Origin of the sequence: Algoriphagus sp. PAP.12 (genome assembly GCF_026652115.1) — a bacterium.
Lineage (GTDB): Bacteria > Bacteroidota > Bacteroidia > Cytophagales > Cyclobacteriaceae > Algoriphagus.
Genome location: NZ_JAPPSQ010000002.1, coordinates 57,672 through 115,342 on the forward strand (window position 1 = coordinate 57,672; position 57,671 = coordinate 115,342).

The following is a 57,671-nucleotide window of genomic DNA, read 5'->3' on the forward strand; positions in this document are numbered from 1 at the left end:
TCAAAATCGCCAAGATTTTCTCTGCTCCTTCTTCGTATTTTACTCTTCCTGTTGGTAAAAGCTGCAGATCCAACTTCCCATCATCTCTCTTCTTTTTTACGAACAAATTCCTTCTCTCTCCTATTTCAATGGGCTGAAATACCTCATTAGAATAGATCAATCCTTCAAATTCATCTTCCACTAAAACCTTGAAGCCTAAATCAGTTTTTTCATATATCAAACCATCCACTTCGTCTCCAGGTTTGAAATCATCCGTTGCCGGAATGATGAAATCTCTATGCTTGCTACTACCAATCAAACGATTGGAGCGGTAATCAACACAGACACGAACTAGGTATTTTCTTCCGACTTCCATGTCTTTTCCCATTTCTGAGTTAGGTACCAAAAGATCCTTTGGTAAACCCCAATCCATAAATGCTCCAAATGAAGTTACTTCTTTGGCTTCCATGACAGCCCATTCGTCCACGATAGCTTTGGGGGTATCGGTCACTGCAACAGGTCTATCTTCACTATCTGTGTAGACAAATACTTGCACATAATCATCCTCTCGCTCGTCACCACTTAAGTATCCTTTGGGAAGCAAAACTTCCTCTCCTGATTCCAATTCAAGGTAAGCACCAAAATCTGTAAAGCGATTGATGGGAAGGCGACTGATTTGTCCGAGTTCTTTCATGGCTCAAAGGTAGGGATTAATCCAAAAAAGGACCTGAAAAAAATCTGACAATGCTAGTCAGGAAAGATCTGATAAAATTGGAATTCTTTAGTGCCAAAGCTAGTTTTGAAATGGTGGCTATAAAACTGTCACGAAGGATAAACCCAAATACAAATAAAAATTAAATTATGAAGAATATTGCAGTCATCGGATCTGGAACCATGGGAAATGGAATTGCTCACGTTTTTGCCCAAAATGGATACCAGGTTTCCTTAATAGATCTTAAGCAGGAATACTTGGATAAAGCCATCGATAAGATAGCCAAGAATATGGATCGCCAAATCAGCAAAGGAATTTTGACTGAGGATGAAAAAGGAGCTGCATTGGACAGAATTTTCACATTTACAGATTTAGAAAAAGGATTAACCTCAGTTGATCTAGCTGTGGAAGCTGCCACCGAGAATTTGGAGATTAAATTGGATCTATTTCGAAAAATGGACCAATTAGCACCAAAAGAAGCGATTTTAGCTACCAACACTTCTTCCATATCCATCACCAAAATTGGAGCTGTTACTCAAAGACCTGCCCAAGTGATAGGAATGCACTTTATGAACCCTGTACCAGTCATGAAACTCGTTGAAGTGATCCGTGGATATGCTACTTCTGATGAGGTAACCGAAAGTGTGATGAACCTTTCCAGAGATTTGGATAAATCTCCTGTTGAGGTAAATGATTATCCAGGGTTTGTTGCAAACAGAATTTTGATGCCTATGATCAATGAGGCAATTTATTCTCTATTCGAGGGTGTAGCAGGGGTAGAAGAAATCGATACAGTAATGAAATTGGGAATGGCTCACCCGATGGGCCCTTTGCAATTGGCTGATTTTATCGGATTGGATGTTTGCCTTTCAATATTGAAAGTACTTCATGATGGCTTTGGAAACCCTAAATATGCGCCTTGCCCACTTTTGGTAAACATGGTGGAAGCAGGATACAAAGGCGCCAAAACCGGTGAGGGTTTTTACAAATACACTCCAGGAAACAAGGATTTGGTAATAGCTTCAAGATTTAAGAAATAAGAAAAATGCACATAGCTGTTGCAGGCAACATTGGTAGTGGAAAAACCACTTTGACCGAGAAACTGGCCAAACATTTTGGCTGGCAAGCGGAATTTGAATCTGCGGATGACAACCCATATCTTCCTGATTTCTATGAGGATATGAAAAGGTGGGCTTTTCATCTTCAGGTTTATTTTCTCAATTCAAGATTCAATCAAGTCAAGAGGATTCAAGAAAGTCAAATAGATACAGTTCAAGATCGAACCATCTATGAAGACGCCTATATTTTCGCTGCCAATCTTTATAAAAGTCACCTTTTGAGTGAACGGGATTATTATAATTACAAGAGTTTGTTTGACAGTATGACTCCTCATATCAATCCGCCTGATTTATTGATTTATCTGAAGGCAGATATTCCGAAACTGGTAGGACAAATTGAAAAAAGAGGAAGAACTTACGAGACCACCATGAGAATTGATTATTTGAAAAATCTCAATTCCCATTATGAAGAATGGATAGCCAATTATAAAGAAGGAAAGCTTCTGATTGTCGATGTAAACAATTTGGATTTCGTTGAAAATCCTGAGGACTTTTCACTAATCCTTGAAAAAGTTCATCGAGAAATATTTGGATTATTTTCTTAATCAAGCAGCTCAAAGCTGCTTTTTTTTATTTGAGTGGAATGGTAATCACTACAGACTCATCCTCTATTTTACCAGCCAATCCCAGAACAGTTACTTTTCCATTTTCATGAAACACAAAAGGTCTTTCTAAACGATCTGGCTTCAAAATACTACCATTTTTCATTTTAAGTTCTTTGGGAGTGAGTACGTAATCTGAGGCTTTTCCCCAATTTATTCCATCAGGTGAACTCATCATTCCTATAAAACCATGGGCATGAAAGACAGCATAGTAATAATCCAAATCTTCATCATACCATAATGACATATCTTCGGTATCCAGATCATCTATCACCGCTTTGGGAAGAATTTCAAAAGGACCATCTGGTTGATCTCCAATCGCCATAGCCTGATTTCTGATAAATCTGGTTTCATTGGGCTTATCACCTTTGATAATCAAGTAATATTTCCCATCTCTTCCTTTTGTAATAGCAGGATTGACAGTCAAAGTGGTGATTGGGCCTGATGGTTCGATCAGTGGATTATCTTTTCTTTCCCAAGGACCATTTATACTTTCCGAAACAGCAATTCCCGTTCTTTGATTGGGTCTTAAAATTTTCCAATTATCATGAGAATAGCCTGTTTGCGCAATTTCCATCAATTCATCAGTTGTATAACCCTGATTGTCTCCCAAATTGGTAGAAATGTAATAGAGGTAATATTTGTCTTCGAATTTCTTGATTTTGGGATTGTGTGCAGTAATTGCATCCCAATGACCTTTTCCTCTCCCCTCAAGCACAGTTTCTAAATATTCCCATGGACCTGATGGAGAATCCGAAGTAGCATGAGCAATCTCTGAAAACAATAACCAACCAGTAAACTTGCTTTCCTTAGGCCAGCGACTATAAAAAAGGTGATATTTCCCGTCCTCACCTTGGATGATTGATCCTCCCCAATTATAAAATCCTTCAGTTTTAAAAATATTGGTTTCGTCTATTTCAGAAATCCTGTCCGAAATCGTCAATTTATCTTGAGCGACCAATTGGGTGAAAAAAGCTAAAAATAGGATTGTTAGAATGGATTGTTTCATCAAATAAATCTTAAATAAGGAGGAAATATTAAGCTAATTTCCTCATAAACCAATTCAACAACATTTGCTGCTGTTCTTCATTTGGATTGACCAGAAGCTGATCTAATCGCTTCAGGCTTCCTCCAGTCATGATGGTTTCATAGGGAGACAATCGAACTAATTTATATCCATGTATTCTGGTTTGCAGATCAATTTGAACATCATTATAAGCCTGCAGTTTCCATCCAGGAGCTCCATTTCCTGAGAAATCGCCAGGCTCCGAAGCAGCTCCAAACCAAGTCTGTGCAATTGGTGGACCATTCCAAATTCTACTTTGCATTCCAGCTTTCAAACATTCCTTTTCGTAGGTCCGACAAAGTCTTCTTTGAGCATCAACAAATGGAAAATTCATTTCACGATAAAGATCTGATCTAAAAGACGTTAACCTGTACCTATTAAAATGAAGATGGAAGTCAAAAAGAAACAAAAATCGATTGATTTTCCAGTCAAATTTCAGCTTTTCCAAAAGCGGATTTTTACCTTCTCCTCCTAAATCTTCGAAAACTTCTTGAAGCCAATTTTTCCCTTTTTGATCCAGAAATTTTGGGTTTACTTCCAACTCAAAGTTTTCCTTTAAATCCACATCGCTGTTTCGGAGGATCTCCAGAAAATTCTCTACAAAAATATGTTGCATTGATTAATTGTTCTCTCTCAGGATTTCCCAAGTATGATCTGCCAATAGTCTCACCTCTGCTACGAATGAAGCAAAGTTCTTTTTCCTTCCCCATTCTTCGGGAGCTATCATGCTCAAAAAGTCAGAACCATCTTCTTTTTGGTAAAGAAAATAAACATGATTGATCAACGGTTCAAAAGAAATGGAAGCTTGATAAATACGCTCGGAAACCTGAACTCGACTTTGGATTTGTTTAGCCTGCTCCGCCAAAAGCTGCATTTGCTCATAGATTTGAGCCATTTGCATATCCGTTTGACTGTGCATGGCTGCGACAGCCCTTCCGGTGATCTTCCCCTTGTCTTCAGGCTTTACAATAGCACTTCCAGAATGATGAGCATAGGGCAAAGTGTTGGGAGTTTCAGAAACCTTCTCCTTCATTTCCTCTAAATCAATCTGATCAATATTTACCTTCTTTCCCTTCATCTATTGCTCTTGATCTGTTGAAATACGCTCTTTCAAATTCCCTTTGGAACCTGGAAAAGTAGTTCTCTGGGAAATATCATATCCTATCCACATCATGATCAGCATGAAAATGATGAAAATTATCAGAAATATTTTTTTGTTTCTCTGCATAAAATTCGACTCTGCCACAAACTTAAAGACTACTGCTGATTCTGCCAGTTTTAAATGAATCTTTAACTTTAGAAATCACTCTTTTTAAAAAATGTTTTTAATTTTAAAGAAATACCAAACAGAATTTTTAATTCATATCCTTTTTTAGCCCATATCCCATGTATAAGTTTATCAGTGAGCATTCTATCTACCAATATTTTGGAGATGATGACCCGGAAATGATCCGGGAGATGATCCAAATTATTTTGGATACCAATGTCAAGGATCTTCAGGAACTCGATGATTTTTTCGATAAAGCAGATTTTCCTACCATTAAAAAAAGATGTCACAAGGCAAAGCCCAGTATGAGCTATATTGGAGCATTGAAAACACGAAAAGTGTTGGAGGATATTGAAGCGGATCTAGAACATTCTCAGGAAAAAAACTCTGAATTAAAGGAGCATCTAGAGGAAATAGAAAAAGAGCTCAATCAGTTTCTGAAAGCACTGCCATAACAAAGTAATCGTACATGAATCGTAAGATCTTTACTCTGGCGGCCCTTATTTGGCTGTCTTTTTCTGGTTTTGCTCAAAGCCAACTCAGTGTAGAATACATCATGAGAGATCCCAAATGGATGGGATTTTTCCCCTCCAGACCTCAATGGAGCGATGATAGTAAAAGCATTTATTTCCAATACAACCCAGAAGGAAATCCAGCTGATTCTACCTACGTCATCCATCTTCAAAATCCTAAAACCTATACGGAGGTTTCTTGGAGAGAAGAGAATAAATTGGAACGAAACCAAGCCAGTTTAAATGCAGACAAATCTCTTAGAGTATTTGTCGGTCCAAATGACAAATTGATTTTGGAAACTTTGAAAACCGGTGAACAGAAAGAAGTATTGAACTGGTATACCAGAATCAGCAATCCTACTTTTCTGGTTGATGAAAACAAAATTGCATTTGCAGCTGAGCAAAACATCTTTGTCTTTAACCTAGAAAGTGGTGTTGTAAATCGAGTAACCCATATTTCTAATGGCTCCAAGCCTTCGGAATCCAGAAGTGATAAAATGGATGAAAAGCCAAAAGGCTTTGTAGAAAGAGAAAATCTGGAACTTCTTCAAGTAGTCAGAGAACGAGAAGAGAATGCTGAACTTCGAAAGCAATACAGAGAAGCAACGCGAGATGATGAAGCTAAAGAATTCATCTACTATACTGAAGGTAAAAATCCGGCCAACCTTCAGCTTTCACCAAGTGGGAGGTTTGCCACTTTTACCTATTACAACTCAAGTTCAAACAAAAACACCAAAGTCCCTGATTATGTCGCGGCTTCTGGCTACACAGAGGAACTTAATGCAAGACCAAAAGTAGGGACAGAACCTACCACTTCAGAAATAGGGATATATGATATAGACAGGGATTCTGTTTATTTCATCAACACTTCTACACTTCCAGGATTAAAAGATTTACCTGATTACGTTACTGATTATCCTGACAAGGAATGGAAGGAAGAAGATCGTAAATTGGCACTTTTTGGGCCTATATTTTCTCCGGATGGTAGCAAAGCAATCATTCAAGCTAGATCCTTTGACAACAAGGACAGATGGATCGCCGAAGCGGATTTGGAGACAGGAGAATTGAAAATTCTAGATAGACAAAGAGATGAAGCTTGGATTGGTGGTCCTGGAATAGGCTGGACTTTCTCGGGTGGAACCTTAGGTTGGTTACCAGACAATAAGCATATCTATTTCCAATCAGAAGAAACCGGCTATTCGCATTTGTATATTTTGGATACAGATACTGGAAAAAAGAAAGCTTTGACTTCAGGAAAATACGAGGTGTTCACTCCATTTATATCCAAAGATCATAAGTCATGGTATCTAACAACTTCCGAAGTGGATCCTGGAGAAAGACATTTCTACAGAATGCCTTTGATGGGAGGAAGAATGGAGAAATTAACCTCCATGACTGGAAACAATGATGTCACTCTTTCTCCCGATGAAAAGCAATTGGCAATCATTTACTCCTATTCCAATAAGCCAGCTGAGCTTTATCTTCAAGAAAACAAGGTGGGTGCAAAAGCTCAGCAATTGACTACCGGTCAAAGTCAGGCTTTTCAATCCTATGACTGGAGAGATCCGGAAATCATCCGATTCAAAGCTCAAGATGGAGCGATGGTTCCAGCAAGAATTTATGAACCAGATCCAGCCAAGAAAAATGGAGCGGCTGTAATTTTTGTTCATGGTGCAGGTTACCTTCAAAACGTCCACAAATGGTGGAGTAGCTACTTTAGAGAGTATATGTTCCATAACCTATTGGCAGATTTGGGTTACACGGTATTGGATATAGATTACAGAGCATCTGCTGGATACGGTAGAGATTGGAGAACGGGAATTTATCGTCACATGGGTGGAAAAGACCTTTCTGACCAAGTGGATGGGGCCAAGCACTTGATCTCAAACTATGGAGTTGATGCTGATCGAATCGGAATTTACGGTGGTAGTTACGGAGGCTTCATCACCTTGATGGCGTTATTTACCGAACCTGATGTGTTCAAGTCAGGAGCAGGCCTTAGATCAGTTACAGATTGGGCTCATTACAACCATGGATATACCGCAAACATTCTCAATACACCTGAAGAAGATCCGATTGCATATAGACGTTCCTCTCCTATTTACTTTGCCGAAGGTTTGAAAGGAAACCTTTTGATGGCACATGGAATGGTCGATGTGAATGTCCACTTTCAAGATGTCGTAAGACTATCCCAACGCCTGATAGAGCTAGGAAAAGACAATTGGGAAATGGCTATTTATCCAGTAGAAGATCATGGTTTTGTAGAACCTAGTTCTTGGACAGATGAATACAAACGAATTTTAAAATTATTCAACAGTACTTTGATCAATGATTAAATTCAGATTAACTCAAAAGCTATTGCTGGCATCAGCAATAGCTTTTTTTATTACTTCCTGTAATCCTGAGACTCCTACAGCTACTCCTAAAACAGGATTGATTTCCGATCATGCAATGGTGGTTTCAGCTAGAAAAGAAGCCTCAGATATTGGTGTAGCAATTCTAGAAAAGGGAGGAAATGCATTTGATGCGATGATGGCAACTGAAATGGCTTTGGCAGTCACCTACCCTTTTGCTGGAAATTTGGGAGGCGGAGGTTTTGCTGTATTCAGAATGGCTGATGGAAGCATTGGCTCAATAGATTACAGAGAAAAAGCTCCTTTGGCTGCTGATAGGGACATGTATCTGGATGAAAATGGAGACATCATTCCAGGTCTAAGCACCAAAGGCGCTATGGCTTCAGGAGTACCGGGAACCATTGCAGGAATCTTTGCTGCTCAGGAAAAATTTGGAAAATTAAGCCCCGCTGAAGTTTTGGCTCCTGTAATTGAATTGGCAGAAAAAGGTTTTGTAGTAACCGAAAATCAAGCCAATCGATTTGCTCGATTGAAAGACACTTTCATCGAGGCAAATGGCCCAGAAACTTTCTATGCAAAGGATATCCAAGCCGGTCAAACTCTCGCAAATCCAGCCCTAGCTGAAACATTGAAAAGGATTGCTGCCAATGGTAAAGAAGAGTTTTATTTCGGAGAAACTGCTCAAATTTTGGTAGACCACATGGAAAAAATCGGTGGAATAATCACCAAAGAGGATTTGGCAAGCTATGAAGCCGCCTGGAGAGAACCTATCGTATTCGATTACCAAGATTTGAAAATCATATCCATGTCTCCACCAAGTTCTGGTGGAATTACAATCGGGCAGATTTTCGAGATGATTGAGCCTTTTGATTTGAAAGAGTATGGTCATCATTCACCTGAGTACATTCAGGTTTTGGTAGAAGCTGAAAGAAGAGCTTATGCGGATAGAAACTTCTACTTAGGGGATCCAGATTTTGTTGATATTCCAGTGGATGAGTTATTGGATGAAAACTATTTAAAAGAGAGAATGTCAAGTTTCTCGATGGAAAAAGCCACCAAATCTGAAGATATAGCCGAAGGGAAAATAGCTTTTGCTGAAAGCATGGAAACTACCCATTACTCCATCGTTGATCAAGAAGGAAATGCAATCTCGGTTACAACGACCTTGAATGGAGCCTATGGCTCCAAGGTTTACATAGACGAGCTGGGCTTTTTTATGAACAATGAAATGGATGACTTTAGCTCCAAAGCTGGTGAACCGAATATGTTTGGATTGATCGGTGCTGAGGCTAACAGCATCGCCCCGGGAAAAAGAATGTTGAGTTCTATGACCCCAACAATCGTCGAGAGAGGCGGAAAACTTTGGATGGTGGTAGGAACACCGGGAGGATCCACTATTATCACATCTGTCGTTCAAACCATCTTGAATGTTTCTCAATTCGATATGAGCATGCAGGAGGCCGTGGAATCTCCACGATTCCATCATCAATGGCTACCTGATTTAGTTAGCTTTGAACCGGAATCATTCGATAGTACACTGATTGCAAATTTGAAAGCAAAAGGCTACAATATCCTTGAAAACAACAATCCAATCATCGGTAAGGTGGATGCAATTTTAGTTCTTCCCAATGGCAAACTTGAGGGAGGTGCTGATCCACGAGGCGATGATGCTGCTTCGGGTTTCTAAAATTGAAAAAGGCCCTCTGAAATAATCAGAAGGCCTTTTTTTATCAGAATTCATTCTCTAGAATCTCTCTGAAAGTTCATTTAAAGCCTGAATAGCTTTTTCTGCATCCTTTTTGGCCACAAAAATATGATCGTGTAAATAGGCAGCGACGACATTACAGCTTATTCCATTCTTTGCCAAGGCTTCTGAAAATGTTGCAGTCAGTCCAACTGCATTCAAAGAAGAATGAACTGTCAATGTAATCCAAGAAGAAACATAGTCGTATTTCAAGTTCAACTTATCAGCCTTCATTTTCTCAAGAACTACCGTTACACCCTCTTTTTCTTTGAATTCAAATAGAGTGTTCTCCCGACTGATTGTATTTATATCAGGAACAATGCAGAATACATATTCTCCCTCATTCAACATTGGGTTCATCCCCTTTATTAATTCAGTTAGATTTCTTTCTCCTGTCATTTGAATTTATTCTATCGTCTTTGGACTAAAATCTATTGACTTTTATACAATCTTCTTGGTGTACACATTCCCAAATCTATCTTTGGCTTCCACCACCAAATTGTCTGTAGAATTTGGCTGGAAGAAAAACATGTGATCTGTCAATTGTGGCTCTACCCAAGATCTTCTTGTAGGCAAACTTGGACCTGTATGCAATTCCATACTCCAAGGGTCTTTGGCCACAATCTTCATCGGAGCAGCTACTTTGACCCCATTTTCATACCAAGCTAATTCCCATTCCGGATCATAGTTCCAGCAATTCAAAGAATAAAAATCAGGGAAATCTGGATGATATCCATTTTTATAAACCCTAAACTGTTCCTCGATATTCAATCCCGTGCCTTTGTATTTCCATTGGAGTTCTGAACCTCTCGCCTCATATACCGCATAGCCATTTGGAGTTCCATCATAGCAAATCGGTCCTGACCACCAAGCTCCACAGACTGTTCCATGACAATGTTCATAAACATGGCCTGAAATCATATTATCATTGAAGTGAGTATGGCCAGACATGATATGGGCCTGATAGCCTTCCAGCATTCTATACAAATGTTGTCTATTACTCACGGTTCCACCGATGGTATCTCTTTCTGGATACCTAGTCACCGCACCTGTGTATGTTGGGATATGAAGTGAAACCACCACTGTTTTTCCCTTTTCAACCTGAGCTAGATCCTGCTCCAGCCAAGCCAACTGTTCCTCAGGAATGTATCCAATGTACTTTTGACCCGAATCTCTTCCCAAATAGAAGACATCATCCAACACCACATAATGTACCTCTCCTCTATTCCATGAATAATAAGTTGGTCCAAAGTGGCCCTTGAAAGTCGAAGTGGTCTGTTCATCTGAACGAACTTTGAAGTTTAAATCATGGTTTCCAACAACTTGAAAAAATGGAATTCCAGTAGCCTCAATCCCTTGATTGTATTCTTTGAAAAGATCCAAATGATCATAAACCAAGTCTCCACAGCCTATCCCGAAAATATTGGGATCATTGATAGATTGGATGGTTTTCTGCACATCTGGAATTGATACGGTCAACAATTGATTCGCGTCATAATCATCCTGAATCTGGGTATCAGATAGCAATAAAAAGTGATGATTTTCATCAGAATTGGTTGATTTTTTCAAATCAAAAGAAACAGTCATTGAAGACCTACTTTTGTCTAGTGGCTTAAAAAAGCTTGCTGATCCATTTGCCTGTTTGGCGATTTCATACCCTGAAGGCATGGTGACAAATACAAAATCACGGTCATTTCCCGATACAAATTCGAAATCTCCTCTCGCATCAGTTTTGGTGACCACACGACCATCTGAAACAGCCACATTTGCGATTCCTTTTCCAGAGGAAGTTACTCTTCCTTTCACCTTGATAGGTGCAAAAAGGGTCGGAATTCTAAAATCTGCTTGTTGTTGAGTTTCTTTTGAGAAAGCAAAATCTCCAAGGCTTAGCCATCCTACAGAAGTCAGGCCAAGACCTTTAATAAAATCTCGTCTATTAAACATTGATAAAAAGGGTTGATGTGAATTGATTACTCAAGGTGCATATTTTAATCTTCACCGATAGAGCAGGAAATATAATTTATCAATTTCTTAACACCTCTGAAACAAAATTCATGGAAATGCCTTCCTCTACAGGTTGGACTTCCACAGAATATTTAGCAATTTAAACACCTGATTTTGTATCCATTATAGGATTCACCTTTACCTGACTATTCAGGCTTTTTAATGATTTTTCAATTTAAACTTTCAAATATATGGTAACCCATTATATCGTAACCAACCGAGAAGTAACCTCCCGACGATCTAGTAGCTACATTTCAGTCAATGAAAATGAATATATGCGCAAAGATGGAGATGAGGAAGCAAGACATAATTTGCGATACGGAACAGTCTCATTTGACCCAGCAAAAGCTAAAAAACTGAAGGATTTCAATATCCAGATTCTACCAGAAGTACCCGAAGATACTTTGGAGAAATATGCAGATGATAAAGATGTCAATAAGGCAAAATTCCCTTCTACGCAGGTTTTCGACGAACTTTACCAGTCAGGCATCAAAGCTGCAAAAGGAAAAGGAGGAGAATTTGTTCAAGAAGATATTTTGGTTTTTGTCCATGGTTTCAAATCCGATTTGGAAACAGCTATGCAAACGCTCTCTGAGCTTCATAAACGCTATGTAGAACCTGAAACTTCTACAATCAAGCATTTGGTGCTATTCACCTGGCCAGCTAAGAAAAAGATGCTGAAATACCGTTCTGACGCTTACGATGCGATGCAATCTGGCTTTGCATTGGCTCGTTCCATGGCTTCCTTGCGAGAGTTTTTCAAAAAGAAATTTGTGGAAGAGAAAAAGCCTATGTGTAATCAGAAAATTCATTTGCTCTGCCATAGCATGGGAAATCGTGTTCTTGAAAATATGATCAAGGGAATTTGCGATATCGGAATGGAGATCAATTCTACCTTTAGCGAAATCGTGTTGGTAGGTGCTGATATCGATTATTATGCTTTGGAAAGACCCAATCCACTTTACAGGTTAATTGATTTTGGAGAAAGAGTCCATGTATATTATCACAATAAAGATCAGGCGTTAGGGGTTTCAGAGCTGACCAAAAATGCCTTTAACCGCCTAGGTCGCTGGGGAGCCAAAAACTCTGTAAACCTCCCGGATGACATCTACCAATGCGATGTCACCGCTATTGAGGATGATAAAGGCTTGCTTCATGAAGTCGTCCATCATTGGTATTATACCAATTCTACAACGGTAGTAGAAGATATCACAGCCGTTTTCAAGGGTGAAGGTTCCATTTTTAGCAGATAATTATGAAAAGGAAATTTTCAGATCTGCACTGTCACAACCATATGCGTGCGCATTTTCAGATGCAGGAAAAGCAAAAGAAATTCATGCGTAAAGGTGAGTTCAGTCCTTGGACTGTAATTGCATCCAACGAAAGAAATAAATCTAAAGGAAAGATGGGAGCCTCCTACTCCCAGATGGATTTGGTCAAATGCTGGAATGCAAACCTAAGATTGACTTTTAACAGTCTCTACCCTTTGGAAAGACAGTTTGTGAAGGGAATGAAGGTCGAGGTTGGTGAAGACAAATGGTTTAAGTTTTTGGTGGCTTTTGCTACTTCCCATCATCTTCCCATCAGAGATTTCATTCAGGTTGCTTATATGAGAATTCCGGATAAAGTCGTGGATTACTTCCAATCTCCGGATTATGACTATTGGGAGTCACTCAATCGTGAGATGGAATTTGTCACAATGGATTCTGGGAAATTAATCCGTAAAAATGAAATCCATGTCCCTGGAAAAATCATTGGGGAATTCAAAGCCGCTACCAAAAGAGCCAGACTTTTCCCTCAAGAATATGTTGCTACTAATGCCACATATCGAATCCCTACCTCTAAGATAGAACTCAAGGCATCATTAGCCAATGACCAGGAAATCACCATGGTTTTAACAGTTGAAGGAGCCCATGCTTTAGGAACTGATAGAATTAATTCCATCGAAGATGTATCGGATAGAATTCAGTTTATCAAGAACGTTTGGAAACATCCTGTCTTCTTTATCACCTTTGCCCATCACTTTGACAATAAGCTTTGTGGACATGCCCATTCCATTCCTGATACAGGTAAACTTTTGCTCAATCAGCGGGATAAAATGAACGGTGGCTTCAACAACAACGGTAGGAAAATCATCAAAGAGCTTTTGGGGATCAATTCTGATTTTGAAAAAGTTGATGATTTTGGATATCGAATTCTGATAGATGTAAAGCACATGAGTGCTCGCTCAAGAAAAGAATATTATTCGCTTGTAGAGAAATGTCTGAAAAACGATGATAGAATCCCTGTGATCGCCTCACATTGTGGTTATTCAGGGATTTCTACACTTGACAGACATATTGAGCTTGAAAAAGAGGAAGTGGATGATTATTGTGATGAAACTGGCCTATTCAATGCCTGGAACATCAATATGTGTGATGAGGATATCGAGATGATTGTGAAAACGAGAGGTTTATTCGGACTTTCCTTCGATCAGAGAATTCTGGGAATCACCAAAAAGGACAAAGATACTAGGCGAAATGGCGTCCAATTGATTTGGGAGAATATTGAAGGCATCATTCTAAGTGCTTATAACAATCCTAACTTGAACGAATTTGAAAAACCTCAAATCTGGAATTCCATTACCATCGGAACTGATTTTGAAGGACTGATTGATCCGGTAAACCCTTATCCAAGTGCATTGGAATTTGAGTTGTTTGGCAATAACCTGGTATTTGAAATCGAGCAGGCTAGAAAAGATCCAGCAAAACCCCATTTGCATCATCTCAAATCCAGAGAAGATGTAGAAAAGGCTGTAGATGGATTCTGTTATAATAATTCAGAGGCATTTGTTTTGGAGAATTATCCGGTATAATTTGGAATGGTCCATTTATTTAAACCTTTCTAGACTATTCTGAAACCTAGAATTCAGATTAGAAAAGATCATCCAAATTTCTCTTCATGAAATATCGCTTACTTTTTGGGGTAGTGTCCATTTTAATTTTCTTCTCCTGCAACTCGTCAAAAAATTGGTATAAAGGGAATCTTCATACTCATTCTTACTGGAGTGATGGGGATAATTATCCAGAAATGATCATGGACTGGTATAAATCTCATGGGTATGACTTTGCTGTTCTTTCCGATCACAACACCCTTCAAAAAGGTGAAAAATGGAAATTGCTTCCGAAAGCTCCGATGCACGAGTTAGCCTTTGAAAATTATTTAGAAAAATATGGTGATGATTGGGTAGAGCAAAGAACAGATTCTGCAGGCAGAGTGCATGTGAAGCTTAAAACCCTTGAGGAATATCGGCCTCTTTTTGAAGAAAAAGAAAAGTTTTTAATTATTCAATCTGAAGAAGTCACGGCAAGTTTTGAAAAGAAACCCATCCATATGAATGTGACAAACATTCAGGAATTTATTGAACCAGCTGATGGTAATTCTGTAACTCAAATCTTGCAGAATAATTTAGATCAGGTTAAGGAGCAACGGGAAAAATCCGGTCATCCTATGTTCTTGCATATCAATCACCCCAATTTCGTATGGGCTATTACACCTGATGACATCATAAATCTTACAGGCGAAAGATTCTTTGAGGTTTATAATGGACATCCCCAGGTTCATAATTACGGAGATAGCCTTAGGCCAAGTATGGAAGCTTTATGGGACCGAGTTCAAGTAGCTTATCTTTTAGCCGGAAAAGAGCTCTTGTATGGATTAGCTGTTGATGACGCGCATAACTATCACGTCTTTGATGAAAATTCTAGCAACCCAGGTCGTGGTTGGGTGCAGGTTCGAGCCAAGTCCCTTCAGGCAAAGGATCTTATCGAGTCAATGGAGTCTGGAGATTTTTATAGTAGTACGGGGGTCATTCTGAATGACCTTAAATTTGATGGAAAGAAATTAAAGTTCTCAATCAAGCCAGAAGATGGAGTTGATTATACTATCCGATTTTTTGGTGCAAAAAAATCAGACCCAACTCATTCAGGAGTATTGCTTCAAGAAATTAAGGGAACAAAAGGAAGTTATACATTAGGAGAAGATGACCTTTATGTACGGGCAAGAATCACCTCCTCCAAATCAAAAGAAAACCCCTACCGTCCTGGAGATATGGAAGAAGCCTGGATACAACCTGTTACCAATAAGATGAGAGTAAACCTAAATCAAAATAAACTCTTTTAATTCGCTTGAATACCTTTAGTCTTCCTCTCCAAATATTTCTTTGACTACCCATCCTTTTCCCCAATTGTCTTTTTCCTCATCTGACCAAAGCTCAGGGAAGAAAATTACCTTTTGGAAGCGTGGCGGTAAATATTTTTGCCAGTTGGTTCCGCCGGTTGCAGCAATATCCACAGGGTCTCTTTGCAAATATCTGACGGCGGATTTATAATGTGCCAATGGCCAAAACACGTTTGCCTTCAGGTCAAACTTTCTCATTAATTCCGTAAGTTCCTCAGAAGGATTTTCCAACTCCATGTATTTCTGCCAGATATTTTTCCTTCTATAACTTTCGATCAAATCCTTAAGCTGTTTGGCATATTTGAGTTCAAAAGTCTTTAATGTTAAAGTCTTTTCCCCTGTAGCCAATTCAATCGCGCCTTGTTGCCAATACAGATGTTCAAAAATATCATCAGCTGGAGAATGGTAATCAAACTCATCTCTTTTCAACAAAGTCACCAAATGATGCGCATCAGTAGACATCAATTCAATTTCTCGATATTGAGCACTTTGGAAACCAGATGAAGGAAGTAGAGACATTCTAAACTTCAAAAATTGATCCTTGTCCATCCCCTTCCACATCACTGCATAGGAACCAATCAATTGATCAAAATACATAATGATACGATCCAAATGCTTCGAAAAATCTGTTTCATTCAGGCTTTTCTCTTCAGCTATCTGCTCTATTTCATTGATTATCAATTTGAAGTATAATTCCGTAATCTGATGATACATGATAAAAATCTTCTCATCTTTTTGATTGGTTTTGGGCTGCTGTAAAGAAAGCAACACATCCAAATTGATATAATCCCAATAAGTTAGATAATCAGCATAAAGAAGCCCTTCCAGATAGGAAAGCATATCTTGACCGGATGCTTTGTATTTCTCTTCCAGTTGCTTGATTTTCTCTAAAATTTCAGGATTAAACTGGTACTCAGCCATGGGTATTTTTTAGGAAAAATGATAGTTTTTTAGCCCCCTTTCTATTTACTTCGAAAGGTGGCCATTTTTAATTAGCCCGACAAAAATCACTGATTCATTTTAATAAACCAAAATACCATGGCGGGAGTTGAAATCCATAAATCCCAAAAACAGGACACATTCGAAGGAGTTGATTTCTTGGATCTGGATGATTTGCTTACTGAAGAGCATCAGTTGATCAGGAGTTCTATCCGAGATTTCGTCAAAAAAGAAATTTCACCCTACATCGAAGACTGGGCACAAAAGTCTCATTTTCCTGAAGAAATCGTTAAAAAATTTGGAGAAGTAGGTGCATTTGGCCCTCAAATTCCAGAAGAATACGGCGGAGGAGGTTTAGATTATATTTCCTACGGATTGATCATGCAGGAGATTGAGAGAGGTGATTCGGGAATGAGATCCACAGCATCCGTACAAGGTTCACTGGTTATGTATCCGATTTATAAATTTGGATCTGAGGAGCAAAAGAAAAAATATCTTCCCAAACTCGCTTCAGGAGAAATGCTGGGTTGCTTTGGATTGACAGAACCGGATCACGGTTCGAATCCAAGTGGAATGGTCACCAACTTCAAGGATATGGGAGACCATTACTTGCTAAATGGAGCAAAAATGTGGATTTCCAATTCCCCAAAAGCGGATATCGCAGTTGTCTGGGCCAAAAACGAAGAAGGAAGAATTCATGGATTAATTGTTGAAAGAGGAATGGAAGGCTTTTCCACCCCAGAGACTCACAACAAATGGTCACTTAGAGCCTCCTGTACAGGTGAATTGGTATTTGATAATGTCAAAGTACCCAAGGAGAACTTACTACCCGGAAAATCTGGCTTAGGAGCTCCTTTGATGTGTTTGGACTCTGCAAGGTTTGGGATAGCCTGGGGAGTGGTCGGCGCGGCGATGGATTGCTATGAATCAGCCAGAAAATATGCTGCAGAACGGATTCAGTTTGGAAAGCCTATTGCTGGATTTCAATTGACTCAGAAAAAGCTATCTGAAATGCTCACTGAAATCACCAAGGCACAGCTATTGGCTTGGAAAGTCGGCAAAATGATGAATGAAGGAAAAGCTAAAACAATTCACATCTCCATGGCCAAAAGGAACAATGTAGAAATGGCTTTAAACATCGCCAGAGAAGCCAGACAGATTCACGGAGGTATGGGAATCACGGGAGAGTATCCGATTATGCGTCATATGATGAATTTGGAATCCGTAATTACATACGAAGGAACCCATGATATTCATTTATTGATCTTGGGGAATGAAATCACCGGAATTCCAGCTTTTAAATAGGTGTTTCCCACTGATTTCCACAGATATGAACACAAATTTTCACAGATAATCAAAACATATAATAAAAAATCCCCTAGAGTTAACCTTCAGGGGATTTTCTTTTAATGCTTAGAATAATTATCAAATAATCTGTATTCACGTCAGTATTAAATGAAAATTTTTAAAATAAAGCCTTGAAAATCAGGTCGAGGAAGCTTCTTTCACCTGTATTCGATCTTATAGCCTTTTTAGCGTAGGCTAATTGGAAGGTCGTGCAAAAGCGGTTAATCAGAAAAATAATTAATCCAACCTCACAAACCTACCCAAGAAGATTCGATGGTCATGACTTTCGACCATCACAGAATAGGTTCCTGAGGCTAAAGTCGAAACATCCAGTCTGATTTGTTTTGAAGATTGATGAATCATGAAAACTGATTGACCTACATCCTTTCCATTGAGGTCGTAGACTTTCCAAGAGTTTTCTGCAAATTCCAAATCACCTTTTGGTTCAAAAACGACTTCCGCTTTACTTGGATTTGGATAAATCACCAATGCCTCAGCTTCAATTTGTTTTCCACCCGGGAATCCTGAAATTGTCATTTCCACAGCCTTTAAATGTGTAGAACAGCCAAATTCATTGGTAATAGAAACACTAAAGCTTCCCATTTGATTGACCTCAAAAGTTTGATTGGCAGCTCCTGATATAGCTTGATCCCCTTTATACCATTGATAGGTATACATGCCTTCTGGAGCTATTAAAATATTTCCATCAACTTTAATCTCACCTTGTGGAATATCAATTAATTGGACTTCAAACACACCAGTTTCTGCCAAACATCCACCAGAATACCTGATCACAGCATGATATGCTCCTCCTTCCTCGATTGTAATGTTTTTTCCTGATTGTTCAGCTATCTCAACCCCATTTCTTCTCCATCTGACCACTTCAAATTCTGCCTCAGAAGATAGAGTCAATTCTGTGCTATTTCCTTCGCACAATTCCGTTACTCCCTCGATAAAGACTGGTTTACTATCAACCCAAGTCAGATTTAAAGTAGCAGTGCTCTCAGTAACATTTCCAGAATTATCCTCTGCTCTTATCTCAATGGGGGTTTCTGAAGCAAAATCTCCACAACCAACCTCTTGTTTACTAATTGTCAGAGATTTGATTCCACAATTATCTGTGACACTTTCCACAAACATTTCAGGAGTCAATTCAATTGCTCCTATTGAAGGATCAAAGTTTAAACTGACATTCTTAGAAACAATTACAGGCTTGGAATTATCCTTTACCAAAACAGTGGTTGTTTCCTCCCAAATTTGCCCAGATTGACTTTCAATCCTTATTTCAAGGGTATGTTCACCAAGACTTTCACAGTCGAAATTCAAGTCAGAAGTAGTGATTTCTAAATCTTGAGAAGGTGGCCAGGAAGTAAATAAGTCAGATATTTCTAAACTTGCCTCACCATTTTCATCCAAATTCAATTCGATCAAATCCTTCACTGGAGCAAAAGGCACATCTGTAACTGAAATCTCTAATTTATTAGACTCAACAATGCATCCTGATGCCAATCGAAGAGTTGCAAAATAGTTTCCAGCTTGATTCACAACGATGGTTTTGCCTTTGATTCCATCCATGATTGAACCATTTCTATACCAAGAGATCACCTCATAATCCAACTCCTCTCCCAGAGACAATTCTACTGTTCCCCCAGAATAAAGTGGTTTATTGGCTTGAAGACTTACTTTCTGAGATTCAATTGTAGAAAACTCGACAGAAATGCTTCTAATGGTTTCGTTACCTGAATTATCCTTTACTGTTATTTTAATTTCTTGAATTAATTCTAAATCACCACATTCAAATCTGGTTTTACTGAGGCTTACAGTTGCAATTCCGCAATTATCATCAAGATTTGTAATAAAGATTTCTGGATTTACCTCTAAAATTCCTTTTGACTTATCGAACTCCAGAACTTTGGATTCAGCAATTAAAACAGGTGAAATTTTATCCTTAACTAATACTTTCACCACTTGAGACCACACATTTCCTGATCCATCCAAGATTTTTACCAAAACTTCATTGATACCTAGGTTATCACAATAATAATCTGGTCCAATAGAAAACTCACTTGTCCAATTAGAAGCAGGAACATTTTCCAAGTAATCTTTTAGTGTAGTTTTTCCTATTCCCTCACCATTCAATTCAACTTCTATTTGATTTTTAAAAACAGGTTTTTCACTATTTGCCTTAAATACTACCTGAAAAACTCCAAATGATTCATCTGTATGAACAGGATCATGAGGCATATTTCCTTTTGGAGCCAAGGATAATTTATGATTCATGGGTAATTCTAAGGGTTGCCCATTATAATTCCCATTAATTTTATATTCTGAAAAGAAAGGATTTTGAAAGTCTATTATTTGAAAAGCTGTTCCATTTTCGATTCCGAACTGAGAAAAATCAACTTTCACCGAGGAAGTCTTGCCTGGGTTTACAATTGTTACATAATACTTGCCTTCTTCATATTTATTCTTTCGAATAAATACTTTCGGATCTTGTGGAATACTTAAAGCCAATGTGCTGGTTTGATCAAAACCTGAAGACAACTTCCATTGAGCAAAATTACTTCCAGTAAATGGCTGTGGATCATTAGAGGACTGGAAATAAGAATTTTCATCCCAATAAGTACCTGTCATTGAAGTAGGTAAAGTCAAGAATTGAAGAAATTTCCCGTGATTATTATATAGAATATTTCCTGAAAATCTAAGATTTTCTAATGGCTGAAATTCAACAACATTCCTCCCTCCCATTAAAAAATTATTATAAAACTCAATTTTATTATTTGGTTGATAGTTTCTACCAATTGTCACGTTACTTACTTTCTCACTCGATAGTCTTCCTCCTTGCAGATCAGAGTAAAATACGTTGTCATAAACCTTCATTTGATGACTCAAATTATTTTGTGATCCTATAGTAAAATTATGAGGAGGCCTAAATAGAAACTCATTGAAATTTGCAATTGCTCCAGTGTTGAAAGAAGTATTTTCAAAGCTTATTATCCCTGCATTTTCCGGATTTGTTGTATATAAATTAAATCCCTGAGAAGCATTCTGAAACACAATATTATTCTGAAGGATTTTTGGATTACTAACCTGATTATGTTGGACATATAAACCATGACCTGTTCCTCTGTAGGGAGATTGATTTCCATTATTAAAAATTACACAACCATAAACTTCCAAATCAAGAGCTGGGCTCCATAATTCAAGTCCACCACCAGACACATCATAGATCCAGCAATTAATTAACTTCACATTGGTGCCAAAAACAGAAATTCCTGTTTCATAAACTACAGAATTCCCTAAATCTTCCCTTTTCTCCTCGGTAGTAGAACTAATATGAATACCTATTAACCAGACATTCGAACCATTTACAGTTATGGCAGATCCATTAGTTCTATTGATTCCAGGGTTGATTTTTGCTTCACCAGAATTTTGTGGAAGTATATATATCGGTTTTTCAATTGTTCCACTTTTCTCAAAGATGAAGTTTCCATCATACCTGCCATCTAATAAAATCAAACTATCCCCAGGGTTCAGTGGGGAGCCTAAGGAAAATGCATAATTTAAGCTTATTGGATTTTCAGGGCTATTACCTGTATTAGTATCATTTCCATTAGGAGCAGCATATTTTATACCGGCAAATGAACTAGAAAAAGAAAGTAAGCTTATTAGAAAAATGAAGGATATAAAAAAACTACGCATTAGAGTCCGATTTTTTTAAATATAAGTATGTACTCTATTTTATCCTACTTTTTAAAACCACCAATTGAACGGGGTTCAATGGATCATTACTAAAAACATAAATGTTCCTTTGATCTATTCCTTGCCTTCCTGAAGGGTCAAACTCTAAATGAAGTTCGACTGACTCCCCTGGAGTAATCTCTTTCTTAGGCATTGTCATGGTTAGGCAATCACAATTGCCCTGTATTTTGCGGATTTCAAGGACTTTTTGACCTCTATTCGTCAATATTACAGTTTCAGTCTTCTTACTTCCGGCAGAGATCTCTTTCAGGTCAATTTCCTTTGGAGAAATATTCAAATTGGGAACCACTCCTAAATCTTCCTTCGAAAAAGCTGGAAAATATTCAAAAACATTGGCCATCACATCCCATTGAACTACCAAAGAATCCGACCAAGAAAACTGAACTGGATCTTCAAAAAAGCCCAAATCATTCTTATCAGCACCTGAATAAATCACTTGAATCAATCCTCTTTCATTTGCCTGAACACTATCCTGCTTCAATCTCAATTGAATATAATCAGGTCCAAAAAATCTTAAACTATCAGGGTAAAGTGTTTCTTTCGTGAAATTGAAAAATTCCACATTCTTGATCTTTGGCTCATTGGTAAATACATCGCCCATATTTACTTTTTGCTGACGAAAGCCAAAGCCCAATTGTTGGTTAGGATAATCAATATCCGGGTCCTGAGGAAAAGGGACTGCAGTTCCTTCCAAATACAAAGTATCCTGAGTCCCCATTAAATTACCTTTGACTACTATCATTCTTGAGAAAAATCCAGCAGAGGCACTTGGATCATAGGATATTTGCAAAATCCCCTCCTCTCCTACATTCAAAGTATCCTCAGTATAAGTCACTGTAGTACAACCACAGTCAGTCCAAACTCTATCAATCCAGAATAATGAATCTTGAGTATGTGTAAATCGAAACTCCGCTACCTGAGGTCCCTGCTCTTCTAGGATTGTTCCCATATCTATTTTATTGATCTCCCAAATGAGTTTTGGAGTCACAGTCTCCTGAGACAGACAGACTTGCACAAAAACCGAAAGAAATAGAGCAGTAGTGAATAGTTTTCGAAATAAGTTCATATCCGCAAATAACGTATAAATCCAAACGAATTATAGCTTGATTTACGTATTTTGCGCCAAAATTAAACTAATGGCACGAGTACTTACAGGCATACAAAGTAGCGGAAGACCCCACCTGGGCAACATTCTCGGTGCGATCGTTCCTGCGATTGAGTTGGCGAAAGCCAATGTTGAAGAATCCTTTATTTTCATCGCTGATTTACATTCTCTCACCAGTTCTAAAGATCCTGAATTGAGAATAGAAAACACGAGAGCTGTAGCTGCTGCCTGGCTTGCCTTTGGTTTGGATATCGAAAAAACCGTCTTCTACAGGCAATCAAGAAGACCTGAAGTCACTGAGTTAACATGGTACCTCAACTGCTTCACACCTTACCCTATGTTGGCCAATGCTCATAGTTTCAAGGATAAAGCAGAAAGACTTGCCGATGTTAATGCAGGACTCTTTACCTATCCAGTATTGATGGCTGCTGATATCCTCATGTATTCAGCGGATTTGGTTCCTGTGGGAAAAGATCAAATGCAGCATCTGGAAATGACACGAGATATTGCTACTACGTTCAATAGAATCGTTGGAGAAGATATAATGACTATTCCTGAGGCAAGGATTTCAGAAGCTGTGAAAACTATCCCAGGTACGGATGGTCAGAAAATGTCCAAATCCTACAACAATTACATTGACATATTTTTGCCTGAAAAGCAATTGAAGAAAAATGTCAATAGCATTGTTACCGACAGTACTCCAATGGAGGAGCCTAAAGACCCGGATACTTGTAATGTATTCAAATTGTATTCGCTATTGGCTTCTGAGGATCAGATTCAGGAAATGAGAGGAAAATACCTTGGAGGCAATTATGGCTATGGGCATGCCAAAAAGGAATTCATGGAATTGATTTTGGAGAAATATGCTGAGGAAAGAAAGGCATTTGACTTCTACATGAACAATCCAGAGGAAATCGAAAAGAAGCTGGCTGCAGGTGAAGAACATGCCAAAGAAATTGGAGAAAAACTACTTCAAAAAGTCCGTGAAAAACTCGGATTTAGATAAAGAAAAAGCCCGAATCTGATCTGATTCGGGCTTTTTTATGATTATTCCATTCGGATTATCTACTTCTCCAAACATCCTTCAATTGGCGACCATTGATCAGCATCACAATTCTGGCAGGATTCGGAATCAATACCAATCTTACATCCTGTCTGTCAAATTGATCTGACTCAATTGGGACACCTTCTTGTCCTCCTACTTCATAACTTACGATTCCGTTTGCATCAGGAAGCAAAGGCTTGTATTTATTTGCTATATAGGCAGTAGGTAAAAGAATATCAGTATCTGATTTCAAAACAGAATAGATTTTCTCTAACTGATTTTCAATCACTTCCTCATACTCTTCATTGAAATCATCTTCCAAATCATGGATTGCCTCCTCTAAGTCGTCATAGCTTTCATCACTATAATCCATCAAAGCAAGTTGATTTCTCTTTTCTACAATTTCGGTTAGCTCTTTATCCAGCTTGTCCCAATTCATTGGTCTATGTTTTTGTTTGATTTGTTATTCAAAACACAAAGATGAGAATATCATTTTTTTAAGCAGAATGATTTTGGAGAAACTTAACCAATTAGGAGAATTTTTCCATTTCTTCCCGGCATTTGATAGGCATTTAGGGCTTCTTGAAAGGATTCTAATGGAAATTTACCAACAACATCAATCTGAGAATCCCCATTCATTAAAAAGCTAAACACCTTTAAAAAGGCCTCATTCATTTCCTTTGGGTCAGTTTCAGCCATCCAGGTACTCAGCCAAAAACCTTCAATTTTCAAATTCTTGAAAATCATCAAACCACTATTGATAGGCATTGTATTCAAGCTTAAAGCACCAAAAACCATCATTTTTCCATTCTTTCTCAAACAACTCAATGCCTGAGCACCCAATTTTCCACTCACTGCATCAAAAACTGCATGGACTCCCCCATTTGTCTTTTCAGGAATCACTTCATGGATTTTTTCCTTTTCAGAATTTACAACCAAGTCCGCACCCAAATTGCTCAAATAGCTAATCTGATCCTCTTGTCTTACGGTGGCGGCAACTTGAATTCCTTTGGCTTTTGCCATTTGAATTGCAAATTTCCCAAAAGCTGATGCTCCCGCAGTTATCAAAAGCCAATCTCCCTCTTTCAAACCAGACTTTTCAATCATTGCATGGGCGGTAAATGGATTGACAAATGCCTGGCAGGCAATTTCATCAGACATTTCCTTTGGGACTGGAATTGCAGAAGAGACTGGAATACAGATATATTCTTTCCAGGTTCCAATTGCCGAAAACATCACTCGAGTCCCTTTTTCAAACTTCCCAGATTCATCGGCTTTTTCGACCACGCCAACAGCCTCAAAACCTGCACTGCTTGGTAAGACAGGTTGGATTCCGTATCTCCCTTGAATAAACATCATATCGGCAGGATTGATATTTCTTGCGGTAATCTTAATCAAAACCTGACCTTCTTTGGGTTGAGGAATCGGAGAATCAACTAGTTTTAATACTTCTGAAGGATTTCCTATTTGTTCAAATATTACTTCTTTCATCACGATTTATTTTTGCTTTACCTCATAAATAAATCTAAGTAATATTCCTTGGGAGGTCTATTTCTAGGCATATTTTTTTATATCTTGAGGAAAGACATCAAAAACGCTATTCATGGATCTTTCCCAGCTTTTTTCACTGGATCACAAAGTGGCTTTGATTACCGGAGCCTCCAAAGGAATTGGTTTAGCCACCGCAGAAATCTTTGCCGCAGCAGGCGCAAAAGTAGTTATCAGCAGTAGAAAGCAAGAGGTGTTGGACAAGGTAGCAAATCAACTCAAATCCAAGGGCTATGAAGCTACTGGTATTGCATGCAATGTTGGTAACATGGAAGAACTCCCTGTGTTAGTTGAAAAGACGGTCGAAAAATATGGTCAGATTGATATTCTCGTCAATAATGCGGCAGCCAACCCAGTGTTTGGCCCTGTACATGAAACTAGCTTAGAAGCCTTCGACAAAATCATGGACGTCAATGTCAAAGCACCTTTCGAATTGACACGACTTTGTTTTCCTCACCTAAGGAAATCCTCACATGCTTCCGTTATAAATGTCAGTTCAATTGGTGCCTTTTCTCCTGAACCTGGATTAGGAATTTACTCAGTAAGTAAAACAGCTTTGACTTCATTGACCAAAGTCTACGCAAAAGAATGGGGTGAAGCCAAAATCAGAGTAAATGCCATTTGTCCAGGCTTGATCAAAACCAAATTTTCAGAACCACTTTGGTCCAATGAGAAAATCATGGATTTCGTTATGAAACAACTGACTATCAAACGATTGGGAACACCGGAGGAAATCGGTGCTTTAGCCTTATTTTTAGCTTCGCCTGCCTCTTCTTACATCACTGGGTCAATTTTCACCTCAGACGGAGGATTCAATATTTAATACGAAGGACAGTCCTTTATACAAACTTGATTTTCATATACTTGATCTTTTCTCCTTTTTCGGAAAACATCTTTTCATATCTAGTTTGGATCCCAAAATGATCATCTTTCCATTCACTTTGATAGAAATCATGGGTAAAACCTATTACTTCAATGTCTTCACGAGATTGAACCAATTCTAATGAATAATCAAATAGTCCGGTATTATCTGTTTTGAAATGGATTATTCCATCTTTCTTGACCAAGGTTTTATACATCTCCAAAAACTTTGGTGAGGTCAAACGGCGTTTCTCATCTCCGTCTCTTGGAAATGGATCAGGAAAGGTGATCCAAAGTTCAGAAATCTCTTCAGGAGCAAAAAACTTTTCCAACAACTGAATTTGAGTTCTTAAGAAAGCAACGTTTTCAATTCCTTCTGCGGTGGCTGTAGAACTACCCTTCCAAATCCTGCTTCCCTTGATATCTACACCAATAAAATTCTGATCTGGAAAAACTCTGGCTAATCCAACGGTAAATTCTCCCCTTCCGCATGCCAATTCAACAACCAAAGGTTTATCATTTTGAAATTGCTTGGAGTTCCAGTTTCCCTTTACTTCTTCAAAGATGGCTTTTCCTTCCTGGACAACGTTTGGATTGTATTCGTTCTCTTTGAAACGAACCAGTTTTTTTCTACTCATTTTACAGTTCTTCGATTTCTGCGACCACAAAAGTACTGCCTCCCACAAATATCAAGTCATTCGAACCGGCTTTTTTTCTGGCAAAGTTTAAAGCTTCATTTACATCTGTCACTGAAACTCCCTCTAGACCAATTGATTTGGCCTTTTCTAATAACTCATCTGCCTTCATTGCCCTTGGAAGATTGGCTTGACAAAAAACATAGGAAGCAGTCTTGGGAAGTAATTGAAGGATTTTTGAAATGTCTTTGTCTTGAACCATCCCTAAGACCATCCATAATTTATCAAATGGATAACTTTCCAATTGGCTTAAAATCTCTTGAATACCAGCTTCATTATGACCTGTATCACAAATAGTTAAAGGGGATCTAGAAAGAACCTGCCACCTTCCTTTAAGGCCGGTGCTCTTTGTAACATTTGACAAGCCAGTCTTGATTGCTTCTGAAGAAATATCCCAGCTTTTGGCTTTCAATTGAACGACGGTTTCCAGGATTCCCGGTAAATTGAACTTCTGGTAATTTCCCAATAGGTCAAATTCCAATTCTTGCTTGACATCAGAAGAGATCACATTATAAAGGGCTTTCCCTTCATTTTCTTTCACTTTTTCAACCTTCCATTTTTGATCGGCAAAAGTGATGGGAGCATCTAATTCTTCAGAGACTTGAACAAAAACTGGAGTAGTCTCCTCTTGAGTTTTACTGATCACCACAGGAATATTTCTTTTGATGATTCCTGCTTTTTCTCCGGCTATTGCAGCTAAAGTGTCGCCAAGGAATTGGACATGATCCATTCCGATATTGGTAATCAAGGAGACTTCAGGCATGAGCACATTAGTACTGTCCAATCTACCACCCATTCCAACTTCTACTACAGCAATGTCAACCTCTTCTTTGGCAAAATACCAAAAAGCCAATCCTACCGTCATTTCAAAGAAACTTGGCTTCAATTCCTCCAGAAATGATTTATTCTCTTCAACGAATTCCACAACCGCATCCTCAGGAATTTCCAACCCATTGATCCGAATCCTTTCAGTGAAAGACTTCAAATGAGGAGATGTATAAAGCCCGGTTTTGAATCCTGCAGCCTGTAATACTGAAGCAATGGAATGAGAAGAACTTCCTTTTCCATTGGTACCTGCGACATGAACAGACTTGAATTTTTTCTCAGGATTACCTAGATGATTACACAGAGAGATGGTATTGCTTAAATCCTTTTTGAATGCACTGGCACCGACCCTCTGAAACATGGGAAGGGCATTGAACAGGTAGTCCAGAGTCTCCTGATAGGTCATGAATTAATCAACCTTAATAATGAATGTGATTTTCCCAGAGGAAAAGTCTGCAACAGCTCCTCCCTGTTTTTTGAAAGAAATCTGATTGACAACCTGGCGATAGTAAGCCAAGACATCATTAGAAACATTGTATTCCAATGGAACTGCCTGTACTACTCTACCGGAGTCATCCACAGTGATTTTAAAAACTATCCGACCATTTCTTGTAGAAACACGGTCATTGATATTAGGTCTTGATGCAAAATCCCATCCAGCCAAATCCAAACTATATCCTGACCCTGAATTGGTACCTTGCCCAGATCCTTTCCCCATTAAAGCTTTGCCTTCAATAGTTCCCTTAGGATCACCAGCATCTCCTTTTTCAGTGGATGTACCTTGAGCACCACCAGAAGATGGATTGGTTCCGGTTCCTTTGGTTCCTCCAGCTCCCATCAAAGCCTTATTATTAATTTTAGGTTGCTCAGGTGCTTTCTGGACAGTTTCTTCTGATTTAGATTCAGCTGGAGTCGTAACTGCTTTTGCAGGTTCCGTTTTGGTAGGTTCTGGCTTTTTGGTATTCTCAGTAGCCTTTTCTTCCCCTTTAATTGGAGATGGCTTAGTAGTTACAGCTTGATTAACAGCATGCTGCGGATTGGCTTTTGGCTTTGCTGTTTCAGTTTTGGGACTTGGTTTTGGAGTGGACTTTTCAACCACTTTAGGAGCAATTTCTCCAGGAGCTGCGGCTTCTTTGACTGGGGTCATAGTTTCAGAAGGAGGAGTTGGAGAACTCACATCACCAGACCCTGTCGGTGTAAATCCCAAATTTAATTCCAAACCGAACGTAGGAAGGGGTGGAATGGGTTGTTTCCAAACCACAATAAAGTAAAAGGCAATCAGCAAAAGCACATTGATCAACAATGTGATCAGGCCTGAACGCTTTCTATTTTGATTTTCTACTTTATCGGCATCCCAAAATTCCATATCAAAACGGTTTTGTTGCGATGGAAACATTTGCTTCCAAACCAGCGGCAATACCACCTATCTCTACAAGGTACTCAACAGGTACCTCCTTATCAATATGAAGAACCACCTGTCCTTTTTTATCCTGCAACAAAGCAGTCAGTTCAGATTTAATCTGATCTCTAGACACTACTCTATCATTAACGGCATAGCGAAGGTCTTTGGTTACAGAAACCGTCACTTCCTGCATGGCTATATCAGAAGTCTCGCTTGAAGGCAAGTTTACCGGTAAGCCCGAAGGAGTAATAAATGAAGAGGTCAACATAAAGAATATCAACAACAGAAAGATAATATCTGTCATCGAAGACATGCTAAATGCTGTTTCTACTTTATTTTTTGACTGAAGTGCCATCTTATTTCTCTTGTAACAATTCGATAAACTCGATGGAAGAATATTCCATACTATGAACCAACTTGGAAACCTGAGTAACCAAGTAATTGTAACACAAGTAAGCCAAGATCCCCACAACCAATCCTGCAGCTGTAGTAATCATCGCTTCATATATACCTTCAGAAAGTAGCTTTGGAGAAACCATTCCTTCTTCCTGAGCAATTGCAATAAATGCTTGAATCATACCAGCGACCGTTCCCAAGAAACCAATCATTGGTGCAGCACCTGATACGGTAGCCAACAAATTGAGGTTCTTTTCCAATTTGTAAATTTCGATTTTACCGACATTTTCGATCGAAACTTCAATATTCTTTAATGGTGAACCTATTCTTTCGATTCCTTTGGCGATCATATTAGCCACTGGAGTTTTTTCCCCAGCACAAAGAATCTTTGCTTTTTCAATCTGACCGCTGGAAACCAAAACTTTTACCTGATCCAATAAATTGGTGGAAGTGGTAGATGCTTTTTTAAGTGTTAAAAGCCTTTCGATGAAAATGTAAATAGCCAAAATGAACAAGGCATACAGAGGAACCATCATGTAACCGCCTTTGATTAGGAGGTCCAAAAGGCCAATGTTTTGGGCAGCGCCGTCCATACCTAGACTGTCTACTGCTGAAAGTGAGTCTGTTGAGAGGGTTTGAAGAAGAATCATATTAATATTTCAAAATCCAAAGTGCTTCTGTGTATTGATCTTTGATTTGTTCCAACTCAGCATTTGCCTTGGTGAAGGAAGTGAACTTCCCTAACGCAAGACGATAATGTGGCGCATCTTCATAAGGAAGAATCAAAAAGAGTTCTTCTGCGCGATCATAATACTGGTTGGATTCTTGAATAGCAAGGCGCTCATTAGGCAAACTCCCAACCACAATGAAATATTGTGGTCTTGCCTCTTTTCCTTCTATTCGTGTCAAAGACCTTTCCCCACTATGATCAATAGTTGTACCAGTTTCGGTACTTTCTTGAATTGGTGTGGAAACAGTATTGGAATTTGAAATAGAATCCTGATTTTCAGTTACTTGAATTTCTTCAGTTGGTGTATTTTTTATTTTCTCTTGGGCAATTTCATTGGTTTCTTTCTCAGCTAAAGTCACATCTGAAACAACTGGTTCTCCCAAAGAATTAGGTTCCTCCTTCATCAATTGCCAAACGATTGTAGCAACTAAAAACAACGCTATTATTGCAGCGTAAGCAATCCAAGAATTGGACTTTTTCTTTTCGATTACTTTCGTCTCAGTTGATGGAGTTTTCTCTGCTATGACAGGAGTCTTTTCTTCGACTACGTCCTCTTTCTTATCATCAATTAAAGGACTTGCAGGAATTTCTGCCGGCTTTACTTCAGGCTCTTCAACCTCCTTCGGCTTTTCAACTTTTTCAGAATGGATTTTCTGCTTTGCCGCCAAGGTCAATTTCTCTTGAACCTCAGATCTTAATTCAGCTGCTGATTTTGGCTTTTCAACTGAATCTGGAGCTTTATCTACTTCAGATTCAACAGAAGTTTTACCTATATCACTTAAGGGCTTGATTTCCACAAACGGAAGCCCGTAGTCATTCGGATTCGTCCAAGATTTTTGTTCAGCGTTTTTTCCTGCCATTTCTGAAAAAAGATAGCTACGAAACTAAGTGATTTGAATAGAAAGGCAAAGGAATTTTAGAATTTCAACCAAGCTCCACCAATCAATTGTACTCCACGGACCGGATAATTATTCCATCTCATATTTTGCCCATTCATTAGGTTGTTTCCAACTGCAAAAACTCCAAACCTATCCGTAATTCCATAATCTACTTTCAATTGTAAATCGGCAATGGTTTTTAGATTCACAACTGTTGGGGAAGTATAAAAACTATCGGTAGGATCCATTACCTCTCCCCTAGCTTTCAAGCCACCCATGACCATCACATTAGCCTGTACAATCAATCCTTCAACAGGAGTTACTTGATTATTAATTGCCAATTTCCAAGTTGGTCTATGCCATGCAGCTTCCTGCTGGCTCAAATCATATTGATACATATCCAGTCTTGACCCTAGGCTATAGATATCAGAAAATTTGAATCCCAATTCTGCATTCAGGTTATAAACGGATACTTTTTCATCATAAACTATATCAAATCTTGCTGAATCAGACTGAGAATTGACAAAGAAATAATATTGATTGTAACGACTTAAGTCAATTCCTGCCTTGTAGTGGAAATTCCCCTGAAATTGACCTTCGATACCCCCTGCGATTTTGTAATTATTGACCGTATTCAACAATTGTTGATCTGGACCCAGATAAGGATTCTCCATCACAAAACTGTAATAGGTATTTCGCTGAACATCTCCGGAAAACTCACCAAAGAATCCAAACTCCTCAGCAAATTGATAGCTTGCTTTTAGATTTGGAAAAATGTGAAAATCACTTGATTTCCCTTCAAATTCATCATCTTCTGAGATAATATTTAATCCTGCACTAAACTGAAAAGCCTCATAGCTATAACCTACTTCAGGTCTGATCGCTAGAAACATTCTGTTTTCTTCAAAATTTTCTCCAACAGGATTGGTGAAATAATAACTTACTCCAACTTTACCCAACCAGTCATCAGCAGGTCTGAATTTTCCCAAGGCATTTACACCAAACTCACTTTCTTTGGCAGCATAACTATCCTTGAAATTCCTGTAATTCAATTTAGCCTCGTAAGAGAAAGGTCCCGTCTTTTCAATATCCCTAACTCCTCCTTCTACTTTAATGGTATTTAAAACATTGTCTGGAATTCCAGCCCAATCTACTAATGGATTGTTGTATCCAGTGGTATCCATGCCATAGAATGCATATGAGTCTTGATTCCAACGAAGTCCGCCAAAGACTTCCACTTGATCAAGAAAATAACTTGCAGATCCTCCAAAAGTAGTGTGAGACTCTTTGGACTGTTCATCCAAAACTGGCCCTTTTCCAAAACTTTGATGTTGCAAATCGATAGAGTAATTCCAATCTACCACTTCGGTTGCCATAATCCTTGCTTCCAAAAGCGGAGAAGCAAAATTACCATAACCAGCCTTCAAATAACCAGGATAAAGATCCATTCGCTCAGGTCTGTAAACCTTTTGCACAGGTTCTGCTTCCAATTGAACTGGAGGCAAATTAATTTCATGAAAATTGATAGAATAGATGAAATCACTCATCCCTTTTGGCTGAGGCAATACGGGAAGTTTTTCATAAAACCTCGGTTGAACAGGCAAAGTCAACACCCTATCTTTTCGGATGACAAATTCCTGATCTTGAACTTCTCCTCTATTCTGAATCTGAGCTTTTACTTCTGCTCCAAACCCCAATCCTAGGGCTATACAAATTGATATGCTTAGCTTTTTCATGGTTTGGTTTAGTTAAAAGATTGAAGTTTAGCTTGAGCTTTAGCTTTGATTTCTGGATCCGTCGCATTTTCCACAACCGATTCCAGAGTAGCTTTAGCTTGGAAATCTTCACCTAATTTCTGGTAATTATCAGCTAGCAATAAGAACATGTTTCCATACCAATAACCGAAATCAGCAAATGGTCCAGACATCTCAAAAATAGTCTCATTCGACTGTTCAAAATTTCCTTGATTACTATAAGATTCAGCCAATAGATAGAGACCTTCAGCACCTTGGACTGTTTTAAATCCATCCACCAAGATTGCCAAACTCACCTCTGCAGCATCTCTTCTATTTAATGCCAGTTGAGCTTTAGCTTTATTCAAAAGAGCTTTAGGCTTGGACTCAGGTAAGATGCCGTCCAAAGTCTCCAATCTTTCTGCTGTGCTGATTACCTGGTTGTATTTCTGAGTTTCGAAATAGGCCAACAATAAGCCTTCTAAAGCTTCTGCTTCTTCAACTTTGCTTCTTGCATTTTGAGTTGATGTCTCTAAATATGGAATTGCTTGTGCATAATTCCCTTTTTCCAATTCAATAGATCCAATCCGATGCATGGCACGAATTCTTTGAGGAGATGCAGGCTCTTTTTCCAATTGCTTGAAAGAAACCAGAGCTTGATCCTTATCTCCCAGTTGGAAATAGGAGTCACCCAAGAAATAAAGTGCATCTGCTTTCTGACCTGTTTGAGGATAGCTTCTCAAGAAATTTTCAAATGCTCTAGTCGATTGAGCAAAATTCTTTTCAAAATAAAGGCTTTTTGCTGCCTCAAATTCCAAAGATTGAACAGAACCTCCTCCTGGATTGGAGTTCTTATAGTTTTCCAAATAGCCTGAGAATTCTCCAGATCTTCCTTCCAAAGCCAAAGTTTCTTGCAAACCCTTTAAGGCCGTCTCGGAGGAAGAAGAATTAGGGTGCTGATCCAGGATAGTTCTGTAATCCCTCACTGTCTGATCATAATTTTGCATGGAGAAATTGGCTACTGCTCTACCTTCCAAAGCATATGGAACAAAGGGACTATTTGGCTTTTTAGCAATTAAATCACTGAAGCTGTTGGATGCTTCTGAATATCGAGTCTCCTCCATGAAGATTTGACCCCGCTGATACATGGCATCTTCTAGGTATAGAGAATTTGGATAATTACCTATCAATCGCTCCAAATTTGCCAATGCGGCATTATTATTAGACTGGAAGTTTTGAACTACCGCTAATCGGAAATAGGCATAATCAACACCAGTATTTCTCTCGGAGATAGCTTCTTGGAAAACTCTTTCCGCTTCACCGAACCTCTTTTGCACATAATAACAATCTCCTAATCGTAACATGGCATCATCGTAATTCTCCTTGTCATTACGAGTTCTCATGCGATCTGAATAATTCTTGAATTGTTGTTCTGCCTGTGGATATTTTTGAGAATTGAAATAGGCATATCCCAAACCATACAAACTCTTATTGATATAGGCACTTGAGGTCGTTCTACCCATATCCAAGGCTGTTTTATAACTTTTCTCCGCAGCATTCAAATCTCCTGAAGCGGAATAGATCTCCCCTTTCCAGAAATGAGATTCCAAGACCATATCTTTATTGACTGGATAAGCCAATGATTTATCCAAATAGGCCAAAGCACCAGGATAACGTTGATCACGGAAATAAACCATGGCCTGATAAAATGCTACCTTTTGATAAGCCTCACGTATCCTTGGAGACTTATTGGAGATTTTATCCATCTGCTCAATTGCTCTCAAGTAATCTGAGGTGTTGATCAGAGCCTCTGAAAGCAAAGTTTCTGCTTCTGATCTATATTTTCCACCAGGGTATTTTTCTATGTATTCATCCAAACCAGAGATCCCTGCCTGGAAACTTCCCTTTTGAAGATTTGATTTGGCGTAATTAAAAATCGCCTCTTCCTGAATTTCTTTATTGAAATCTGAATTCGCCGCTGCCTTGAAAGAAGTACTTGCAAATTGGAAGTTATCCAATTTCAAATAGGCATGTCCCAAATAATAGCTGGAAGCCTGTCCCAATTCATCACTTGAAGAAGCTGAGACTTTCAAATAGTCAGCAGCTCTTTGATAATTCTGAATTTCAAATTGTGCGATACCACCTTTATAAACTTGCTCCCTAGTCAACTCCCCTTTTCTTGCATTGACAAAAGCATCATAATTCTCAGCTGCTTTTGCAAAATTCTTTTTTGCAAAGTAAGCTTCCGCCAAATACAAATGGATCATTTCTTTACGATCCAAGCTTTGGCCACTGGTTAATTTAGGCTCCGCGTAAGAAATCAATTCCTCATAGCTCCCCTGTTGATAGTACATGGCCGCCAATAGATAAGGCACTTTTCCTGAATAGTAATTGGATTGAGCTGCAATTTGAAGATCCGCTATCGCCTTTTGCGTATTCCCATCTTTTAATGCTATATAGCCTGAATAGTAATAGGCATCATAGCTAATCGCCTGTCCTAATCCTTTGGCCTGATCAAAAAATGGAGCCGCTTTTACGTATTCATTGAGCTGGAAATAAGCATAACCTTGCTTGAATAAGACATCTGCTTTGGTCTCCGTATCTAGTTTTTCACTATCAACCAAGGCATATCCTTCCAAAGCCTCTTTGTAATTCCTTTTGTAAAAGAAATGATCCCCCATATACAAACCAGCGGTTGCCACGGTAGGATGATTTCCATTTTCAAGGATATAAGACTTCATCAGGCCAGGTCCGTCAGGGCTTTCCAACTGCAAGGCAGACATTGCTGCATGCAATTTTCCTGACCTACTCTGCTCTGAACTCAGAGGAAGTAATTGAATTTGTTGATTATCTATTAAGGATGCAGAAAAGAGTTGCTTATCAAAAAGCTCCAACTGCTCATCTAAAGATCTCTGAGGACTATTTTGGTAAACGGTGGATTGCGCATTTACCTCCAAACAAATCCCCAGGCTTGCAAGAAGCACCAGGTGGTATTTCATAAATTGGTTTAGGGGTTCAGTGTAAAATTTTATACACAAGCTCGCGGAGGTTTTCTGATTCGCTCAAACTCCCGGAGTCTACTCCTTTGAAACGAAGGTCTGCCTCTTTGATGTATCTGAACACCTCAATTACCTTGCCCAATTTATAATTTCTTGCCGCAGCCACATATTCCTTGGCTACAAATGGTGGAACACCAATCACACTAGCCACCTGACTGTCGGAATAAACCCTAGCCTGATGAATTAATGCTATCCTCGTGAAGTATGTATACAAAAGAGAGAATAGCGGTATAACAGGATTGGTTTTAGGATTTTGAGAAAAATGATGAACAATTTTATTCGCCTTGCCCACATCTCTAAAACCAATTGCCTTTAAAAATTCGAAATTATTATACTCTTTATTAATTCCGATGTATTTGGAAATATGCTCTGTAGTGACCTGAGTAGCTCCTTGAAAATTGATCAACATTTTCCCGACCTCGTTGGTCAAAACTTCCAGATTGTTACCAATGGAATCAGCTAATAACTGACATGCTCTTGGATCAATGGAATGTCCCATTTCTTTGAAATATTCATCAATCCAAGCATTGAGTTTGTAATCAGAAACCTTATCAGAGCGTACATAAACCGCTCTTTTATCTAATTCCTTGTACAGAGCGGACCGACCATCCAGTTTTTTATACTTATGAGCCAAAACCAAAATGGTACTTGGCAAAGGATTCTGCAGATAGGATATCAAAAGCTTTTGAGAATCTTCCTTCCCCAAATCAGGAAGACTCTGCATTTCCTTGACAATGACCACCTGCCTATCAGCCATCATCGGGAATTTCCTGGCATTGTTCAGAATCAATCCCATATTGGAATCTTTCCCATAAAGGACTACCTGATTGAATCCCCGTTCATGCTCTGCGATTGCATTTTTCTCTACAAACTCTGTAATCAAGTCTACATAAAATGGCTCTTCACCATCCAAAAAATAGATAGGTGCAAATTTTCCGGCTTTTAATTCCTTAAGTACTGTAGTGGGATTCTGTGGCATACTTGGTGATTATTCCAGCAATAAAGATAACAGGACTCTTCAATTGCCTGCAAAAACCTAAAGAAGTTTATTTGGTTAAACTTTTCGAGTCTTACCTTTGTATTAATATCAAAGAATTGAAAATGAGTTTCGAAAAAGGGATCGAATTATATAAAGAGGGAAAGTTTCAGGAAGCGCTGGATGTTTTTGATGATTTGATCAAACAAGGGAATTCCAAGCCCCAGTTTCATTTGTTTCGCGGCAGAGTTCGCTCTAGATTAGGTGAAACTGAGTTGGCTTTGAAAGACTTCGACGTCATTGTTGGACTGGAGCCTTACAATACAGATTACATTTCTGACAGGGCAGTGATCCTTCACTTATTGAAAAGGAATGAAGAGGCGCTTTCAGCCTTTGATCAAGCAGCCAATCTAGATCCTAAAAACCCCTATCGCTATTCCAGTAGAGCTTTTTTCAAAGACCGAATTGGAGATTTGGAAGGCGCTATCGAAGATTATGAAAAAGCCATAGAATTGGATCCTGAAGATGCCGTGGCTTATAATAACAAGGGATTGGTTGAAGAAAAACTCGGATACCAAGCCAAATCCAAAAAAAGCTTTTCAAAAGCTGATGAATTGACTGGGTATGAACCTTCCACCGCAAAACCAGAAGGTACAAACAAGTTAGAACCTCAAGTAGAAACTTCTTCAGAAATCAAGAAACCTATTCAACCTGAAGAAAAACAAGAAGAGAGTATGACTTTTGGTTACTTTCTGAAAACTTTGAAGTCCGTATTATTTGATAAAAATGCTAGAAAAGAATTTATCTCTTTTCTAAAGAAGCCCTTTAATTAATTCAATGACTTGATGACCCACAATGGCTTATTGATGAAATAAGCCATTTTTTTTGACAGACTTTTGTGGAATATTTTTTCAAAAAAGTCCTTCTTTTCGCTCAAAGTCACAAGCATATCCCCTTTCGAAGTTTGCAGATAATTTTCCAAACCTAAAGCCAAATCATCCCGAAATGACTTCAAGACAAAATTCACTAAAGGGTATTTGATAAATGGCTTCACTTCCTCAATCATCACTTGATGCAAGGATTTATCAATTGCTCGATTTCCTGGACTTGCATGAACGATATCAATTTCAGATTTGAAAAATCCTGCAAAGTCTACCACCTTCTGTACGGCAATTTTATCTTCTTCAATATAATCGGTAGCGTACACCAATTTTCTGGGCTTTTTGAAAAAGACCTTTCTTGGAATCACCAACACGTCTCGATCTGATCTCTCTACAATTCTACTTGCGCGGGATCCGATTATATTTTTCCGAAGATCATTCATCCCTTCAGTACCCACGATAATTAGATCTATATTCTCTTTTTGTGCAAATTCAAGTGTTTCATTGACTATATCACCATCCAAAATTTCCCATTCGCAGGACTTTAGTCCTTTGTCCAAACTTTCTTTATCTATCGCTTTCTGAAGACTCTTCAACTTATCTTTCAAAAAGTCCATTTGATAATAGCCATTGGTATCCATTGGGGAAAGTTTCAAATAGTCTTCCTTATTGGCTACATGAATCAGGATCAAACGAGACTGATATTTTTCTCCTAATTTTGCTGCATACTCTATGGCATTCAGAGAACATTCAGAAAAATCGGTTGGACAAAGGATGGTGTGATTTGGGTTCATTCTGTTTAAAAAGTTAATAACCTTTTGAACGGTCTACGAGATTTTGCAAATCTTCGTTAGCTTTTGCACGTTTAATGTTATCCAAAACTTGAGGAACGGCAGCACTGGGGTTTGTCACACTGGCTATATGGGGCGTAAGAGTCAATTTCTCAAGATTCCAAAAGGGATGATTTTCTGGCAACGGTTCAGTCCTATAGACATCCAGTAAGGCTCCAGACAAATATCCTTTGTCAAATGCCACTGGCAAATCCTCCTCAACTAGATGTTTACCTCTTGCCACATTGATCAAATAGGTTCCTGGATTACACTTTTCAAAAAAATTCAAATTCAATATATCCTGAGTATCGGGAGTCAGCGGCATCAAACAAACAACCACATTGACCTCTTTGAGAAACTCCTCCATTCTCGACTTTGGATAGTAAGGATATGGAAAATCAGTTTTTTCAGAAAAGCCTAAACCAACTACAGGAAAACCCATAAAGTCTAATTTTTCCAAAACATCAAATCCTAAAGCTCCGACTCCCATCACACCTACTTTCACCTCAATTTCAGGATTACTCATATCCCAGACTTTACGGGTTTTGTCCTTTTGATATCGGGTAATCTGTCTATGGAAATTCAAAACTCCCATCACCACATAATTGGTCATGGACCATGTCAGCTTCTCATCGACTATGCGTACTATCGGAAGGTGCTCTGGAATACTAGTATCTGTTAAAATATGGTCGACACCTGCTCCCATTGAACTAACCAATTTCAAATTAGGAAACTCACTTAATATACCTTTTGGATGTTGCCATACCACAGCAGCTTCTACATCTTCAGGTCTATCTATGTTAGGGTATACCTGAATATCAATAGTTGGGTCTTGTGAATGGATCGCATCGATCCAACTTTCTGGGTCCTTACCAGGACAAATGATCGCTAAACTCATAGAGCAAAATTCTTAAAACTTAAATAGCTTTGAAAATGCCGCAAAAAAACATTTATCCATTGATCAAAAAAGAGCAGATTTTGGCTCCTTTTTTGAAATAAAAATCACCAATTTGCTTTATATAAAACAGTTATTCAACAATATCAAAGATGAGAAAATTACTCTTAACCATCTCTCTATTAAGTATTTTATTCACTTCACATCTAGTAGCGCAACAAATTCAGATGCCTCAAGCATCACCAGCGGCTAAGATTTCCCAAAAAGTAGGGCTAACAGATGTAACTGTGGAGTACTCTCGCCCTAGTATGAAAGGACGAAAAATCTTCGGTGAACTGGTTCCTTTTGGAGCTGTATGGAGAACTGGAGCAAACTCTGCAACCATCTTAGATTTTTCAACAGATGTATCAGTAAATGGAAATCAGATCCCAAAAGGAAAGTATGCTTTGTATACTATCCCTGAGAAATCAAAATGGACAATTGTCCTTTCCAAAAACACGGACCTGTGGGGTTCAATTGGATATTCCCCTGACGAGGATATCGTAAGATTTTCAGTGGAACCAAATAAGCTGAGCAGAAAGTATGAAACTTTCGAAATCACTTTCAATAATATGACTGACAACAGTGCAGATCTTTCAATGAAATGGGAAAACACGAGAGTTGAATTCAAAATTTCTACTGAAGTAGACCCCATTGTCATGGGACAGATCAAAGAATTGGTAATTGATAAACCAACTCACGATCCAAGTCTTTTGTACGCAGCAGCAAACTATTATTACACCAATCAAAAAGACATCAATCAGGCTTATGAATGGATCTCCGAGTCTGTAGAATCGGATCCTAAGTATTGGACTATGCATCTGAAGGCTAAAATTGAAGCGAGTTTAGGTAAAAATACCGATGCAAAAACTTCAGCTGAAGAATCTATGAAATTGGCCGAATCTGCTAACAATCCTGACTATATAAGACTGAATGAAAGATTGATTCAGTCTTTGAAATAAGAGAGTGAGGTTAATACTTAATAATCAACAATTGTCACATTGAGCGGAGTCGAAATGTTTGAAAAAGCTTTTCAAAAGACTCCGTTCAGTCTGACTGCATTTTTCCTTTTCTTATTTTTTCACCAATTGAATCAGAGAAGCAAATAGCATCACAGACAGACAACCTATCGCATTGTACCAGAGGAATCCGATCTCCCAATGGAAGCCTAATACTCCTTCTCCATTTTTAAAATGAACCAACAGAATCAAAGCTTCCGAAAGTAGAGCTGCAATAAATACAGCTCGTCCTTTAATCCATTTCATCCAGAAACCTACTAAGAAAATCCCAAGGATTGTTCCGTAAAACAAGGAACCCAAAAGGTTGACTGCCTGAATTAGGTTTTCAAATAAGGATGCATACAAAGCAAAAAGAATTGCCCCTCCTCCCCAAAATGCAGTAAACAACTTAGAGGAAAGAAGATATTGCTGATCTGTCCCATTTTGATTAATGGATCTTTTGTACAAATCGATGGTGGTCGTAGATCCCAGAGAATTCAACTCTGAAGCACTGGAAGACATGGCAGCGGAAAAAATCACCGCAAACAATAATCCAATGATTCCTGTCGGAAGATTATCCATCACAAACCTCATAAATACATAATCAGTATCCCGGGTTTCTGCTACCGGGTCATTTTTCACTATCAATGCTTTTACCTCATCTCTGATATCATTCTGCTCTGATTTCAAGGTTTGAAGCGAAGACTGAATTTCTGATTGACCTTCTTCGTCATCTGCTTTTACTGCCTCCAGTAAATTCAAATACTCAGCTTTACTTGCCTCGAAATTCTCAGAATATCGATCTTTCAAAATAGCATAATCACCTGCAAAGGCACTATTCTCCAACTTTTCAGTCTGTACCAAATTAAAAACAACTGGTGGCTCATAGAATTGATAAAACACAAAAACCATCACTCCTATAAACAAAATAATGAATTGCATCGGGATCTTCAGGAAGCCATTCATGATCAAACCCATCCTACTTTGAGTCAAAGTTTGACCTGATAAGTAACGTTGTACTTGACTTTGATCTGCCCCAAAATAGGAAAGAAAAAGAAAGACTGCTGCAGTGACACCTGACCAGACATTGTATCGATCTGAAGGATCAAATTCCAAATTCACCAGATTCAATTTCTCCATTTTCCCCGCTATATGGAGAGATTCAGTAAACGAAACAGGGATCAAATTAACCACGATAATTCCGGCAAGAATCATCCCTCCCATCATCACAGCCATTTGTTGTTTCTGAGTGATAGAAACAGCTTCAGTACCTCCAGAAACGGTATACAGGATCACCACGGCTCCTATCAAGACAACCGTCCATGTTAAATTCCAACCCAATAAAGTCGATAAAATAATTGCCGGTGCATAAATGGTAATTCCTGCTCCAAGGCCTCTCTGAACGATAAAGAGCAAAGCCGCTAAAGTCCTCGTCTTTAAATCAAACCGGTTTTCCAGGTACTCATAAGCCGTATAGACTTTTAATTTATAGTATATAGGAATGAAAAAAACAGAGATAATGATCATCGCAATCGGTAATCCAAAGTAAAATTGGATGAAGCCCATTCCGCTTTCATAAGCCTGACCAGGGGTACTCAAAAAAGTGATTGCAGAAGCTTGGGTAGCCATAATTGATAAACCTATAGTCCACCAATTCATCGAGTTCTTCCCCCTTAAATAGGAATCAAGATTCTTTTTCCCGCGCGTTTTGTAAATACCGTAAGCAGCAATCAACCCAAGGGTTCCGAATAAAACAATCCAATCAATACTACTCATGAAAATGCGACCATTAGCCAATAAAACAATGCAACCATTGCTACTAAACTAAGCACAAGACCTGCGTACAATTTTTTCCAATTTACTTGCTGTTCCTCCAATTTACTGTTCGATCAGATTGATAAATAATTTAATGGCTCCTGGAACTCCTACCGGCAATTCTCTGAAAAATGATAGTCCAGAGTACACGTAAGTTCCTTCTCCATAGTTCGCATAGATCAAAGAACCAGTTTTTGGATCTTCTTCGGGATCATTCATGGTAAATGGTGTAGAATATTCAGGAGCTAAATTTCCAGCGAAATACAAGCCTCTTTCCTGAATCCAATCTTTAAAATCATCCTGATTGATCGGATTAGGACCTACTAAAAGTGGATGAGTAAAATCTGCATCGATCGGAGCTGACTCTACAGAAACTCGGTCTCTCGTAATATTAAATGGATAGGGACCTAATTGGTCAACAAGCAAAGGAGCTGAGGTATTGTATTGAACAATTAAATGTCCCCCAGCTTTTACATAGCCCATCATGACTTGTTGATTATCAGAAAGTGTTTTATTGACATTATAAGCGCGTATTCCGACAATAATTGTTTTGAATTGGCTTAAATAATTCAGATTGTAATCATTTTCTCCTATTGGTACGATTTGATATCCCAAGGCTTCCAAAACCGCAGGAACTTCATCTCCTGCACCAGGAATATATCCAATTCTATCACCTGAAACTTTCCAATCGGCCTGAATTACGCCAATATTTGCAGGTTGGAAATAAGTCAAATTAGGGATATGCTTATAGGAAATCTGATTCATTACCTGATCGAATTTCTTTCCATTAACAACTTGATATTGAGCTGTAACAATCTTTTTCCCATCACCATTTTTCAGGAACTCAACGTGATAAACCCTCGTATTTTGTGCTGGAATATCATCTACTTCCAAAATTCGATATTGATCTTTTCCAATTCCACTAAATGACAATTCACCATCTAACATTTCACCATTAAAATGGACCGAAACAGTCACTTTAGGATCTGTCCCCCCTAGGAGGAACAACGTATTTTTAGAAACCTTCAAATCAACTTCAGGAATGATAGTAAAGGGTTGTTTCACCTCTCCATCTACTTGGTCATTGTATTTATAAAACAGCTGAACAGGAAGTGAAAATTTCTGTCCACTAATTTGAAATTCCATTTGCCCTCCAATTTGGATATCATTAAAAGGCTTTCCTATCATTTCCTGATCCTTGATAGGATACATCGGTCCATCTACATATTCCTTCAACCAATATGGCTGAGAATACGGCTCATTTTCAGCGATTTTTAACTGAATGGGAATAGTAACTGGCTGATTACTTTCTACTGGTGTTTCCGTACCATATGAATGTCCCTTTACTTCAAATTTCAAATCTGAAACTTGACTATTTGATGGATTATTAAAAACAAACCTCGTTGCTACCTCAGATCCAGGATATCCTGTTTCTTGATTCACATCGTATTCAAAATCGATTCCTAAAGCATTGATAATCAGTCTATCCAAAGCCACTTTCTTTTCTGTCACCCAAGTTTCTGAAGTATTGAGAGCGTTTAATTTCTTCTTGATCTCTAACAGATTAGCAACATTTGAAGATGGCTCTACAAAGTCAAAATTGTCTAAGGCTTTCTGGACTAATTCTTCTATTTCTTTACCGCCAGCTACTGTCTGCCATCTATCTTTCACCCCTTCGAATGGGTTTTCAATCATTGGCTCTCCTTTGATAAATTGAATATGGTCCAAAGCTCCCCCGATTGAAGCTGTCGAACCAAATCCCTGAGACTTGTGCATAGTTCTACTGTCAGAGGCAATTTGGCTATAGGTTTCACCTAATAAGGAATTGTAGTCTCCTGTCGGAAAAGCGTAGTATTGTTTCCCCTCCTCTGGCTCAAAATCTCCTCTGAAATTATAAGTATTCCAAAATATCCTTTTTGGGCTCCACGTCTCCACAAATTTCAATTGCTCTGGAAAAGAATTAGGATCTCCAGCTAAGGTCAAAGCCTCTTCGGCTAAAATCGCAGAAGTCGTATGATGACCATGATTTCCACCACCAGGAATCGTATTAAATCTGGTGATGATAATATCTGGTCTAAATTTGCGAATCACCCAAACCACATCGGAAAGAATCGTATTCTTATCCCAGTTTTGAAGGGTTTCTGTGGGATTTTTACTATAACCAAAATCCTTGGCTCTTGAGAAAAACTGGCGTCCTCCATCAGTTTCTCTTGCTTTCAATAGCTCTTGGGTACGGATTTGACCTAATCCAATGCCCAATTCAGGCCCAATGAGATTTTGTCCGCCATCGCCTCGAGTCAATGCCATATAAGCAACCTGAACCATTTCCTGATTGGCCAAGTAGGCAATCAATCTTGTATTTTCATCATCTGGATGAGCCGCGATATACAAGACCCTTTTCGTCTCTTGAATTTTGAGCAATTCATGATACAGTTCTGAAGAAGGAATGGATTGAGAAAATGAACAGAAGGTGATAAAGCTTAGCAAGATGCTAAGCAAGCTGCGCGTTAGGTTTGGGTTTAGCATAGTTCTTTCAAAAAACGATACAAACTACCTTTTGATTGAAAGAAAAAAAAATATTTTATGATTAAAGGGAGAAAGCTATGGATTTATCACACTTTTAACTTTTCCGGGAATGGTATAACCGACTGTGAATTCAAAGAAATCTGCTTTAGCTTTATGAGCTTTGATTTGGACACCTGTAAAAAGATTGTGCTTTAATCGATATCTCACTCCAATCCTTTCATAAAACCAACTTTCTTGATTTTCGCTATTGTAATGAATATATGCTCCTAACCCTATGGGCATATATAACCTTTCATTCAACTTAAACTCCCAAGAGCCAACAACTGCAGTACTTACTTGATTGGAGAAAGTTCCTTTTTGATCAGGGAATCTACTTTGATATCCCGGTGCATAAAAGAAATCCAGCCCTAATCCCAATCGGTATTTATAGGATGCCTCCCATAGGTAATTGATTCCAAAACCTCCTCTGAAATAACTTGGGTCCCCTATTTCATAATTTTTGTGTCCAAAATAGAGGGCAATGTTCCAGAAACCTCTTTTCTCCAAAGGAGGATACACCATCTCATGATCCTTAGGCACAAATTCATTGTTCAAGTTATACTGAAGACCAAGAGAAAGTGGAGATAAATTTATTCCCGCATTGGGTCTTTTTGCTGAGCCATTTGAATAATGTTTTAAACCAAATGTTCCAAAAACTTTGATCCGATCTTGAATTTGAAAATTCGCTTTAAATCCAAAATGGATATAAGCATTTAGTGACGAACCAATGTATTTATTCAATGGATTTTCCAGGGAATCATAGGGATTCAAATTAAACCCCAACCCTATTTGGCTGAAATAAGAAAAGCTTAATTTTTTTTGAAGGGAATTTTTGGTGATTGGAAGTTCAGCAAAAGCATAAATACCTTGAGGTCTACCGATCTCAGGATAATAAGCCAACGCTGTAGAAAACCCTACCCCAAAGGTTGGGTAGCGGTATAGCTGATTATAAAAATCATCACCAACTTTTCTCCAACCCATACGGACATCTGCTCCTCTGAAAGAAACCAAATCCGCTATCTCATTTGCCCAATCTTTCCCATTACTGATCAATGGACCCGCTTCATAGGACACCTCCAGAAGCTGTTGATATTTCTTTTGAGCAAAAACTTCAACAGTACTGAAGAAAAGAATTGTAGCAAAAAGGGATTTAATAAAAATTGAATATCTCATGGGGAAGATCTTGATAGCAAAGATATACCCTTTTCAAAAAAAAGAGCCGATTTCTAATTCAAATCGGCTCTTTTTCACTTAAAATATAAATTTTGTACTTAAGAAATTTGATTCTTGATTTGTCACTATCTCATTGAGCAGCAATTTATTTTCATCGGATAGTTTAGCTGCAACCAAAGACCGGATACTAAATGAACGTAAAGCATCAGATACTGACAGAGTTCCTTCCGCACTATCTTTTCTTCCAGTGAAAGGAAATACATCTGGCCCCCTTTGGCACTGGGAATTAATATTGACACGACTTACCTGATTGACCAGAGGGTCAATTAATTTAGAAAGCTCTTCAGAATCAGAACTAAATAAACTCACCTGTTGACCATGAGGAGAATCTATCAAATATTGAATAGGCTCTTCTATTCTTAAAAAAGGTAAAACAGGAATCACCGGTCCAAATTGCTCCTCTCTAAATAGTTTCATTTTCTCATTGACAGGATAGACCACTGCCGGATAAACGAAGCTTTCGTTTACTTCACCACCACCCTCATTCAAAACTTTAGCTCCATGCTTTTCAGCATCTTCAATACATGCTTGAAGATAGGCTGGTTTCTGTGGTTCTGGCAAAGGTGTGATTTGCACCCCATTTTCCCAAGGCATACCTGGTACTAACTGTTGAACTGCTTCAACCAATTTCTGATTAAACTGATCGACAATAGACTTATGAACAAAAATGATTTTGATTGCTGTACATCTTTGGCCGTTAAATGAAAGTGCTCCTGTGATACATTCTTTAACTGCTTTATCTATATCTGCATTTGCAGTAATAATAGCTGCATTCTTTGCATCAAGTCCCAAAATCGCTCTCAATCTATTGACTTTAGGATGTTGTTTTTTCAATTGATCTGCTACTTTACTCGAGCCAATTAAAGTCAAAACATTGATCCTTCCTGACATCATTAATGGAGGAATAATATCTGCCCCTCGTCCATAAACAGAATTTACAACCCCTTTAGGAAAGCATTCTGCAAAAGCCTCCAAAAGCGGATAATGCAACAAAGAACCGTGTTTGGGTGGTTTAAAGAGAACAGTATTACCCATAATCAAGGCAGGAATCAGAGTTGTATAGGTTTCATTCAAGGGATAATTGAAAGGCCCCATACAAAGAACTACACCCAAAGGAGATCTTCGGACTTGAGCAGCTATACCATCTACAATTTGAAATCCAGAAGACTGCCTATCCAAATCTTTCAAAGCATCTACAGTGGCATAGATGTATTCAACAGTTCTATCAAATTCCTTCAATGAATCAGTATAGGATTTACCAATCTCCCACATGATCAGTTTCCCAACCAACTCCCGCTTCTCCAACATTCTCTTGGTAAACTTTTCAATGCATTTGATACGATCTGCTACTGACATAGTAGGCCATTCACCTCTTCCATTGTCATAGGCATTTTCAGCAGCATCTAGAGCTGACATCGCTTCTTTTGCACCACAAACTGGATAGGATCCAACTAATACCCGAACAGGTCCGGATTTCTTTTCAATGCAAACTGGAGAAAAAACATCATGTGTTTTACCTTTCCAGGTTTTCATTTCCCCATTACACAAGTAAGTGTTTTGCAAAATGGGGTCTTGGAGTAGGAAATCCTCCGGGATTTCTTTCTCCTTAGGGAATTTGAAATTCTTCATACAACAGGGTTTTATAAAAATTGTAGGAAATAGAATAAAATAGGTTTGAGAGGTTAAAATTGATGATTTATAGAGGTATATCCTATGAAAATCAAGGCATTCTACGGAATCGATTGAAAACCAAAATAGCCTATATAAAAACCAAAAATCATCTGGTACTCACCTGTTTTAGAAAAATGAACATAAAAAAAAGGGTACTTTTCAGTACCCTTTTCCTACACTATTCTTTTTCAGAATTAATTGTCTTGCCAGTTTGGACCTAGCAATTCAACCAATTTGTTATTGTACTTCTCAGCTTCAGCTTCGTTTTTCAAACGAGTGTGGATTTGATACAAAATACCCATGATATCGGTATCTTCTGGCTTCAGTTCCAAAGATTTTTCAAAATAGGTAACTGCCTCAGCATAATGCTGATTTGCTTCTTCTCCCATTTGCTTAGATCTTTTTTCCCACTCATCGTCAGATAGGCTATTTAGTTCAGCCAAGATTTCTCTTGATTTCTCCAAAAGAAGAGCTCCCGCATAATAATTTCCTTCATAGAAGTTGGGATCCACTTCTACAGACTTTTTGTAATCTGCCAAAGCGCCATCCACATCACCAGACTGCTCTTTCAAATAACCTGATCTCAACAAGATAGAAGTGTTATTCGGATCATTTGCCAAAGCTTCTTTGATTTGAGCCATTGCCTCATCCATTTTGTTCAATTGAAGCAACAATTGGATTTCATATTCAGCCAAAATCTTGTCACTTGGATATTCTTCTCTTGCAGCCATGATCACATCATAAGCAGCTTCAGGGTTTTTATCCTCACCACTCAAAATCTGTACAAGGAAGTAATAAGTATTCAACTTATTGTACTCTGGAATCTCCAACAACAAGTTGAAATGCTTTTTAGCCTCCTCATATTTACCTAATTCATTTGCTAGATATGCAGCATTATAGTGAATAGTGGTATCTGTAGGGTCAATTTCACCTGCTAGGTTGAAAAACTCATAAGCCATCTCATAATCATCCACGTTGTACTGATTGATAGCTTTGTCAAAGGATGTATTTTTCAAAGTCATGATGGAATATGGACGAAGGTTATCTGGAACTCCTGTCATATCTTCAGCATATACATCTTCTCCTACACCGTCAGTTTTATCACCTCCTGCCATTTCAAAAGCCTCATTGAAAGAAGCCAAAGATGCAACTCCTTTTTCAAGAGTCTCCATGGTATTGGAAGAATCAGAGCCAAACATTTTCAATTGGATCTGAGCTTTAATCAAGTAGGTTTCTGGATCAGAACCTGTTTCAGCGTCCTGAGTGGCAGCATTTATTTCTGAAAGTGCTGTTGTTAAATCGCCAGACTTAAAGTTTTTCTCAGCGGATTTAACTACTTTCTTTTGTCCAAAGGCGATGGTCGTAGCACCGACCAAAACCATTGATAAAATTAGCTTTTTCATTGGTTAGCGTTTATTCGGTAATTGTTTGGTTATTCTTTATTTTCTCCTGGTTCATCAGGTTTATTTTCTGAATTGGCATCGGAATTTTCCTCCGCAATTTCTGAAGAATCTACTATTTCATCTTCTTCTTCTCTAGAAATTTTTTCAACAGAAGAAATCTCATCTCCTTCTCCAACTTTGATTAATCGAACTCCTTGTGTTGCTCTTCCCATAATGCGAAGATTATCTACCGAAATCCGAATAGTAATCCCAGATCTATTGATGATCATCAAATCATCTGTGTCAACTACTTGTTTGATCGCAACCAAAGCTCCTGTTTTCTCAGTGGTATTCATGGCTTTCACACCTTTACCACCTCGATTGGTGATTCGATATTCTCCTAAATCAGAACGTTTTCCGTATCCTTTTTCAGAGACTACAAGCAAGGTTGCATTTTCTTCGGATGCACATACCATGCCAACAACAAAATCGTTTACATCATTTAAGGTTATTGCTTTTACACCCGTGGCGGTTCTTCCCATCGGTCTTACTGCAGACTCATGGAAGTGAATAGCTCTACCGGATTTGGCAGCGATTACAATATGATGATCTCCATTGGTCATATCTACATTCACCAATTGATCATCTTCCCTGATATTCAAGGCAATAATACCATTGGATCTTGGTCTGCTATATTGCTCCAAGGTAGTTTTCTTGATGACGCCTTGCTTGGTCACCATCACCAAGAAATGATTATTTACATAATCTTCATCATTCAGATCATTTACCTGAATAATTGAACGGATTTTATCATCCTGCTCAATATTGATCAAGTTCTGAATAGGTCTACCTTTAGAAGTTTTACTTCCTTCAGGAATAGCATAAGTCTTTAACCAAAACAATTTTCCTTTATCAGTAAAGATCAAAAGGTAATTGTGAGTCGAAGCAGTAAACAAATATTCAGTAAAGTCATCTTCCTTTGTACTAACTCCTCTGGAACCTACTCCTCCTCTTCCTTGAGTTCTGTATTCTGTCAAAGCGGTCCTTTTAACATATCCCTGATGAGAAACAGTAATAATTACTTCCTCATTAGGAATCATGTCTTCATAACTGAAATCTTCAGCATTATGCTCGATTTCAGTTCTACGGTCATCACCATATCTTCCCTTCATTTCAAGAAGTTCCTCTTTGATGATTTCCATCCTCTTGTCTTCGTTGGCAAGGATGAATTTCAACTCCTCGATCAACTCCATAATTTCTTTGAATTCCTGAAGAATCTTGTCCCGCTCCATTCCAGTCAATCGCTGCAATCTCATATCGAGAATAGCTCTTGCCTGAATTTCACTCAACTCAAATCTCTCAATCAAGCCATTTCTGGCTGTTTCCGGATCTGCAGAATTTCGGATCAACTCGATCACCTCATCCAAATTGTCCAAGGCAATCAAATAACCTTGTAAAATATGGGCTCTCTTTTCGGCTTCTCTTAACTCATATTCAGTTCTTCTGACTACTACTTCATGTCTGTGATTGACATAGTGAACAATCAGATCTTTCAAATTCAAAGTCTGAGGTCGGCCTTTTACCAAAGCCACATTATTCACTGAGAAAGAGGTCTGTAGCTGAGTATGCTTATACAAATTGTTCAAAACGACACTTGGCATGGCGTCTCTTTTCAATTCATATACGATTCTCATCCCTGATCTATCCGATTCATCGCGGATAGCAGAGATTCCTTCGATTTTCTTTTCATTGATTAAGGCAGCAGTTTTTTCAACCATATTTGCCTTGTTGACCATGTAAGGAATTTCAGTGATGACAATCATCTCCTTGTTTCCTCCGTCTTTGGTCTCTACATTGGCTTTCCCTCGAATGACGATTCTTCCTCGACCAGTTTCAAAGGCAGCCTTCACACCATTGTAACCATAAATGATCCCTCCAGTAGGGAAATCAGGCGCCACAATGTGTTCCATTAATTCAGAAACAGTAATTTCTTTATTATCGATATAGGCTATGATACCATCAATTACCTCAGAAAGGTTATGAGGGGCCATGTTGGTCGCCATACCTACTGCAATCCCAGATGCGCCATTCAATAGTAGCGCTGGGACTTTGGCAGGAAGGACAATCGGTTCCTTTAATGAGTCATCAAAATTGAACTGAAAATCAACAGTCTCCTTATTGATATCTACCAATAATTCTTCAGCAATTCTCCTCAGTCTTGCTTCAGTATAACGCATCGCTGCAGCATTATCACCATCAATGGAACCGAAGTTACCTTGTCCATCTACCAATTGGTATCTCAAGGACCAAGGTTGGGCCATCCTTACCATGGTTTCGTATACAGCAGAGTCACCATGAGGGTGGTACTTACCCAGTACCTCCCCTACAATTCTTGCAGATTTCTTATAAGGTTTGTTGTGTAAAACTCCCAGTTCTTGCATTCCATATAGGATTCTTCGGTGAACTGGTTTTAGTCCGTCACGGACATCTGGAAGTGCTCTTGAAACAATAACCGACATCGAATAATCGATGTAGGCTCCTCGCATTTCCTCCTCAATGTTAATGGGTATAATGTTCTCGTTTTCTCCTTGAGCCATAATGTGCTATTCACAGGGTATATTAAGCCTGCAAGATAGTAAAAAGGTCAAGCTTTTGAAAAGAGAATGTCAACTCAAATGCAGGAAATCAGGACTTAATACCATTGTCCGATTTTTCTGTCCTGAAGTTTGAAAATCGAACTACCACGATATTCGATTCCATTATGCATATGCTTCATCACAACCCCACAACCACGGATTTTACATCTCTTGGTTCCTGGAATTCGAATCGAAAGTCCAACCTGCATCGCATACACCTGTTGCTCAAGATCTTGCACCTCAGAATAATCCGCAGATGCATAAGTAAAGTTTCTAAATTCGGCACTTCCTTTTAAAAATAATTTAGTGTATTCCGAAAAATCACGCTCCAATCTCAAGCCAATTGCATAGTATGGTTTGTCCCCAACAGCTAATCTTGGCGTATAAGAACCATTGGCTGCCAAAGATGGATCATATGCTTTTTTTAGATTCAATTGTCCAAACTCCCCTTCCAAAATGAATCTCCAAGGGTAAATCTGACGAACTCGCTGCTTCAGTTCGGACTGCATATAGATATTTGCTCCAGCATATTTACGATATCTCCACTGCAGATATTTCGCTCTTTTTCGAGCATCCCATAGGACAAGACCGACAGTCCCATAGAATTTACTCATTTGATAAGTCGCTCCTTCAAAATCAAACTGCCAATCTCCTCCTCGCATAGGACTCAAATTCCCCCATTCTTGACCATATCCCCCTCCAATCGTGAGAATATTGAACACATTGATTCTAAGACCAGCGTTGAACAAAGGAAAAGTCCAGTCCTGAGATTTCATTTCCAAAGGATTTTCTTCGGTCATATCCAAAACCAAATCTGATTCACGGAATCGACTGAAATTATCATAAAGCCCAACATTATCGGTATAAAAACTAGTACCAAATTGATGGTAAGCAGCACCAGTAGAAAACTCAACTGCAAACATCTCCATGATATTTCGAGTCACATTTCCGATGGAGGACTCGCTTTTGGGGTTTTTGGCTTTTCTAGAAATTCCAAATATATCTTCCTCTTGGGCAAAGGATGAAAATTGAAATGAACAAAATAAAACAAGTAAAGGGAGTAATCTAGTTTTCATAGATAGGTAACGGTAAAGCTGGCTTTTTTGGTGCAAAACTCGAAAATTAAACACAAAAGTGAATTGGTTCTATAATTCTACAAATTGCTTTCCAATATTTTAGAATACTAAAAAAATCACATTTTTTCGCCAAATCAATTTGGGAAAACTCCTACAAAACGCATTGAATCTTCATGCTCTTTTGAAAAATCCCCATCTATCAAAAAGAGCCCATCATTATTTAATTCAAAACCAAGATGTATTAGAGAATTGGGGATTTCTATTTCTTTAATTAGCTCTAGATTTTCATCAGAAATCAATAATCGAACCTCCCTTTTTTTAGAATCAGGTTCACCTTTTGGGGATGAATAAAATCTATAATAATTTTTCCTAAATCTATCCCAGATAATTGTTCGATAGACTCCATTCTGAAATAAATGTTCTTTTGAATTTTTTCTATCAGTTTTTTCACCAATTAGCTCTCTTACGTCCAAATGATTCTCTGAAATAACATTTTTTCTTTCCCAATTTTTTGACGCTCTAGAAAATCTAAACACCTCTTTAGGCGAATAATTAAAAATAACTTCATCTTCAAAAATCAATACATTGTTATGAAAAAAGTAGTCATTAGAAACTGGTGAAAGATCAAAATCTGGATAAGAAAGGTCTCTTTCTAATTCATTTGTTTTAAGATTCAATGAGTAAACTATAGTTCCTTCCAGAACTTCTTTTTGAAAAGCCAAAAAATCAAAGACTGGGAAATAGAGGATATTATTTTTCAAGAAAGATTGGTTAACTCCGAAAAAACTAGGAGATATTGGTATACCTAAAGAGTCTTTCAAATTTTTGAATTCGGTAATTTTATTACCTTTTAAATCAATCTCTATTATTCTACCTAGGTCAGCAATAAAAATTCTGTCCTTCAAAATTTCAAAACCTAAAAACTTTTTTATAGCAAATGGCCCCTCAGATTCTAATTTGATTCGATTTGTTAATCCAATACCTTTTTCTAAAAAATCGAGACTAAAAGTGTTCGGATTAAAAATTACGTATTTATTCTGATAGGATTTATGAAAAACCGAAGGAGTATTGGACGTACTATCATCAATAGCAATAAAAAATTCAGGAGCCATATTGATTTCAAGCCCTGATAACTCATTTGCCTTTTTCCTATTGCATGAAAACTGAAAAAATACAATTAAGAACAAGGCATATCTTATGAATATCATTTAAAACCCTAGTTAAAGAGATAAAAAAAACACCCTCTTAGTGAGGGTGCTGTTAATTTTATTCAATGCGGAATTTATTCTCCGTCCTCTTCTTCAGCTTCTTTTGCAGCAGCAGCCTCAGCTTTCTTTGCCTCTACAATTGAATCGATTTTTTCTTTCACAGCCGGGTCAGACTTAGCTCCATTTACTTTATTGTAAGTAGACACGCCCAAAACCTCATCGTCCATAATTAATTCAGTTTTGAATTCTTTTGCAGACTCTTGCAATGAACCCATAAAATCAATTACTTCTTGAAATGCAGCTTTTTCTTCATCAGTCACTTCAGCCTCGGCCATTTTTGCTTCATCACCCCAAACAGCTTTGATTTCATTGTATCGTGCACCGCCTTGGAAGATTTCATTACCTGAAATCATATTTTTCAATTCCTCGGTTTTATCATTGACAAATTGGGCAGTTAAAAACTCGACATTAGCGTACTTTTCAATTTCCTCGTCAGTCACTGGCTCTTCTGAAGCTTCTTGTGCAAATCCGGTTAATCCTAGGAAGGCAAAAAACGCCCCAAATAGCAGAACTTTTTTCATAATCTTTTCTGAGTTTAGTTTACGATAAGCTCTCAAAGAAATGGTCATATGCCAAAAAATCAAGTAAAACGGGGCTTTTTTAAGTTTTTTTATGATAAATGGACCTGACGCCCTAAACCATGGTAATAGATTTCAACTCTCCAATTGTCTGAACTGGATCAGGCGCACTAAAGACAAAACTTCCTGCCACCAAAATATCTGCCCCCGCAGACAATAATTTTGGAGCATTTTCCAAGTTCACTCCCCCGTCAATTTCGATCAATGTTTCTGTCCCTTTTTCAAGGATCATACTATCCAGTCTTTTCACTTTGGAATACGTGTTTTCAATGAATTTTTGCCCCCCAAAGCCAGGGTTTACGGACATGATAATTACAACATCAATGTCTTCCAATACATCTACTAAAAGTTCAACCGGAGTATGAGGATTAATTGCTACCCCAGCTTTTGCTCCGAGTTGTTTGATTGCCTGAAGTGTCCTATGCAAATGCGTACAAGCTTCATAATGCACTGAAATAACCGCTGCCCCTGCATTTCTAAACGCTTCCAGGTATTGATCTGGATTTTGGATCATCAAATGTACATCCAAGGGCTTCTGGGCATGCTTTTTAATAGCTTCGGTAACTGGTATTCCAAAAGAAATATTGGGCACAAATATTCCATCCATAATATCTACATGGATATAATCAGCTTCAGAACTGTTCAGCATTTCTACTTCTGATTGGATATTTGCAAAATCTGCTGCTAAAATTGATGGGGCAATAAATGGTTTCATAATTCTATTTGTAACCTGAGTCAATTCTCAAGTTTAATACCTATATAATTTTGTTTGCTTGATCAAGGCACCTTCTCGCAATTGAATCAAATACAAGCCAGGCTTGATTCCTTCCAAGAGAACCCTATAAGGTTCCGTGTTAGTACTTCTTTTCAAAATAGTTCTTTGTAGCTTTTTACCGCTCATATCTACCAATTCGAAAGAACTTTCAAGACCTAATCCAAAGTGAATTTTCAACTCATCTTCCTGCAATGGGTTTGGATAAACCTTCCAAGGAATGAGCTCGGGTTCTACTTCAACATCCAAAATTTCACCATAGTAAGCATCATAAAAATTAGGAATTCCATACCCTAAATCATTGTCAGGGTTTTCATATTGAGTAGCACTTCTAAGCAAATTCAATATTAAATCTTCTCGAGTCCATTCTGGTCTTCCTTGCCACAATCCTGCAGCTAGCGAAGATATCTGTGGAGCTGAAAATGAGGTCCCATTTGCAAAACCAACAGCTCCATTTGAACGGATTAATGCTGTCCCGCTTCCAAATGCTACTAAATCAGGTTTGATTCTGCCATCTCCAGTGGGGCCTCTGGAGCTAAAGCCAGAAACTTCCAAATCTTGCTTGACAGAACCTATTGCCAAAACATTTGGAGAATCCGAGGGAGCAACCAATGTAGAGGTTTGTGAGCCATAATTCCCAACACTATTCACCACCAAAATCCCCCTTTGGGAAGCCAGGTTAGCGGCTTGAGTGATTACGGTAGTTTGACCGTCCAGATCCTCCAGCGTATGATTCATACTAGCATCATCAAAATCCCAATACCCCACAGAACTACTGATGATATCCGCTCCCAAAGAATCTGCGAATTCTGCAGCCCGAAGCCAATTGTATTCTTCTATAGGATATTCGGTAGCCATTTCTTCAGTCATCACCAACACAAAATCCGCATTTGGTGCACCTGCTATCAGGGTCTCGGACTCATTGGAAGCGATCAAAGAAAGGACATTGGTACCATGCTGATTGTCTTCAAATACATTTTCATTCCAAGGTCTCACAAAGTCACGAGTAGCAAGGATTTGTCCATTTGCAAACAAATGAGATAAGGCAGAAACTGTATTAGCTCCAGGAAAACCTGCGTCAAAAACTGCTATGGTGATACCATCTCCGAATAAGCCTTCTTCATGCATATCTGGTATACCCAATAAGTTATTTTGAAAATCAGAAGGGAGCTCCTGACTTTCCAATTTCCTGCTGGCTTTTCCTCCAGGAGGACAGATTTTCATAGTAGTGGAAGCATAAATCCGCTTTCCAACTCTCGCATTTGGGCTTGGAATGTAGCCTTTGGCCACTAATTCTACTCTGTCCACAAAAGGTAAACTTTCCAAAGCTGCAACCCCAGTTTCATCAGTCACAACCAATGAAGCATTCATCCATTTACTTTGATAAAGGATATAATGGGCGATATCAAAAACTTGATCGACATATTTTTGAGAAACAGGCAAATCCAAGCTATCCACTTGAACTCCTTCCCTATTTCGTCTTTGGATTGCTTTGGAGGTCAAAAATCCCTGTGGGTTTTCCAAGCTTAAAGACTCTTGAGGTTTGTATTTATAAAATACAGCATACCTATCCTGTGCCTCGACTTTCAAAATGGTCAGGCTAAAAACAAAGCCAAAAAGAAAAAGCCACTTACTCTGAACCATGACTTACTAATTTCATATGCACTTTACTTCCAGAATCTATCAATTGATCACCCAAGCAATCATTCCTAGAACAATAAGTTAACACTTCTGAATACAATTCGGTCATTCCTACATCCTTTTGGAACATTTCATAGCGAATATCTCGAAATGTGATTTGATCATCTTCATTTTCCTGATCAACTTTCAATTCATTAGATTGAGTAAAATTCACTTTGAACTCATCATCTGCAGCATTCCGATATAAGTTTCCATTCCAAGAAGTACCTTCAGCGATGGCTGCAGGCAAGATTACCAATGGTTGATTTTGAATTGTCCTTATCAAACTACCTTCTCTTTCAAGTAAAGTGTATTCATAGAGCAAAGTCCAATTTTCTTGATCTTCAGACTTTCTGCGTTCTACAATAAAGACCTGCTCTTTTGCATCATTCACATAAACTGATCGAATCTTATCCCGATAATAAAAAAAGCTCTCTTCTGAATCATTTTCACCATAATGGATCAATTCATCCAC

At 38.3% G+C, this 57,671-nt stretch carries 48 protein-coding genes (2 of these 48 cut by a window edge); 13 read left to right on the plus strand and 35 right to left on the minus strand.

All coding sequences use genetic code 11. The features are described from left to right. Positions 1-673: the 5' portion of a CvfB family protein gene (locus tag O0V13_RS03695; RefSeq protein ID WP_268033644.1), read on the minus strand. The gene continues 155 nt to the left of window position 1, outside the view; the window shows 673 of its 828 coding nt (coding positions 1-673); its start codon is at positions 671-673; the stop codon falls past the left edge of the window. Positions 674-840: 167 nt separating this feature from the next. On the opposite strand from O0V13_RS03695, the gene O0V13_RS03700 reads away from it, so the two are divergent. Further along, the gene (locus tag O0V13_RS03700) at positions 841-1,731 is read left to right on the plus strand and encodes a 3-hydroxyacyl-CoA dehydrogenase family protein (protein ID WP_268033645.1); all 891 of its coding nucleotides are present in this window, start codon (positions 841-843) and stop codon (positions 1,729-1,731) included. A gap of 5 nt (positions 1,732-1,736) precedes the next feature. After that, the gene (locus tag O0V13_RS03705) at positions 1,737-2,354 is read left to right on the plus strand and encodes a deoxynucleoside kinase (RefSeq protein ID WP_268033646.1); all 618 of its coding nucleotides are present in this window, start codon (positions 1,737-1,739) and stop codon (positions 2,352-2,354) included. 25 nt (positions 2,355-2,379) lie between these two features. Here O0V13_RS03705 and O0V13_RS03710 read toward each other — a convergent pair whose 3' ends face one another. Genes O0V13_RS03710 through O0V13_RS03725 form a run of 4 tightly spaced genes read right to left on the minus strand, consistent with a single transcriptional unit; the run spans position 2,380 to position 4,705 of the window. Then, complete coding sequence (locus O0V13_RS03710; RefSeq protein WP_268033647.1) at positions 2,380-3,420, minus strand: glycoside hydrolase family protein; 1,041 nt, start codon at positions 3,418-3,420, stop codon at positions 2,380-2,382. Positions 3,421-3,448: 28 nt separating this feature from the next. Continuing rightward, positions 3,449-4,093 carry a DUF7255 family protein gene (locus O0V13_RS03715; protein ID WP_268033648.1) on the minus strand — a complete coding sequence of 215 codons (645 nt, stop codon included), beginning with the start codon at positions 4,091-4,093 and terminating at the stop codon, positions 3,449-3,451. Between the two features lie 3 nt (positions 4,094-4,096). Beyond that, entirely contained in the window at positions 4,097-4,555 is a 459-nt protein-coding gene (locus tag O0V13_RS03720) for a DUF2452 domain-containing protein (protein WP_268033649.1), read from the minus strand. Further along, the gene (locus O0V13_RS03725; RefSeq protein ID WP_166669806.1) at positions 4,556-4,705 is read right to left on the minus strand and encodes a hypothetical protein; all 150 of its coding nucleotides are present in this window, start codon (positions 4,703-4,705) and stop codon (positions 4,556-4,558) included. A 158-nt stretch (positions 4,706-4,863) separates the two neighbouring features. Here O0V13_RS03725 and O0V13_RS03730 point away from each other — a divergent pair, with 158 nt between their 5' ends. Genes O0V13_RS03730 through ggt form a run of 3 tightly spaced genes read left to right on the plus strand, consistent with a single transcriptional unit; the run spans position 4,864 to position 9,297 of the window. Further along, a complete protein-coding gene (locus O0V13_RS03730) occupies positions 4,864-5,199 on the plus strand; it encodes an Hpt domain-containing protein (protein WP_268033650.1) in 336 nt (111 codons plus the stop codon). A gap of 14 nt (positions 5,200-5,213) precedes the next feature. Beyond that, positions 5,214-7,592 carry a S9 family peptidase gene (locus O0V13_RS03735; RefSeq protein WP_268033651.1) on the plus strand — a complete coding sequence of 793 codons (2,379 nt, stop codon included), beginning with the start codon at positions 5,214-5,216 and terminating at the stop codon, positions 7,590-7,592. Continuing rightward, positions 7,585-9,297: a gamma-glutamyltransferase gene (ggt, locus tag O0V13_RS03740; protein ID WP_268033652.1), complete on the plus strand. Its 1,713-nt coding sequence runs from the start codon at positions 7,585-7,587 to the stop codon at positions 9,295-9,297. The genes O0V13_RS03735 and ggt overlap by 8 nt, the downstream gene beginning before the upstream one ends. A gap of 57 nt (positions 9,298-9,354) precedes the next feature. Here ggt and O0V13_RS03745 read toward each other — a convergent pair whose 3' ends face one another. Together O0V13_RS03745 and O0V13_RS03750 are read right to left on the minus strand one after the other, a co-directional pair. Further along, a complete protein-coding gene (locus O0V13_RS03745; RefSeq protein WP_268033653.1) occupies positions 9,355-9,753 on the minus strand; it encodes an ACT domain-containing protein in 399 nt (132 codons plus the stop codon). Between the two features lie 42 nt (positions 9,754-9,795). Continuing rightward, positions 9,796-11,298, minus strand: coding sequence for a calcineurin-like phosphoesterase family protein (locus tag O0V13_RS03750; RefSeq protein WP_268033654.1), 1,503 nt, complete (start codon positions 11,296-11,298; stop codon positions 9,796-9,798). Positions 11,299-11,549: 251 nt separating this feature from the next. Here O0V13_RS03750 and O0V13_RS03755 point away from each other — a divergent pair, with 251 nt between their 5' ends. The 3 genes from O0V13_RS03755 (at position 11,550) to O0V13_RS03765 (ending at position 15,519) form a co-directional block, all read left to right on the plus strand. After that, the gene (locus O0V13_RS03755; protein WP_268033655.1) at positions 11,550-12,611 is read left to right on the plus strand and encodes an alpha/beta hydrolase; all 1,062 of its coding nucleotides are present in this window, start codon (positions 11,550-11,552) and stop codon (positions 12,609-12,611) included. 2 nt (positions 12,612-12,613) lie between these two features. Beyond that, positions 12,614-14,212: a membrane dipeptidase gene (locus O0V13_RS03760; RefSeq protein WP_268033656.1), complete on the plus strand. Its 1,599-nt coding sequence runs from the start codon at positions 12,614-12,616 to the stop codon at positions 14,210-14,212. An 86-nt stretch (positions 14,213-14,298) separates the two neighbouring features. Continuing rightward, a complete protein-coding gene (locus O0V13_RS03765; RefSeq protein ID WP_268033657.1) occupies positions 14,299-15,519 on the plus strand; it encodes a histidinol-phosphatase in 1,221 nt (406 codons plus the stop codon). A 15-nt stretch (positions 15,520-15,534) separates the two neighbouring features. Here the strand turns inward: O0V13_RS03765 and O0V13_RS03770 are convergent, their stop codons facing one another. Beyond that, complete coding sequence (locus O0V13_RS03770) at positions 15,535-16,497, minus strand: tryptophan 2,3-dioxygenase family protein (RefSeq protein WP_268033658.1); 963 nt, start codon at positions 16,495-16,497, stop codon at positions 15,535-15,537. Between the two features lie 117 nt (positions 16,498-16,614). Here O0V13_RS03770 and O0V13_RS03775 point away from each other — a divergent pair, with 117 nt between their 5' ends. Continuing rightward, positions 16,615-17,820, plus strand: coding sequence for an acyl-CoA dehydrogenase family protein (locus O0V13_RS03775; RefSeq protein WP_268033659.1), 1,206 nt, complete (start codon positions 16,615-16,617; stop codon positions 17,818-17,820). A gap of 279 nt (positions 17,821-18,099) precedes the next feature. Here the strand turns inward: O0V13_RS03775 and O0V13_RS03780 are convergent, their stop codons facing one another. Then, the gene (locus O0V13_RS03780; RefSeq protein WP_268033660.1) at positions 18,100-21,564 is read right to left on the minus strand and encodes a T9SS type A sorting domain-containing protein; all 3,465 of its coding nucleotides are present in this window, start codon (positions 21,562-21,564) and stop codon (positions 18,100-18,102) included. A 34-nt stretch (positions 21,565-21,598) separates the two neighbouring features. After that, positions 21,599-22,690: a DUF1573 domain-containing protein gene (locus O0V13_RS03785; RefSeq protein ID WP_268033661.1), complete on the minus strand. Its 1,092-nt coding sequence runs from the start codon at positions 22,688-22,690 to the stop codon at positions 21,599-21,601. Between the two features lie 70 nt (positions 22,691-22,760). Here O0V13_RS03785 and trpS point away from each other — a divergent pair, with 70 nt between their 5' ends. Next, positions 22,761-23,735: a tryptophan--tRNA ligase gene (trpS, locus tag O0V13_RS03790; RefSeq protein WP_268033662.1), complete on the plus strand. Its 975-nt coding sequence runs from the start codon at positions 22,761-22,763 to the stop codon at positions 23,733-23,735. Positions 23,736-23,790: 55 nt separating this feature from the next. On the opposite strand, the gene O0V13_RS03795 is transcribed toward trpS, so the two are convergent. Beyond that, the gene (locus O0V13_RS03795; protein WP_268033663.1) at positions 23,791-24,213 is read right to left on the minus strand and encodes a hypothetical protein; all 423 of its coding nucleotides are present in this window, start codon (positions 24,211-24,213) and stop codon (positions 23,791-23,793) included. 83 nt (positions 24,214-24,296) lie between these two features. Next, a complete protein-coding gene (locus O0V13_RS03800) occupies positions 24,297-25,265 on the minus strand; it encodes a zinc-dependent alcohol dehydrogenase family protein (RefSeq protein ID WP_268033664.1) in 969 nt (322 codons plus the stop codon). 112 nt (positions 25,266-25,377) lie between these two features. Between O0V13_RS03800 and O0V13_RS03805 the strand changes: the two genes are divergently transcribed. Further along, positions 25,378-26,145 carry an SDR family NAD(P)-dependent oxidoreductase gene (locus tag O0V13_RS03805; RefSeq protein WP_268033665.1) on the plus strand — a complete coding sequence of 256 codons (768 nt, stop codon included), beginning with the start codon at positions 25,378-25,380 and terminating at the stop codon, positions 26,143-26,145. Positions 26,146-26,161: 16 nt separating this feature from the next. On the opposite strand, the gene trmB is transcribed toward O0V13_RS03805, so the two are convergent. The 9 genes from trmB to holA are packed head-to-tail and all read right to left on the minus strand — an operon-like array spanning position 26,162 to position 36,880. Further along, entirely contained in the window at positions 26,162-26,821 is a 660-nt protein-coding gene (gene trmB / locus O0V13_RS03810; protein WP_073570383.1) for a tRNA (guanosine(46)-N7)-methyltransferase TrmB, read from the minus strand. Between the two features lies 1 nt (position 26,822). Further along, positions 26,823-28,109, minus strand: coding sequence for a bifunctional folylpolyglutamate synthase/dihydrofolate synthase (locus O0V13_RS03815; RefSeq protein WP_268033666.1), 1,287 nt, complete (start codon positions 28,107-28,109; stop codon positions 26,823-26,825). Positions 28,110-28,112: 3 nt separating this feature from the next. Further along, positions 28,113-29,069, minus strand: a complete 957-nt coding sequence (locus tag O0V13_RS03820) for an energy transducer TonB (protein ID WP_268033667.1) — start codon at positions 29,067-29,069, stop codon at positions 28,113-28,115. 1 nt (position 29,070) lies between these two features. Then, complete coding sequence (locus O0V13_RS03825) at positions 29,071-29,460, minus strand: ExbD/TolR family protein (protein ID WP_073570386.1); 390 nt, start codon at positions 29,458-29,460, stop codon at positions 29,071-29,073. A gap of 1 nt (position 29,461) precedes the next feature. Further along, positions 29,462-30,151: a MotA/TolQ/ExbB proton channel family protein gene (locus O0V13_RS03830; RefSeq protein ID WP_073570387.1), complete on the minus strand. Its 690-nt coding sequence runs from the start codon at positions 30,149-30,151 to the stop codon at positions 29,462-29,464. A 1-nt stretch (position 30,152) separates the two neighbouring features. Further along, a complete protein-coding gene (locus O0V13_RS03835; RefSeq protein ID WP_268033668.1) occupies positions 30,153-31,091 on the minus strand; it encodes a hypothetical protein in 939 nt (312 codons plus the stop codon). A gap of 56 nt (positions 31,092-31,147) precedes the next feature. After that, positions 31,148-32,845, minus strand: a complete 1,698-nt coding sequence (locus O0V13_RS03840) for a TonB-dependent receptor (protein ID WP_268033669.1) — start codon at positions 32,843-32,845, stop codon at positions 31,148-31,150. A gap of 8 nt (positions 32,846-32,853) precedes the next feature. After that, complete coding sequence (locus tag O0V13_RS03845) at positions 32,854-35,841, minus strand: tetratricopeptide repeat protein (RefSeq protein ID WP_268033670.1); 2,988 nt, start codon at positions 35,839-35,841, stop codon at positions 32,854-32,856. A gap of 16 nt (positions 35,842-35,857) precedes the next feature. After that, on the minus strand, positions 35,858-36,880 hold the full coding sequence (gene holA / locus O0V13_RS03850) for a DNA polymerase III subunit delta (protein WP_268033671.1): 1,023 nt from the start codon (positions 36,878-36,880) through the stop codon (positions 35,858-35,860). A gap of 122 nt (positions 36,881-37,002) precedes the next feature. Between holA and O0V13_RS03855 the strand changes: the two genes are divergently transcribed. After that, positions 37,003-37,710, plus strand: coding sequence for a tetratricopeptide repeat protein (locus O0V13_RS03855; protein WP_268033672.1), 708 nt, complete (start codon positions 37,003-37,005; stop codon positions 37,708-37,710). Here O0V13_RS03855 and O0V13_RS03860 read toward each other — a convergent pair. Beyond that, positions 37,707-38,552 carry a universal stress protein gene (locus tag O0V13_RS03860; RefSeq protein ID WP_268033673.1) on the minus strand — a complete coding sequence of 282 codons (846 nt, stop codon included), beginning with the start codon at positions 38,550-38,552 and terminating at the stop codon, positions 37,707-37,709. The genes O0V13_RS03855 and O0V13_RS03860 overlap by 4 nt on opposite strands. 13 nt (positions 38,553-38,565) lie before the next feature. Then, entirely contained in the window at positions 38,566-39,486 is a 921-nt protein-coding gene (locus O0V13_RS03865) for a 2-hydroxyacid dehydrogenase (protein ID WP_268033674.1), read from the minus strand. A 149-nt stretch (positions 39,487-39,635) separates the two neighbouring features. Between O0V13_RS03865 and O0V13_RS03870 the strand changes: the two genes are divergently transcribed. Further along, complete coding sequence (locus tag O0V13_RS03870) at positions 39,636-40,484, plus strand: DUF2911 domain-containing protein (protein ID WP_268033675.1); 849 nt, start codon at positions 39,636-39,638, stop codon at positions 40,482-40,484. 111 nt (positions 40,485-40,595) lie between these two features. On the opposite strand, the gene O0V13_RS03875 is transcribed toward O0V13_RS03870, so the two are convergent. The 12 genes from O0V13_RS03875 to O0V13_RS03930 all read right to left on the minus strand — a co-directional run. Continuing rightward, positions 40,596-42,296 carry a sodium:solute symporter gene (locus O0V13_RS03875; RefSeq protein WP_268033676.1) on the minus strand — a complete coding sequence of 567 codons (1,701 nt, stop codon included), beginning with the start codon at positions 42,294-42,296 and terminating at the stop codon, positions 40,596-40,598. A gap of 102 nt (positions 42,297-42,398) precedes the next feature. Continuing rightward, positions 42,399-44,834 carry a PIG-L family deacetylase gene (locus O0V13_RS03880; RefSeq protein ID WP_326492704.1) on the minus strand — a complete coding sequence of 812 codons (2,436 nt, stop codon included), beginning with the start codon at positions 44,832-44,834 and terminating at the stop codon, positions 42,399-42,401. A 102-nt stretch (positions 44,835-44,936) separates the two neighbouring features. Beyond that, positions 44,937-46,073 carry an acyloxyacyl hydrolase gene (locus O0V13_RS03885; protein ID WP_268033678.1) on the minus strand — a complete coding sequence of 379 codons (1,137 nt, stop codon included), beginning with the start codon at positions 46,071-46,073 and terminating at the stop codon, positions 44,937-44,939. Positions 46,074-46,151: 78 nt separating this feature from the next. Continuing rightward, complete coding sequence (locus O0V13_RS03890; RefSeq protein ID WP_268033679.1) at positions 46,152-47,762, minus strand: NADP-dependent glyceraldehyde-3-phosphate dehydrogenase; 1,611 nt, start codon at positions 47,760-47,762, stop codon at positions 46,152-46,154. 236 nt (positions 47,763-47,998) lie between these two features. Further along, the gene (locus O0V13_RS03895) at positions 47,999-49,207 is read right to left on the minus strand and encodes a tetratricopeptide repeat protein (RefSeq protein WP_268033680.1); all 1,209 of its coding nucleotides are present in this window, start codon (positions 49,205-49,207) and stop codon (positions 47,999-48,001) included. Between the two features lie 29 nt (positions 49,208-49,236). After that, a complete protein-coding gene (gene gyrA, locus O0V13_RS03900; protein ID WP_268033681.1) occupies positions 49,237-51,783 on the minus strand; it encodes a DNA gyrase subunit A in 2,547 nt (848 codons plus the stop codon). Positions 51,784-51,878: 95 nt separating this feature from the next. Then, positions 51,879-52,898 carry a hypothetical protein gene (locus tag O0V13_RS03905; RefSeq protein ID WP_268033682.1) on the minus strand — a complete coding sequence of 340 codons (1,020 nt, stop codon included), beginning with the start codon at positions 52,896-52,898 and terminating at the stop codon, positions 51,879-51,881. Positions 52,899-53,032: 134 nt separating this feature from the next. Continuing rightward, entirely contained in the window at positions 53,033-54,106 is a 1,074-nt protein-coding gene (locus tag O0V13_RS03910; RefSeq protein WP_268033683.1) for a DUF4221 family protein, read from the minus strand. A 74-nt stretch (positions 54,107-54,180) separates the two neighbouring features. Continuing rightward, entirely contained in the window at positions 54,181-54,687 is a 507-nt protein-coding gene (locus O0V13_RS03915; RefSeq protein ID WP_268033684.1) for a hypothetical protein, read from the minus strand. Between the two features lie 112 nt (positions 54,688-54,799). Continuing rightward, complete coding sequence (gene rpe, locus O0V13_RS03920) at positions 54,800-55,459, minus strand: ribulose-phosphate 3-epimerase (RefSeq protein WP_268033685.1); 660 nt, start codon at positions 55,457-55,459, stop codon at positions 54,800-54,802. Positions 55,460-55,492: 33 nt separating this feature from the next. Beyond that, positions 55,493-57,160: a S8 family serine peptidase gene (locus tag O0V13_RS03925; protein WP_268033686.1), complete on the minus strand. Its 1,668-nt coding sequence runs from the start codon at positions 57,158-57,160 to the stop codon at positions 55,493-55,495. Next, positions 57,147-57,671, minus strand: the 3' portion of a protein-coding gene (locus O0V13_RS03930) for a hypothetical protein (RefSeq protein WP_268033687.1). 144 nt of this gene lie beyond the right edge of the window; only the last 525 of its 669 coding nucleotides appear in the window; its start codon lies off the right edge, out of view — the gene reads right to left on this strand; its stop codon occupies positions 57,147-57,149. Before O0V13_RS03930 ends, O0V13_RS03925 begins: the two co-directional genes overlap by 14 nt.

Coding starts and splice junctions, on each gene's coding strand:
- O0V13_RS03700 (WP_268033645.1), top strand. CDS start 841: ATGAAGAATATTGCAGTCATCGGATCTGGAACCATGGGAAATGGAATT.
- O0V13_RS03705 (WP_268033646.1), top strand. CDS start 1,737: ATGCACATAGCTGTTGCAGGCAACATTGGTAGTGGAAAAACCACTTTG.
- O0V13_RS03710 (WP_268033647.1), bottom strand. CDS start 3,420: ATGAAACAATCCATTCTAACAATCCTATTTTTAGCTTTTTTCACCCAA.
- O0V13_RS03715 (WP_268033648.1), bottom strand. CDS start 4,093: ATGCAACATATTTTTGTAGAGAATTTTCTGGAGATCCTCCGAAACAGC.
- O0V13_RS03720 (WP_268033649.1), bottom strand. CDS start 4,555: ATGAAGGGAAAGAAGGTAAATATTGATCAGATTGATTTAGAGGAAATG.
- O0V13_RS03725 (WP_166669806.1), bottom strand. CDS start 4,705: ATGCAGAGAAACAAAAAAATATTTCTGATAATTTTCATCATTTTCATG.
- O0V13_RS03730 (WP_268033650.1), top strand. CDS start 4,864: ATGTATAAGTTTATCAGTGAGCATTCTATCTACCAATATTTTGGAGAT.
- O0V13_RS03735 (WP_268033651.1), top strand. CDS start 5,214: ATGAATCGTAAGATCTTTACTCTGGCGGCCCTTATTTGGCTGTCTTTT.
- ggt (WP_268033652.1), top strand. CDS start 7,585: ATGATTAAATTCAGATTAACTCAAAAGCTATTGCTGGCATCAGCAATA.
- O0V13_RS03745 (WP_268033653.1), bottom strand. CDS start 9,753: ATGACAGGAGAAAGAAATCTAACTGAATTAATAAAGGGGATGAACCCA.
- O0V13_RS03750 (WP_268033654.1), bottom strand. CDS start 11,298: ATGTTTAATAGACGAGATTTTATTAAAGGTCTTGGCCTGACTTCTGTA.
- O0V13_RS03755 (WP_268033655.1), top strand. CDS start 11,550: ATGGTAACCCATTATATCGTAACCAACCGAGAAGTAACCTCCCGACGA.
- O0V13_RS03760 (WP_268033656.1), top strand. CDS start 12,614: ATGAAAAGGAAATTTTCAGATCTGCACTGTCACAACCATATGCGTGCG.
- O0V13_RS03765 (WP_268033657.1), top strand. CDS start 14,299: ATGAAATATCGCTTACTTTTTGGGGTAGTGTCCATTTTAATTTTCTTC.
- O0V13_RS03770 (WP_268033658.1), bottom strand. CDS start 16,497: ATGGCTGAGTACCAGTTTAATCCTGAAATTTTAGAGAAAATCAAGCAA.
- O0V13_RS03775 (WP_268033659.1), top strand. CDS start 16,615: ATGGCGGGAGTTGAAATCCATAAATCCCAAAAACAGGACACATTCGAA.
- O0V13_RS03780 (WP_268033660.1), bottom strand. CDS start 21,564: ATGCGTAGTTTTTTTATATCCTTCATTTTTCTAATAAGCTTACTTTCT.
- O0V13_RS03785 (WP_268033661.1), bottom strand. CDS start 22,690: ATGAACTTATTTCGAAAACTATTCACTACTGCTCTATTTCTTTCGGTT.
- trpS (WP_268033662.1), top strand. CDS start 22,761: ATGGCACGAGTACTTACAGGCATACAAAGTAGCGGAAGACCCCACCTG.
- O0V13_RS03795 (WP_268033663.1), bottom strand. CDS start 24,213: ATGAATTGGGACAAGCTGGATAAAGAGCTAACCGAAATTGTAGAAAAG.
- O0V13_RS03800 (WP_268033664.1), bottom strand. CDS start 25,265: ATGAAAGAAGTAATATTTGAACAAATAGGAAATCCTTCAGAAGTATTA.
- O0V13_RS03805 (WP_268033665.1), top strand. CDS start 25,378: ATGGATCTTTCCCAGCTTTTTTCACTGGATCACAAAGTGGCTTTGATT.
- trmB (WP_073570383.1), bottom strand. CDS start 26,821: ATGAGTAGAAAAAAACTGGTTCGTTTCAAAGAGAACGAATACAATCCA.
- O0V13_RS03815 (WP_268033666.1), bottom strand. CDS start 28,109: ATGACCTATCAGGAGACTCTGGACTACCTGTTCAATGCCCTTCCCATG.
- O0V13_RS03820 (WP_268033667.1), bottom strand. CDS start 29,069: ATGGAATTTTGGGATGCCGATAAAGTAGAAAATCAAAATAGAAAGCGT.
- O0V13_RS03825 (WP_073570386.1), bottom strand. CDS start 29,460: ATGGCACTTCAGTCAAAAAATAAAGTAGAAACAGCATTTAGCATGTCT.
- O0V13_RS03830 (WP_073570387.1), bottom strand. CDS start 30,151: ATGATTCTTCTTCAAACCCTCTCAACAGACTCACTTTCAGCAGTAGAC.
- O0V13_RS03835 (WP_268033668.1), bottom strand. CDS start 31,091: ATGGCAGGAAAAAACGCTGAACAAAAATCTTGGACGAATCCGAATGAC.
- O0V13_RS03840 (WP_268033669.1), bottom strand. CDS start 32,845: ATGAAAAAGCTAAGCATATCAATTTGTATAGCCCTAGGATTGGGGTTT.
- O0V13_RS03845 (WP_268033670.1), bottom strand. CDS start 35,841: ATGAAATACCACCTGGTGCTTCTTGCAAGCCTGGGGATTTGTTTGGAG.
- holA (WP_268033671.1), bottom strand. CDS start 36,880: ATGCCACAGAATCCCACTACAGTACTTAAGGAATTAAAAGCCGGAAAA.
- O0V13_RS03855 (WP_268033672.1), top strand. CDS start 37,003: ATGAGTTTCGAAAAAGGGATCGAATTATATAAAGAGGGAAAGTTTCAG.
- O0V13_RS03860 (WP_268033673.1), bottom strand. CDS start 38,552: ATGAACCCAAATCACACCATCCTTTGTCCAACCGATTTTTCTGAATGT.
- O0V13_RS03865 (WP_268033674.1), bottom strand. CDS start 39,486: ATGAGTTTAGCGATCATTTGTCCTGGTAAGGACCCAGAAAGTTGGATC.
- O0V13_RS03870 (WP_268033675.1), top strand. CDS start 39,636: ATGAGAAAATTACTCTTAACCATCTCTCTATTAAGTATTTTATTCACT.
- O0V13_RS03875 (WP_268033676.1), bottom strand. CDS start 42,296: ATGAGTAGTATTGATTGGATTGTTTTATTCGGAACCCTTGGGTTGATT.
- O0V13_RS03885 (WP_268033678.1), bottom strand. CDS start 46,073: ATGAGATATTCAATTTTTATTAAATCCCTTTTTGCTACAATTCTTTTC.
- O0V13_RS03890 (WP_268033679.1), bottom strand. CDS start 47,762: ATGAAGAATTTCAAATTCCCTAAGGAGAAAGAAATCCCGGAGGATTTC.
- O0V13_RS03895 (WP_268033680.1), bottom strand. CDS start 49,207: ATGAAAAAGCTAATTTTATCAATGGTTTTGGTCGGTGCTACGACCATC.
- gyrA (WP_268033681.1), bottom strand. CDS start 51,783: ATGGCTCAAGGAGAAAACGAGAACATTATACCCATTAACATTGAGGAG.
- O0V13_RS03905 (WP_268033682.1), bottom strand. CDS start 52,898: ATGAAAACTAGATTACTCCCTTTACTTGTTTTATTTTGTTCATTTCAA.
- O0V13_RS03910 (WP_268033683.1), bottom strand. CDS start 54,106: ATGATATTCATAAGATATGCCTTGTTCTTAATTGTATTTTTTCAGTTT.
- O0V13_RS03915 (WP_268033684.1), bottom strand. CDS start 54,687: ATGAAAAAAGTTCTGCTATTTGGGGCGTTTTTTGCCTTCCTAGGATTA.
- rpe (WP_268033685.1), bottom strand. CDS start 55,459: ATGAAACCATTTATTGCCCCATCAATTTTAGCAGCAGATTTTGCAAAT.
- O0V13_RS03925 (WP_268033686.1), bottom strand. CDS start 57,160: ATGGTTCAGAGTAAGTGGCTTTTTCTTTTTGGCTTTGTTTTTAGCCTG.